Here is a 43,084-nt window from a genome sequence, read left to right on the forward strand (position 1 = left end):
ACACATTTCCATTTAACTTCACTTGAATAAGCAATTCTCTGCATAATAAAACACTCCTATCAAATTCATTTTATATGAATTCAACAAGAGTGTTTTTTATTCTGTCCCATTAATTGGGGTCAGTCCGTAATGCCTAAGATTTTTTTTATGACTGCTCCCACTCTCTATTACGATACTTTTTGAAATAATTCATGTCTCGCAGCTTCAGATAAATCTTTCTTTTCAGAGAACGGTCTTTTTTATATTTTAAAGGATTAAATGTCCTTCCTTGTTTAATAAGCCCTCTCACTTCCTCTTTGAGCTCGGAACTACTGATTCCTTGTAGAATGAGAGCCGGCGGAATGACTGTAAAAATCATTTTTTTGTCTAAATAAACAAGCGGATGACTTTTATGTTCAATTAAATCCTCCACATAACAGCGCGCAATGGAATAACCACTTTCTCTGACATATGAACTTGAACGACCGGCACGTAAATTAACTTCCAGAAATTTAAATTTCCCGTTCCGTGCATCATACTTCAAGTCAAAGTTCGCAAAGCCTTTGTAACCCGTATCTTCCATCATGCGGACAGCTTTGTCCATCAGCTCTTTTTGATAGCGTGTAATAAGTGCCGTATAATTGCCGACAGCTGTCAGTTGAGGCTCTTGTGATAAAACTTGTGCGAGTGTCACCACTTGGCCTTTGCCGTTCCGATCACTGTAATAAACCATATCCCAGAGTTCCTGGTCATTTCCTTCAATATATTCCTGCAGAATCAGGTCTTTTCGGTAACCATTATCATACAGCAGTTTAATAGTCTGGTTAACTTCATCGTATGAAGTAAGACGGTAGATTTTCTGTTTACCCGGGAAATGAAGATCAAAATAAGCTGTGCCATCATTCACCTTGATAATGACCGGGAACATCACTTCTTCATGAAAAGTCGTCAGTTCATGACAATCTATTGTAAAGGTCTTAGGGATATCTAATCCGTATTGTTCACATAACTGATAAAAATGCTTCTTGTAATAGAACTGATCAAATAGTTCCTGACTTGGAAAGTTTAAGATGAATCGCTCACTAATTGAATCACTATGTTTAATAAGTAGTTTCACATACTCATCTGTTGTCGCAACGAGCAGTAGTTTCTGTTGACCGTACTTCTCCGCTATCTCATTTAAAGTTCTTATGAACACTTCATCCTGATATAATTCAGGTTCTATTATATAGGCTTCTGTTAAAGAAGATAATTCTGTAAATGCCAGCTTCCCCGCTGCTACTACAATTGATTCTTTTTGATAATCTTCATGGAACGATGCAGCTGCTGCATATGCATGTATATTAGCACCAATAATCACTGGTGTGAACGCCGTATTTGCCATATTTCAATAACCTCGTTTCCCCTCATTACTCCTTATATTATCATAATTTTTGTCAGCTTTTTTCATTTTTTTCTAATATCTGACTTAACTAATATGATTTAAAAAATAACTTAAAATTGCTATGGGAAAAAGGGATGCAATTTTCACTAAAAAAAGACCTTTCACTATTGAAGTGAAAGGTCTGCAATATTATTGCTCCTCTTTAACATATGGTAATAATGCCATATGACGTGCACGTTTGATCGCTACAGTTAACATACGTTGGTATTTAGCTGAAGTACCTGTTACACGACGTGGTAAGATTTTACCGCGTTCAGAGATGAATTTTTTAAGTAATTCTGCATCTTTGTAGTCGATTTGTGTGATACCGTTTGCTGTGAAGTAACACACTTTTTTACGACGACGTCCGCCTCTTCTTGGTCCACCTGCCATGATTGTTGCCTCCCTTACTTATTGATTAGAACGGTAAATCATCGTCACTGATATCAATCGGCCCTGTTGCATTCGCAAATGGGTTGTTTGATGCAGGAGATGATGTCTGGTTATTTGTTTGATTATTTGCCTGATAATTCTGACCTTGTGATTGTCCACCGAATCCCGGGTCATAACTTGAATAGTCATTAGACGAGTTGTCCTGACGGTTCTGGTTAGCACCTTTAGGTTCTAAGAACTGTACTGAGTCACAGACGACTTCAGTCACATACACTTTACGGCCTTCTTGATTATCATAGCTGCGAGATTGCAATCTACCATCCACACCAGCTAAACTACCTTTACTTAAGTAGTTATTGACGTTTTCAGCTTGTTTACGGAATACGACACAGTTTAAGAAGTCCGCCTGGCGTTCTCCTTGAGCGTTCGTAAATGTGCGGTTAACCGCTAATGTAAACGTAGCAACTGATACGCCTGAGGGTGTGACTCTGTATTCGGGATCCTTCGTTAAACGACCTACTAATACAACACGATTAATCATGCAATTCGCCCCCGTTGATTATTATTTTTCTTCTTCGCGTACAATGATATGACGGATAATATCGTCATTGATCTTCGCTAAACGATCGAATTCGTTTGTTGCTTGATCAGTAGAGTTAACGCGTACGATTTGGTAGAAACCTTCTTTGAAGTCTTCGATTTCGTAAGCTAAACGACGTTTACCCCAATCTTTTGCTTCGATGATTTCCGCACCGTTTGAAGTTAAGATTTCGCTGAAACGTTCAACTAACGCTTTCTTCGCATCTTCTTCAATGTTCGGGCGTACAACGTACATAATTTCGTATGTTCTCATCAATTACACCTCCTTATGGTCTATGCGGCTTTACTGTTTCGTAAAGCAAGGAATAATTTTCATTACTCACAATTGAATATTATAGCATAGTAAGATACAGATTACAACATTAGTAGAGTACTTCGTCTAATTTATAGACGACCATTTCTTTGACATGAAAGAGCTTGATATCTTCTGAGGAATAGAGATATTCGTAGAGATAGTAATCACTGTCCTCAGGATCGATTTCATCACAGCTGACGATGTCCAGATAACGAATCGCGTCTTCAGGATAGCTGACTTTTTTATAAATATCTTCATTCAGTGCAACGTATTCATCTTTTCGGACAGCCTGTACAAAATAGTAATAGATGACATTATACATCTCCTGTCCTTTAGGACCTGACTTTGTGATGACTTTAATGCCGTAGATAATCCGCTTTAAAGGTTTCATGTCTGCCTCCTGAATTAAACATTAAATCTGAAATGTACAACGTCTCCATCTTTCATCAAGTAATCCTTACCTTCCAGACGTACTTTACCTGCTTCTTTCGCGCCGTTCATCCCGTTATTGCCGACTAAATCATCGAAGCTGACTGTCTCTGCACGGATGAAACCACGTTCAAAGTCTGTATGGATGATACCTGCACATTGGGGTGCTGTCATGCCTTGCTTAAACGTCCAGGCACGTACTTCCTGCTCACCTGCCGTGAAATAAGTCGCAAGTCCGAGAAGGTGATAAGATGCTTTGATCAATTTATCAAGACCTGATTCTTCAATACCGAGGTCAGTCAGATATTCCTGTTTATCTTCATCGTCAAGCGCTGCGAGTTCTTCTTCAATACGAGCGCTGATGACAATGACTTCAGACCCTTCTTTATCCGCATAGTCACGAATCGCTTTGACGTAATCATTGCTATCCGCATCTAATAAATCATCTTCTGCCACATTCGCGACATATAGCATCGGTTTAGCAGTCAAAAGGTGCATGCCTCTGACAAGACGCTGCTGTTCCGGTGTAAATTCTACACTGCGGACAGGCTGCTCATTTTCAAGTGCTTCTTTAACAATTGCGAGTACCGCTTCTTCTGCCATCGCATCTTTATCTTTTTGTTTCGCCATCTTTTGTACACGTGCATAGCGTTTCTCTACAGATTCCATATCTGCAAGTACCAGTTCCATATTGATGACTTCGATATCATCAATTGGATTTACTTTACCTGATACGTGTGTGATGTTCTCATCTTCAAATGCACGGACAACCTGACAGATCGCGTCTACTTCACGGATATGAGAAAGGAATTTGTTACCGAGTCCTTCTCCTTTAGATGCACCTTTAACGATACCGGCGATATCTGTAAACTCAAATGCTGTCGGTACTGTTTTCTTTGGTGTCACCAGTTCAGTCAGTTTGTCTAAACGATAGTCAGGGACTTCTACGATACCGACGTTCGGGTCGATTGTTGCAAATGGGTAGTTCGCAGCAAGTGCCCCCGCTTTAGTAATTGCGTTGAATAAAGTGGATTTACCGACGTTTGGTAAACCGACGATTCCAGCTGTTAATGCCATAATTGTTCTCCTTTATGATTCGTCAGCTGACGAAATGATTTTTTTGATTTTTTTATTGAATTCAGGACGTGGCATCATAATGCTTCGTCCGCAGTTCTCGCATTTAATACGAATATCGGCGCCCAGACGGATGATCTGAAACGCATTCGTTCCGCATGCATGCTGTTTCTTCATCTCAACAATATCATTCATCTGATAGTTATTCATGTTCCGGGCCCCCTTTAGGTTGATTATACATGACCATTCTTGGAACAGGTGCTTTGACACCGTGACTATCCAGAAAGTCCTTCAAGTCGCCACGCAGGAGTCTTGAAACTTTAACGTGATTGTTCGGTAATGTTTCTGCTGCAATCTTAATCACAGCCTCGCCTGCTTTCACCATATCGACACCTAATATTTCAGGGGTCTTCACGACATCCTCGTATTTATCCTTCAGCGTCAGAAGATAAGGTGTCAGCATCTCTTCTACAGCTCGAATATTCTCCTCGCTGGAGATAGATACTTCAAAGACTGCGACAGAATTATTGACTGAGAAATTGACAATCTCATTCATTGTACCATTCGGCAGGATAGTCAGTTCTCCTGTGAACGACCGGATTCTAGTTGAACGAAGACCGATAGACTGCACTGTACCTTCTGCGACTTTCGTGCCACCCGTATTGATTCTGACGTAGTCTCCAACATCAAACTGACTCTCGAAGATAATGAAGAATCCTGTAATCACATCTTTCACGAGTGTCTGAGCACCAAAACCAAGCGCGATACCGGCAATTCCGGCACCAGCAATCAGACTTTCCACTTTGATACCCATATTGCTGAGAACTGTCGTCAGCACAACAAACCAGACGACATAAGTGGTAATATTCTGCAGCAGTTTGATAAGGGTTGTATCCCGTTTTTCAGACATCGATAGGTTAGACAATCTTCTGACTTTGAAAAACTGCGCAATAGCAAAGTGCAGCACTTTAATGACACCAAAAGCAACCAGGATAATGATGATTGACCAGAACGTATTAACACCGATATCTTTCCACATCTCTGAGTCAAGCAGCGGGTTGATTAAATGTTTCTCCATTGTGTTTAAACACGCTCCAGCAGGCTAATCAGACGATTAAATTCCTCTTCTGAAGTGAACTCAATCGCAATCTTGCCTTTTTTACGTGATTTAGAGATTTCAACATTCGTACCTAAATGCTGTTTGAGCGACTGTTCATGTTTCACAAGAAACTTTGGTTTTGCCGGTACCTTTTTAGGTTGCTCAGGAGACGATGTCAGCGACTTAACATACTGCTCCAGTTGTCTGACACTCCATGATTCTTTTATGACCTGCTTGGCAATAGTCATCATATCCGCTTCATTTTTAAGACCTAAGAGCGTTCGACCATGCGCGCCTGACAATTTCTTATCATTGATCAGCTGCTTGATTTCTTCCGGCAGGTTCAACAGACGAAGCATATTCGCGATATAAGGACGTGATTTCCCGAGCCTGTCAGCTGCTTCTACCTGCGTTAATGATAAATGATCCATCAGGAGCTGATAGCTTTTTGCTTCTTCTAAAGCATTCAAGTTTTCACGCTGCAGGTTTTCTATGATCGCGAACTCCATCATCTGTTTATCCGTCATCGATTTGACGATAGCGGGGATGTCTGTCTTGCCGGCCAGTTTACTTGCACGGTAACGACGCTCACCCGCTACAATGTCATAACCTTTGACTGATTTTTTGACGATAATCGGCTGCAGGATGCCGTGCAGTTTAATCGATTCTGCTAGTTCTGCGAGTGCCATTTCATCAAATTCATGACGTGGCTGATAGGGATTTGGACGAATATCATCCAGCTTCAGCTGTTCAACCACTTCATCTCCTTTATTATCCTGAAAGAGTGCATCAAGGCCGCGGCCGAGCCCTTTACCCAGTCCTCTAGCCATGATTGATGACCTCCTCTGCTAAATCCGCATAAGTCTTCGCACCCGTAGAGCGTGCATCGTAGACATTGATCGGCTGTCCGTGTGAAGGTGCCTCTGACAGACGGACATTACGCGGAATAATGGTGTCATATACTTTGTCACCGAAATGCGAGCGCACTTCAGCCATCACATCATTACCCAGGTTTGTACGCGCATCAAGCATCGTGAGCAGCACACCTTCAATTTCAAGCGACTGATTTAAGTGGCGTTGAACCAGCTTGATTGTATTCAGGAGCTGACTTAAACCTTCAAGTGCGTAATATTCACATTGTACAGGAATAATGATACCTGTAGCTGCTGTAAATGAGTTGATAGTCAGAAGACCCAGTGACGGCGGACAGTCGATAATGATGTAATCAAATGACTCTTCCAGTTCTTTAAATGCATATTTCAGACGGACTTCACGGCTCATTGCAGAGACCAGTTCAATTTCAGCACCCGCTAATGCGATATTTGCCGGGATGATGGACAAGTTCTCCTGCTCTGTCTTCAGAACAACTCGATTGATTGAAACATCTTCAACCAGCATGTCATAAACTGAGAATTTCACGTTGTTTTTATCTATACCGACACCACTTGTCGCGTTACCTTGAGGATCTGTATCAACTAACAGGACTTTCTTCCCTCGTTCAGCAAGCGCAGCACTTAAGTTGACAGAAGTCGTCGTTTTACCGACGCCGCCCTTCTGATTGGCGATAGCTAATATCTTCATTTTTTTCTCTCCTTGCTGTTTCTTCATTATTACGATTATAACAATATTAGAACTAAACTGCACAAACTAAAAAACCATCCGGAAAGGATGGTTACTGGTTATTCTGGTTTTTGAAGACTTTGATCGAGATTTCGTAGAAGTTAGCATATTCAGTGTCTTTACGCTTCACTTTAATCCCGCTCTTCTCAACGGCTTTAACACTCTCGCCGATTGTATTGAAGGCAAGCTTCATATCACGTGTAAAGGCAATACGTGTCGGTTTAACGTCTTCGCCGCCGAGCATTCGTTTGACGCGTTCTTCTGTCTGCTTGACGTTCAGACCCTGACTTTCAATGATGCCGAGCATTTCCTTCTGCTGGTTTTCATTTAATGCAAGCAGGCTTCTCGCATGTCGCTCTGTAATCTGTAACTGACTGAGCGCTTCAAGAATAGGTGAAGAAAGTCTTAATAAACGCAGCTTATTGGCAATAAAGGACTGGCTTTTACCGAGACTTGTCGCAAGATCCTGTTGTGTAATACCATCTAAATCCAGCAGTTTCTTATAAGCTTCCGCTTCTTCAACGACAGAAAGATTTTCACGCTGAATATTCTCAATCAGGGCAATAGCCGCTGTTTCTTTATCATTCAGTGGTTTCACCAGGACTTCAGTTTCAGCGGTACCATTTAATTTAAGCGCTCTGAAGCGGCGTTCGCCCGCAATAATTTCATACATCTCTTCTTCAATTGGACGAACCACGATCGGCTGAAGCAGACCATATGCTTTAATGGAATCCGCCAGCTCCTGAATCTTTTCTTCGTCAAACACCTGTCTCGGCTGGTAACGGTTCGGCACGATACGTTCTATCGCAATCTTGATGACATTGCCTTCTGCACGTTCCCCTGCCATATCTTCTTTATCACGTAATCCAAATAGCTTTGAAAAAGGTTTCTTCATCTCATTCGACTCACTTTCATCACATCTTATTTCATCAGCGGTTCTTTCGCAGGCGTGCCTGCTTTTCGCGGATATTTTTTAGCAGTCTGTCTGCGTTTTTCAATATCCACGATATAACGTGTACTCTCTTCCATCGGCAGTGTAAACTGATGATTTCCAACAATTTCGCCGCCTAGAATGTTCACGGCAAACAGACCTTCTTCTATTTCAATCTCGCCCTGTGCACCTTTTAGTGCCAGGAAGTGTCCGCCTTTTCTGACAAGCGGCAGACACAGTTCGCTGAGCACCGACAGACGGGCAACCGCACGGGCTGTCACGACGTCGTATGATTCACGTTTTTCTGAGCGGCCGAAAGTCTCTGCACGTTCATGTGTGAACTGCACCTGTTCCAGATTCAGCTCCGCAGCGAGATGGTTCAGGAAGTTAATGCGTTTGTTAAGAGAATCTACTATCGTCAGTTTGATGTGTGGAAACAGGATTTTAAGCGGAATACTTGGGAAACCTGCGCCTGCACCTACATCACATAGTGTCTCAATTTCCTTGAAATCAAAGTAAAAGCTAGGTGTCAATGAGTCAAAGAAATGCTTTAAGTAGACTTCTTCCTTTTCAGTAACAGCAGTTAAATTAATTTTCTCATTCCACTCTACTAGATTTTCATAATAAATTGCAAACTGTTTCAGTTGTTTTTCTGTTAATTCAAATCCTTTTGCACGGAGTGCTGCTATAAACTGCTCTTCATTCATCTAATTCACCTTCGCAATCTTTCCCTGTTCAATATAGACAAGCAGAATCGATACATCAGCCGGGTTAACCCCGGAAATACGTGAAGCCTGACCGACACTCAGCGGCTTTACTTCCTTCAGTTTCTGACGCGCTTCTGTCGCGAGACTATGGATTGCATCGTAATCGATGTTCTCAGGAATCTTCTTGTCTTCCATACGTTTCATTTTTTCAACTTGCTGCAGAGATTTATCAATATAACCTGCATATTTTGTCTGAATCTCAACCTGCTCAGCGACTTCTTCAGAGACTTCGATGTCATCTGCAAGAATCTCACGAATCGCTGCATAATCCATTTCTGGACGTTTCAACAGATCAATCGCTAAAATACCATCTTTTAAAGCAGCACCACCATGTTCTGCGATCAAGTTCTGCGTATGCTCATTCGGTTTAATACGTACGTTAGAAAGACGATTGATTTCTTCTTCAATCGCTGCTTTCTTTTCTTCAAAGCGACTATAGCGTTCATCTGAGATCAGACCGATGTCATGACCGATTTCAGTCAGACGCAGATCCGCATTATCGTGACGTAACAGTAAACGATACTCTGCGCGGCTTGTTAACAGACGATAAGGTTCATTCGTTCCTTTTGTGACTAGGTCGTCAATCAGTACACCGATGTAGGCATCCGCACGACCTAAAATAAGTGGTTCACGCCCCAGTACTTTAGCAGCGGCGTTGATACCGGCCATCAGTCCTTGTCCTGCTGCTTCTTCGTAGCCGGATGTCCCGTTAATCTGTCCCGCTGTGAACAGTCCGTCAATCTTCTTCGTCTCAAGTGACGGCCAGAGCTGTGTCGGTACAATCGCATCATATTCGATGGCATAGCCTGCACGCATCATATCTGCGCGCTCAAGACCAGGAATTGATTGCAGCATCTGTCTTTGAACATGTTCTGGCAGGCTGGTAGATAACCCCTGGACATAGACTTCTTTCGTGTTACGTCCTTCCGGCTCCAGGAAAATCTGGTGGCGCGGCTTATCGTTGAAACGAACGAATTTATCTTCAATAGACGGGCAGTAGCGGGGTCCCGTCCCTTTAATCATGCCTGAATACATCGCTGACAGATGAAGATTGTCATCGATAATCTGATGTGTTTTATCATTCGTATAAGTCAGCCAGCATGGCAGCTGATCTAAAATATATTCTGTCGTATCATAGCTGAATGCACGACCGACGTCGTCACCCGGCTGAATCTCTGTTTTGTCATAGTCGATTGTATTGCCGTTGACACGTGGCGGTGTACCTGTTTTAAAACGGACAATATCAAATCCAAGGTCACGGAGATGATTAGCGAGTTTAATAGACGGCATCTGGTGATTCGGACCTGATGAGTATTTGATTTTACCCAGAATAATTTCCCCACGCAGGAATGTACCTGTCGTCAGAACGACCGCATCTGCATGATAAGTCGTCCCAATAACTGTTTCAACGCCGGTCACTTTACCGTCTTCTATAATCAGATGCTCGACCATTCCCTGCATAATATCAAGGTTTGGTGTGTTTTCAATCACATCTTTCATTTCCTGCTGATAAAGGACTTTATCCGCCTGCGCACGAAGTGCACGGACAGCCGGCCCTTTACCTGTGTTCAGCATGCGCATCTGTATATGTGTTTTATCGATAGTTTTTGCCATCTGTCCACCCAGTGCATCGATTTCACGCACCACAATCCCCTTTGCAGGGCCACCTACTGACGGGTTACATGGCATGAAAGCGACTGAATCAAGGTTGATGGTCAGCATGAGGGTTTTGGCGCCCATTCGTGCTGACGCAAGTCCCGCTTCAACCCCGGCATGTCCTGCACCGACGACAATTACGTCATATTTTTCCAAGTTTGTTTCCTCCTTATTTACCGAGACAGAACTGACTGAATAACTGATCAATCAGACTGTCTGATACTTCTTCACCGATCACTTCGCCGAGTAATTCCCATGTTCTGATTAAGTCAATCTGCACCATATCAATCGGGACACCCATACTAGCGGCATTCATCGCTTCATTAATAGAAGTCTTCGCTGATTTTAATAGGCTGATGTGACGGGCGTTGGATACATAAGTCATATCCTGCTGCTGCACCGCTCCTTCAAAGAACAGTTTCGCAATCTGTTCCTCGAGCTGGTCAATACCTGCCTGAGAAAGCATCGATGTCTCGACAATCGGCGCGTCCCCCATCATTTTCTTCACTTCAGCGATGTCCAGTTTCTGTTCTAAATCGGTTTTATTGATGATGACAATCACATCTTCATTTTTAATGACTTCAGCAAGCTGATAGTCGCTCTCTGTTAAAGCTTCATTATAATTCAATACGTAAAGAATCAGGTCTGCTTTACTCAGCGCCTCGCGACTGCGCTCAACGCCTATTTTCTCAACGATATCTTCAGTTTCACGGATACCCGCTGTATCTACCAGGCGCAGCGGTACACCTCTGACATTGACGTACTCTTCTAATACATCACGCGTAGTCCCTGCGACTTCTGTAACAATAGCTTTATTATCCTGAATGAGTGTATTCAGCATTGAACTTTTACCGACGTTCGGTTTGCCGACGATGACCGTTGACAAGCCTTCACGCAGAATCTTACCTTGTGCACCTGTCGTCAGCAGCTCGTCGATCGCCTGCTCGATTTTACGTGCTTCGGCCAGCAGAAACTGCGTCGTTGCTTCTTCGACGTCATCGTACTCAGGATAATCAATATTCACTTCCACCTGCGCCAGAATTTCAAGGATGGACTGTCTGAGCCCTTTAATCATCGTACTTAGGCGTCCTTCTATCTGATTCATAGCCACTTTGCTGGCACGATCCGTTTTCGAACGAATGAAATCCATGATTCCTTCTGCCTGTGACAAATCGATACGCCCATTCAGGAAAGCACGTTTCGTAAATTCACCCGGTTCAGCAAGACGCGCACCATGTGACAGTGTCAGCTCTAAAATACGGTTTACTGTCATGATACCACCGTGACAGTTGATTTCTACAATATTTTCACGCGTATAAGTACGTGGTGCACGCATGACAGCCACCATAACTTCTTCTACGACTTCTGCTGTTTCCGGGTCGATGATATGTCCGTAGTTGATGGTATGACTCTCTACTTCTAATAATGACTTCTTTCCTTTATAGAGACGGTCAGCAATTTCGATTGCATCATGCCCGGATAATCTGACAATGGCAATCGCGCCCTCACCCATTGGGGTGGATATACTTGAAATAGTTTCAAGTTCCATATTATCTCCTCCATTGATTCATTCGTTGATTGTAAAATGAAACACCTAAAAAACAAATCTATATGCTCTGAATAAACAGATTAACTCTAAAAACAAAAGTTTTTAGAGTTAATCCTTTCTATTTTGATTTAATCACTAAATAGCGGTGAGGTTCGCGACCTTCTGAATAGGTTTCGATATTTTTCATTTTCATCAGAACTTGATGAATAATTTTTCTCTCATAATTAGGCATAGGTTCAAATTGAACAGGTTCCTGGCTTGTAAGTGCCTTCTGAGCCATATTAAGCGCCAGATTCTCGAGTGTCCCTTTGCGTTTCTCGCGATAGTTCTCAATATCAAGCATCACAGTCACATAGCCTTTATGAGTCTGCTGAAGATGCGTCTCTGCAACTGTCTGCAGGGCATTTAAAGTATGACCTCTTTTACCGATGATACGCGCTGCATCGACTGAATCAAGATTGATGCTGGCCTCATTGCTTTTTGTCGCAACGACACCGGTCGCCTCAATGCCCATATGCTTTAAAATCTGAATAAGATATTGAAGTGTCCCGTCAGCAGATGCAGACAGATCTTTTTTCGCTTTTTGTCTCTCTTCAGCTTGCTGAACAGGTTCTTCAATTACCTTTTCTTCTACTAATTCATCTGTAACAACTGCCGGTTCTTCTTCGTTACCAGCATTTTTCTGGATATTATCTTTCAGTTCTGTCAGCGTGTACCGCTTGAGTTCTGGATCGATAATAATCAGATTAACCACAGCGTCACGTCTGCCGATACCGAATAATCCTTTTTTCCCCGGGTCATCTACTTCAATCTTGACCTGCTGTTCACTGACATTTAAGCTGCTTAGTCCATTCTGTACCGCTTCTTCTACGGTTGTCCCTGTGAAAGTCTCCTGCATTCCAGCGCCTCCTATTTAATACGTTTATTAAATCCTTTGGCAATCTTCATGACATGTTCAAGGCTGTTATTGACTTCTTCTACTGACATATCAGCGGCAGGTTTTCTGGCTACAACGATAAAATCAGCAGCGATGATATCTTCTTTATGGCGAGTGAAGCTTTCTCTTATCGTTCTTTTAATCCGGTTACGAACGACCGCATTGCCGAGTTTCTTTGACACAGAGATACCTAGTCTGAAGTGCTCCGCTTCCTGCCTATCATATCGATAAATGACAAACTGCCGGTTCGCGACAGATTTTCCTTTTTTATAGACGCTCTGAAAATCTTCATTCTTTTTTATACGATAACTTTTTTCCAAGGTTTTCACTCAATTCTGCCGCATGTTTTATCCAATTATACTAAATGGCTATGCGTATTTAAACAAAAAAAAGACCACTGCAAGAGTGATCTTAAGCTGATAATACTTTTCTGCCTTTACGACGGCGACGAGCAAGAACTCTACGGCCGTTTTTAGTGCTCATACGTGCACGGAAACCGTGAACTTTACTATGTTTACGTTTATTTGGTTGATAAGTACGTTTTACCACTTAGGACACCTCCTATTTGCTTATTCATCTATTTTTCACGTGTATGTGATTGACAGTAACTACTGAAGTATAGCAAATTACACAAAACTCTGCAAGTTTAACTTAAGATCAACGACTATTAAAGTTATCCACTTATTCACAGCCTGCCATTCCATTATTGTGGATAAAATTTTCGCTCTCTTTTTTATTCACAGGTCAAAAATATAATCATCCTCAAATCCACATATCTGGATAACTCTCTTTGTGCACAATCGCTACTTTGTGGATAACTTCAGTTAGCTATTGATATTACTCACTTTATTTGCTATCATTTTGTTTATATTTCTTGTGGAAAACTAATAGCACTGCTCATGTTATCCACAAAGTGTGGATAGTTTGTGGATAGTTATCCATAAGCTGTTTTTAACATTATACACAGCTTTTGATACTGTGTATAACTAAAATAAAAATTTTTTAAAGAAAGAGGTCCGCTATGAGTGGTATTGATTCAATATGGTCGTCAGTCCTGCAAAATCTCGAAAAAAAGCTGTCTGCTCCTAGTTATCAGACATGGTTCGTCAATACAAAACTAAAGACGCTCAATAATCATCACATCATTATTGAAGCGCCCACTGCCTTTAATGCAGACTGGCTCATCAAAAACTATGTGCCAGTCATACAGGAGACTATTCAGGAGACTATCGGTGAAACAATAGCTGTCAAAATCATCTCTAATGGTGACACAGAGGAACTGACAGATCCTGAACCTGAACCCGTTAAACAAACAGAAAGTGAAGTACTTCCTAATCAGCTGAACGTCGATAATACATTCGATACTTTTGTTATCGGCAGTGGTAACCGTTTCAGTCATGCTGCCTCACTCGCTGTAGCTGAAGCACCTGCAAAAGCCTATAATCCGTTATTCATCTATGGTGGCGTCGGATTAGGAAAGACCCATCTTATGCATGCTATCGGTCATTATGTCATGGAACATAAGGATAATGCGCAGGTCGTTTATACTTCGAGTGAAAAGTTCACCAATGAATTCATCAACTCAATCAAGGACAATAAAACAGAAGAATTCCGTTCTAAATATCGTAATGTCGATGTTCTCCTTATTGACGATATTCAGTTCCTCGCTGGTAAAGAATCAACACAGGAAGAGTTCTTCCATACTTTCAACGAGCTGCATCAGAATCATAAACAGATCGTTATATCAAGCGACCGGGCACCTAAAGAGATACCGACATTAGAAGATCGTCTGCGCTCCCGATTTGAATGGGGCTTAATCACAGACGTGACACCACCTGACCTCGAGACGCGTATCGCGATTTTACGCAAAAAATCAGAAGAAGAAAACATCGAAATCCCTAATGAAGCAATGCTTTATATCGCGAGCCAGATTCATTCCAATATCAGAGAACTTGAAGGGGCGCTTACACGTGTCAGTGCTTATTCCAAGCTGGTTAAACGCGAACTGACACCTGATCTTGTAGCGGAAGCACTTAAAGACATCATCGCGACCAGCAAACCTAAGAAAATAAGTATTCAGGACATCCAGACGATTGTCGGTGCTTATTACAATGTCAGACTCGAAGATTTCACTGCTAAAAAACGAACAAAGTCCATCGCCTTTCCCCGTCAGATAGCCATGTATCTTGCCCGTGAATTGACGGATTATTCTCTCCCTAAAATCGGTGAGGAGTTCGGGGGACGTGACCATACAACGGTCATTCATGCTCATGAAAAAATCAAAACGCAGATTGAAAATGATGAAAAATTAGCGAAAGAAATCAAAAACCTGGAACAGGAGATTCTCGGCTAACATGTGGATAACAGTGAATAAAGTGAGCAGCCTTATGCACACTTTATTCACATGTGGATATCTATAGGCTGTAGGAAAAATCGCACTTATCCACCTATTCACACCCCCTATTACTATTATTACGATTTTAAAAGATATAAAATATATATATAACGACGATAAGGAGTAACGATATGAAATTCACAATCCAAAGAGATTATTTCATCAATCAATTAAATGACACATTAAAAGCCATTTCACCTCGAACAACGTTACCCATCCTGACAGGTATCAAAATTGATGCGACTGATAACGGACTTGTACTGACAGGTTCAGATTCAGAAGTTTCTATTGAAATCACGATTCCAGCTGAACTGAATCATGAACAGATTGTAATGATTCAGGATAAAGGATCTATCGTATTGCCAGGCCGCTTCTTTGTAGATATCATCAAGAAGTTGCCTGCTGCTGATGTGACGATTGATACGAATGCACAATTCCAGGCAAAAATTACTTCTGGTCAGTCAGAATTCAATGTTTCAGGGTTAAATCCAGATCAATATCCATTATTACCGCAAGTTTCTGAAGACAGCGTCATTACTTTACCGGTTAAAGTTCTTAAAAACATGATTCGACAAACCAATTTCGCAGTGTCCACCTCAGAAACACGACCTGTACTGACAGGTGTTAACTGGGTGATTCAGGATAATGTTCTCAGCTGTACTGCAACAGATTCACATCGACTGGCGCTCCGTCGTCTGCCGCTCGAAAATAATACGATTGAAAATATCAACGTTATCATTCCAGGTAAGGCATTAAACGAGCTCAACAAGATCATCAGTGACGAAGATGAATCAGTAGATGTCTTCTTTGCTTCTAACCAGGTGCTCTTCAAAGTCGGACACGTACATTTCATTTCCCGTCTATTAGAAGGCAATTACCCGGATACGAGCCGCCTGTTCCCTGAAAGCTATGAGACTTCACTTACTATTGATAATCATGAGTTCTTCCATGCCATAGACCGTGCGTCACTGTTAGCACGCGAGGGCGGTAACAATGTCATCAAATTATCAACAGCAAGCGAACATGTTGAACTGTCTTCTACTTCTCCTGAAATCGGAACGGTAAAAGAAGAAGTGAAGACTTCAAAATTTGAAGGACAGGAACTTAAAATTTCTTTTAACTCGAAATATATGATGGATGCGCTGAAAGCGATCGATAACAGCGACGTAAACGTTGAATTTTTTGGTACGATGCGTCCTTTTATCCTGAAACCACAAGATGATGACAATGTTATCCAGCTTATTCTGCCGATCAGAACTTATTAATATTGAACCTATGCTATCCGGCATAGGTCTTTTTTTGTTAATATAAAATGGAAGGGGTGGGTTTTTATGTTAAATGTCCAAAACGTGACGAAACAATTTGGAAAATTTACAGCTGTCGATCAGTTATCTTTTGAAGTGCCATCTGGCGAGATGCTTGGCTTTTTAGGCGGCAACGGTGCAGGAAAGACTACGACATTCAGAATGATTCTCGGCTTACTTGAGCGTGATGCCGGCGAGATTACTTACAAAGGTCAGCCGATTACATATGCGGTAACCGACCATATCGGTTATCTGCCTGAAGAACGAGGGCTGAATCCTAAGCTTAAAGTATCTGAGCAGCTGACTTATCTTGCGAGTTTAAAGGGCATGAAAAAGGCGGATATAAAACGCGAGATTGATTACTGGCTCGAACGTTTTGAAGTAACAGAAAATAAGGAGAAAAAAATTGAAGCGTTATCTAAAGGAAACCAGCAGAAGATTCAGCTCATCGGAGCGATTATCCATCAGCCTGATCTGCTGATTTTAGATGAACCATTCAGTGGACTTGATCCAGTCAATGTGGAGCTGCTGAAATCAGCCGTCAAAGAAATCAATGATAAAGGTGCCACCATCATATTCAGTTCTCATCGCATGGAGCACGTCGAGGAAATGTGTGACAGAGTCTGTATTCTGGATAGAGGAAAAACGGTGGTGGAAGGTAATATCCAGCAGGTGAAGCAGGATTTCGGTCGTAAAGAAATCATCATCAGAGGGGCACACGACTTTACTTCTCTTGAAGCGATTCCGGGTGTCATCGGCTATAAAGCGAGCCGTCACGGTGTCAATTTGACCATCAATGATATTCAGGTCGCACCTGTGGTATTTGAAGCGGTCAGTCGTCTGGGTTACGTCTCTCGCTTTGAAGTAGCAGAACCGTCTCTTAACGATATATTCCTCGCAAAGGTGGGACACCAGCATGACTAAATTTATGACAACTTTTTCAATGACCTATCTGAAAAAAGTAACCAGTAAATCATTTATCATTACGACGCTTATCCTGATGCTCATTGTCATCGCACTGAGCAATATAGACAAAGTGATTGATTTCTTTGATCACAGCGAGGATGAAGTGACAGCTGTGGCAGCAGATAAAGATCTGCAGAATGCCTTTATCGCCGCCTATAAGCAGGCCGATAAAGACCGAAAAATTGAGAAAGTAACACTGACAGAAGGTAAAAAAGGTGTAGAAGATGATCGTTTCAAACAGCTGATTGACATTAAAGAGTCTGACGGCAAACTGAAAGCTACCCTCTACTCAAAGGACGGCGGCGATAGAGCAGCCGTAGAACCGGTGCTTACGAGTCTGCAGTCGAGCAGAGTTGCTCAGACTCTGGATTTGACACCTGCTGAAGTGACTGCCCTGACAGCACCGGCAGACATCAATGAGACGTTGCTCGGCCAGCAGAAGAATGAAGTGGATGATAGTGAGAAATTCATCAATACAGCGGTAGTCTATATCGGTCTGTTCCTGATTTTCATGATTTCACTTAATTATGCCAATCAGATTGCCACTGAGATTGCGATGGAAAAATCATCGCGTGTCATCGAAATGATTGTGACGAGCGTGTCACCGGTCAATCACATGATGGCTAAAATAGTCGCGATCATCGCGGTTGCATTGACGCAGATTCTTGCCGTGGCGTTAACGATTTTAGTCTGTCTCTATGCTTTTGATCTGAAAGACGTACTTCAATCATTTGACCTGAGCTTCGGCCCGGGGACAGTCCGCGTTATTATCTATGCGGTTATCTTCCTGCTGCTCGGCCTTCTGATGAATGTCAGTGTCTCTGCGATCATCGGCGCATTGACCAATCGCGTCGAAGATATTGCGCAGGCGGTGATGCCGGTGACATTTATCAATCTGGCGGCATTCTATATCGCAATCTTCAATCTGACGACACCTGACAATATGCTCGTCAAAGTGACAAGCTATATCCCGTTCTTTACCCCTATCGTCATGCTGCTGAGGACGTTATCCAGCCAGACAGGCGACTTTGAGATTATTGCAGGGATTATCATCTCTATCATTACTATCGTCCTGTCCCTATTGCTGGCCGCCCGTATTTATAAAGGCAGTGTATTCAGCTATGGAAAAGGGCTGGTTAACAACTTCAGACAGGCGCTGACCATGAAATAACTTTGTCACAAAATCTTAACGATTACGCACTTTCTAAAGCATGCTCTTTAGTATAAAATTTATACTGTAACTTACATCAATTTTGAGGAGTATGTCATGAAGAATAAAGGAAATATGATATTTGCAATGATTTTAGCAGTTATTGCCATCGGCGCGATTGCAGCGATGATTATTTTCAATCAGGGTAACGATTCAGATACAACTGATTCATCTGCGAAAGCGGTTGATATAGATGTCAAAGGTCAACCGATGATGGGTGACGAGAAAGCCCCTGTAACAATTGTTGAGTTCGGTGATTACTTATGCCCGGCCTGCCGATTCTTTGATACAGAAATTCAGCCAGAAATCATTAAAGATTATATTGATAAAGGCGATGCGAAGATGTATTTCGTCAATACACCTTTCCACGGCGCTGATTCTCTGAAAGGCGCACGTGCTGCTGAATATGTCTGGAAGAACCATCCGGATCAATTCTGGGATTTCCATAATGGTTTATTTGAGGCACAGCCGACTTCTCATACAGAAGGTGAAAGCTGGTTAACAGATGCTGTTATTAAAGAACAGGCGGACAAAGCGGGGATTAAAGATACTGCTAAAGTTGCGCAGTCTAAAGAAGATGCAGCGGTGAAGCATGATATCGACCTCTATAAAAAGCATGGTGTTGTACAGACCCCTACGGTTTTCGTCAACGGTAAAATGGTCAGCAACCCACTTGAACTGGAAACGATGAAAAAAGCGATTGATGAGGCGAAAAAATAATGCAGAGGAACAACCTGTTCTTCTTTGCAGCATGGATTGTGTCCATTGTCGCGATGCTCGGCAGTCTGTTCTTCTCTGAAATCAGACATTTTGTGCCGTGTGAGATGTGCTGGTATCAGCGGATACTGATGTATCCACTCGTGCTGGTGCTGGGCTTTGCAGCATTACGTGAAGATTACCACATGAAGTATTTAATCATGATGTTTTCAATCATAGGTCTTTGCTTCTCGGTCTATCACTACATGGAACAGAAAGTGCCAGGCTTTGCATCCGTTAAACCTTGTGTCGGCGGAGTGCCATGCAGTACGCAGTACATCAACTGGGGTGGTTTCATCACGATTCCATTCCTGGCTGGAACAGCATTTCTTCTCATTACGATCTGTATGCTGCTCGTTAAACGACCTGTACAAAAATAACTCGAAGCGATGGAATATCCATCGCTTCTTTTTTGTCTTTAAGACATGCAATTTTAGCAAAAAAAAGGTATAATTATATGATGACTTAAATGGATAGGAGGAACCGTGACATGGTGAAACAAGTCGAATTTGACAGTATAGTAACGCTCGGTCAGCTGCTGAAATCAGAGGGCATAATCGGGACAGGCGGACAGGCAAAATGGTTTTTACAGGAAAACACGGTCTACCTGAACGGCACGCTTGAAACAAGACGAGGAAAGAAACTTGCACAGAACGACATCGTGGATATTGAAGGTGAGGGCAAGTTTAAGATTTCTTATTCTGCTGAAGGATGAAATTAAAACACCTCGACCTGACCCATTTTCGTAATTATGACAAGGTGTCGCTCGATTTCCATGACGAAGTGAATGTCCTGATTGGCTCAAATGCGCAAGGTAAGACTAATCTGCTGGAAGCTATCTATTGTCTCGCTCTGGCTAAAAGTCATCGTGCGACGCAGGATAAAGAGCTGATTCAGTGGCAGGCGGACTTTGCTCTCATTGAAGGCGAGCTTGAATATCGTTACGGAACCATGCCGCTTTCTCTTCAGATTTCTGCGAAAGGAAAGAAAGCGAAAGCCAATCATCTTGAACAAAGCAAGCTGACTCAGTACGTCGGTCATATGAATGTCGTCTTATTCGCGCCGGAGGACCTCAGTCTTGTAAAAGGCAGTCCACAGGTCAGACGACGCTTCATCGATATCGAAATTGGCCAGATCTCTGCTGTCTATTTAAACGATCTCTCCAATTATCAGCGGATTCTTAAACAGAAGAACCATTATCTTAAGCAGCTGAAGTCAGCAGGCGGCGACCGGACAATGCTGGAAGTGCTTAATCAGCAGTTTGCGGAGTATGCGGCTAAGCTGACGCTAAGAAGACAGCAGTTCATTGCTCAGCTGGAAGAAAAAGCGAATGAAATTCATCGCGGTATTACGAAAGATAAAGAAAATCTCAAGATTCATTATGATGCGAGTCTGAAGATAACAGAGGATATGGTAGAGGAAACGTATAACCAACTTTCAGCTGTGATGGACCGGGAAATCGACCGCATGACGAGTCTGTACGGCCCCCATCGTGATGACCTGTCCTTCACCATCAATGATATTGATGTTCAGACATACGGCTCTCAGGGCCAGCAACGGACAACGGCTCTATCCATGAAGCTTGCAGAAATTGAATTAATTAACGAAGAAGTCGGAGAATATCCGATTTTATTATTGGATGACGTACTCAGTGAACTGGATGACAGCAGACAAACACACCTGCTGTCGACGATACAGCATAAAGTACAGACATTTGTGACGACGACTTCAGTGGACGGTATTGAACATGAAACAATACAGGAGGCAAAGCTATTCTTTGTCGACCAAGGCAGTATAACTAATAAAGAGTAGGTGACGTGTGTGGAACAGAATTTAGATCAGTACGGCGCAGATCAGATACAGGTCCTTGAAGGACTGGAAGCGGTACGTAAAAGACCGGGGATGTATATTGGTTCGACTTCAGCAAGAGGATTACACCATCTTGTCTGGGAGATTGTCGATAACAGTATCGATGAAGCGCTCGCCGGCTACGCAGATCACATCGTAGTGACGATAGAAAAAGACAACTGGGTTCGTGTCCAGGATAATGGACGTGGTATTCCAGTCGATATGCATAAAAAAATGGGCCGCCCTGCAGTGGAAGTCATCTTAACAGTCCTTCATGCCGGCGGTAAGTTTGGCGGCGGCGGTTACAAAGTTTCAGGCGGGCTGCACGGTGTAGGTTCATCAGTCGTTAACGCATTATCAAGCACGCTTGAAGTATACGTTCATCAGGACGGTAAAGTATATCACCAGGCCTATCATAAAGGGGTACCTGCATTTGACCTGAAAGTCGTCGATGAGACAGATAAAACAGGGACAGTCATCCGTTTTAAGGCAGATCCTGAAATCTTTACGGAAACAACAGAGTATGATTACGAAACATTGCAGCAGCGTATTCGTGAACTCGCCTTTTTGAATAAAGGCATTAAAATAGAAATCAATGATGAACGCAACGAAGAAGGCAGAAGCGATGAATACTTCTATGAAGGCGGTATTCGCTCATATGTTGAAATGCTGAATGAAAATAAAGAAGTTTTATATCCTGAACCGATTTATATTCATGCATCACGTGACGTGGTAGAAGTCGAAATCGCCCTACAGTACAACACAGGTTACGCGACGAACCTTCTGTCTTACGCCAACAATATTCATACTTATGAAGGTGGTACACATGAAGAAGGCTTCAGACGTGCTTTAACACGTATCATCAACAACTACGGCTCAAAAAACAAACTGATTAAAGACAGCGATGAAAAACTGACAGGTGAAGATGTGCGTGAAGGCTTAGTGGCCGTTGTCTCTATCAAGCATGAGGATCCGCAGTTCGAAGGTCAGACCAAGACGAAACTCGGTAACTCTGAAGTGCGTCAGCTTACGGATTCACTGTTTGCGGAACATTTTGAACGTTTCTTATACGAAAACCCTCAAGTAGCCCGCATTATTGTAGACAAAGGTATCATGGCTTCCCGTGCGCGTCTTGCAGCTAAGAAAGCCCGTGAAGTGACGCGTCGTAAAACGGCGCTTGATGTCGCAAGTCTGCCAGGTAAACTTGCTGACTGCTCAAGTAAATCACCGGAAGAAAGCGAACTCTTCATCGTAGAGGGAGACTCTGCCGGCGGTTCAGCGAAATCAGGTCGTAATTCTAAGACGCAGGCCATTCTGCCGCTTCGAGGTAAAATTCTGAACGTAGAAAAAGCACGTCTCGATAAAATACTGGGCAATAATGAGGTCCGTTCTATGATCACAGCAATGGGGACAGGCATCGGCGGAGAGTTTGATATCGCGAAAGCCCGTTATCACAAAATCGTCATCATGACTGATGCCGATGTGGATGGCGCACATATCAGAACGCTGCTGTTGACTTTCTTCTACCGGTTCATGCGTCCGTTGATTGATGCAGGCTATATTTATATCGCACAGCCACCGCTCTACAAAGTAGAACAAGGGAAAAAGACATATTATGTCTACAATGACCGTGAACTCGACAGACTCCGCAGTGAGCTGCCGGCGACACCTAAATTACAGCTTGCCCGCTACAAAGGTTTAGGTGAGATGAATGCCGACCAGTTATGGGAGACAACAATGAATCCAGAGAACAGAAGCATGTTACAGGTGACTTTAACAGATGCTATTGAAGCGGATCAGACATTTGAAATGCTGATGGGTGATGTAGTGGAGTATCGCCGCCAGTTTATTGAGGAAAATGCTCAATACGCGACATTAGACGTATAGGAGGCGCCGAAATGGCTGAAAACAACGAAAGAGTACAGGAAAGAAATATCAGTAGGGAAATGCGCGAATCATTCCTTGATTACGCGATGAGCGTTATCGTGGCACGTGCATTACCTGATGTTCGTGATGGCATGAAACCCGTGCATCGTCGTATTCTGTACGGCATGAATGACCAGGGCATGACATCAGACAAACCTTACAAGAAGTCAGCACGTATCGTCGGGGACGTCATGGGTAAATATCACCCGCACGGTGACTCTTCTATTTACGAAGCGATGGTCCGTATGGCGCAGGACTTCAGCTATCGTTATCCATTAGTCGACGGACAAGGGAACTTCGGTTCTATGGACGGCGACGGTGCTGCTGCCATGCGTTATACAGAAGCACGTATGACGAAGCTTGCGATGGAAATGATGCGTGATATCAACAAAGATACGATTGATTTTACAGATAACTATGACGGTAATGAACGTGAACCCGTTGTCTTACCTGCCCGATTCCCTAACCTGCTGGTCAATGGTACGTCAGGGATTGCGGTCGGTATGGCGACAAATATTCCGCCGCATAATATGACGGAAGTCATCGATGGCGTTCTTGCCCTCAGTCATAATCCGGATATTACCATTCCGGAACTGATGGATTACATCCACGGCCCGGATTTTCCGACTGCCGGTCTTATTTTAGGACGTAGTGGTATTCGTCGTGCATATGAAACAGGACGTGGCTCAGTTATTATGCGTGCGAAGACATTGATTGAAACACGTAGTAACGGCAAAGAGACAATCGTCGTGACAGAGATTCCGTATCAGGTCAATAAGGCGAAGCTCGTCGAGAAGATTGCGGAGCTTGCACGTGATAAGAAAATCGACGGCATTACTGACTTACGTGACGAGACGAGTTTGAAAGAAGGCGTCAGAATCGTGATCGATGTCCGTCGTGATGCGAATGCAAATGTCATTTTGAACAATCTGTACAAACTGACGCCTCTGCAGACGACGTTTGGTATGAATATGCTTGCTATCGTCAACCAGAAGCCTGAAGTCTTGAATCTGAAACAGATGCTTTATCATTATCTGGAACATCAGAAAGTCGTTATTCGTCGTCGTACAGTCTATAACCTGAAAAAAGCAGAAGACCGTGCGCATCTTCTTGAAGGTCTTCGTATTGCGCTCGATAATATCGACCGTATTATTGAACTGATCCGTGCTTCAGAGAATGATCACGTCGCTATCAGTGAGCTGCAGTCACAGTTCAGCCTGTCGGAACGTCAGGCACAGGCTATTCTTGATATGCGTCTTCGCAGATTGACAGGACTTGAACGCGACAAGATTGAAGCAGAATACCAGGAACTGATGAAATACATTGCAGAACTGAAAGAAATTCTTGCAGATGAAGAACGTATTTTAGAGATTATCCGCGAGGAACTGACTGAAATCAAAGAGAAATTCGGCGATGGCCGTCGTACTGAGATTACAGTCGGTGGTTACGATGTGCTGGAAGATGAAGACTTGATTCCGGAAGACCATGTCGTGATCACACTTAGCCATAATAACTATATCAAGCGTCTGTCTGCATCTACTTATCGTGCGCAGAACCGCGGCGGCCGCGGCGTACAAGGAATGAATACGATTGAGGATGACTTTGTCAGCCAGATCGTCACAACTTCTACGCATGACAACGTCCTCTTCTTCACGAATAAAGGACGCGTCTATAAGCTGAAAGGTTACGAGATTCCAGAGCTATCAAGACAGTCTAAAGGGATTCCAATCGTCAATGCACTGGAACTTGAAAAAGACGAAAGTATCAGCCAGATGATTGCTGTAAAGAATCTGAACCGTGAAGATGCCTTTATCATCTTTGCGACAAAAAAAGGTCTCGTCAAACGATCAAGTCTGTCGAACTTTGCACGTATCAATAAAAACGGTAAGATCGCCATCAATTTCCGTGAAGACGATGAATTAGTCGGTGTCCGTTTATCTGAAGGCGGCAACCAGCTGATCATCGGTACGAAAAATGCCTCACTCGTTCGCTTTGAAGAAGAATCACTGCGCCCGCTTGGCCGAACAGCTGCCGGGGTTAAAGGGATTACGCTTCGCGCAGGCGATGAAGTGATAGGCCTCGATGTCGTCAGACCGGATAGTGAAGAAGAGATTCTCGTTGTAACTGATAAAGGTTATGGTAAACGGACAACGGTAACGGATTATCGTGTCTCTAACCGTAGCGGTATGGGTATTAAAACGGCGACACTCACAGAACGAAATGGTTCTCTTGTCTATTTCGCGACAGTAACAGGCGATGAAGATTTAATGATTGTTACAGATAAAGGGGTCATCATCCGCTTAGATGTGAATTCTATTTCCCGTACAGGACGTAGCACACAAGGCGTGAAACTGATCCGTCTGTCAGATGATCAGTTTGTTGCGACTGTTGCAAAAGTAGAAAAAGAGGAAGAAGAAGTCGTGGCACCACAGGAAGAAAACCTGACAGAATTATCCCAGGAAAAAATGGATGCAGAAATTGAACGAGAAAATGGACATCTAGTCGAAGAAACAGAAGAGCAGACTGAAGAAGAAGAAACAGATATCTTTGAAGACAGTGAAGATGTGGATACACTAGACTCAATCCGCAATCAGGAAAACAACTAGTATTTCCTGAGAAATAAATAAGGATGATGCCGAGGCATCATCCTTATTTTGATTCCAGTTTTTTCATCATGAACGGAATTTCATTGATAATCATGGACGGAGGTGTGACGTACATGGTCTGTGATAACTGATCCCCAATCTTGCTGTGGATGTAGACCGCGTATTTAATCGCTTCTTCTGTATCGAACTGACCGATAAAACCTGCTATCATACCGGCGAGTGTGTCACCCATGCCGCCTGTCGCCATTGCAGGATTACCTTTATCAATTTTATAGTCCCCTGTCTTCAGATAAAGTTCGGTATGATGTTTTTTTAGGATGACGTGCGCGCCCAGTTCATCGGCCACCTGACGGTTTTTCTCAGGCGTCTGGTCATCGATCTGAATGCCGCTCAGTCTTTCCCACTCCATCTGGTGCGGTGTAAATATCACTTCGCAGTCCGGCAGTGATAGACGCAATTTACTGAAGATAGTGATCGCATCCCCGTCGATAATGATCGTCTGATGCGGCTGAATATGCTGCAGGATAAAAGTCAGTGTGTTATTACCTTTAATATCAAGGCCAAGTCCCGGACCGACGAGAATACAATCTGCCTCGGTCACGAGTTTAGTCAGTCGCTTAATGTCACTTAAATCGCTGACCATTGCTTCCGGACAGCGGGAATGAAGTGCCGTATGATTGGACTGGTGCGTACAGACAGTTGTCAGACCGCCTCCGCTATAGACGCATGCGCGTGACGACAGCATGATAGAACCGCCCATGTTCTGATTGCCGCCGATCAACAGGATACGGCCGTAATCGCCTTTATGAGACTGATCTTCGCGTTTTGGAATAGTAATGCTGTCAATTGTTTGCATATAAGGCTCCCTTAAATTTAATATCATCATTTTAACAGAATAGTTTGCATTCTTAAAGTTTGTCTGATAATATATAGACAACTTAATAATAAATTGTCTCGGAATAAGTACTTTCTTCTTCTTTCAAAGAGAGTCAGTGGTGGGTGTGAACTGACAAAGAACAGAAACGAAATCTATCCGATTAAGCAGACAATCGGTCTAACCGTTATGTTAATGGAGTGAACAGCTTCGGCTGTTAATTAGGGTGGCAACGCGTAATACCACGTCCCTTTCAAGGGATGTGGTATTTTTTTGTCCCCAAAAATAAAAAGGAGGCAATACAATGTTAGATATCAAAATGTTTAGAACTGAACCTGATTTCGTGAAAAAGAAACTTGAAATGCGTGGTATTGATACTTCCCTTGTTGAGAAAATCGTTGAACTTGATAAGAAAGCCCGTGAACTGACACAACAGACTGAAGAACTGAAAGCAAAACGTAACAAAGCAAGTGAAGAAATTGCCCTTAAAAAACGTAACAAAGAAAATGCAGACGATGCTATTGAAGCAATGCGCGTCGTAGGTGACGATATCAAGAAAATTGATGTGGAACTCAATCAGCTGAATGCAGACATCAAGCTTGAGCTGTCAAGCATCCCGAACTTAGTAAGTAACGAAACACCGTTTGGTAAAGATGAAGACGAGAACGTTGAAGTCCGCAAATGGGGAACACCACGTGAGTTTGACTTTGAAGCGAAAGCACACTGGGATATCGTGGAAGATTTAAAAATGGCAGATTTCGACCGTGCTGCAAAAGTTTCTGGCGCACGTTTTGCCTTCCTGACACGTGACGGAGCGCGTTTAGAGCGTGCGCTTTATAACTTCATGCTTGACCTGCACACAAAAGAACACGGTTACCAGGAGATGGTAACTCCACAACTTGTCAATGCAGATTCTATGTATGGTACAGGACAGCTGCCGAAGTTTGAAGAAGACTTATTCAAGATTGAAAAAGAAGGTCTTTATGCGATTCCGACATCTGAAGTCCCTCTGACAAACTACTATCGCAATGAAATCATGGACGTTAATCAGTTTCCGGTGAAATTTACTGCTCTGACAGCATGTTTCCGTTCTGAAGCAGGTTCTGCTGGCCGTGATACACGTGGATTAATCCGTATGCACCAGTTCAACAAAGTAGAGATGGTCCGTTTTGAGTTACCTGAGAACTCTTATGCAGCGCTGGAAGAAATGACAGCGAACGGTGAAAAAGTCCTTCAGTTACTGAATATTCCTTATCGTACCATCGCTTTATGTTCTGGAGATATCGGTTTTGGCGCTGCGAAGACTTATGATATTGAAGTCTGGTTGCCAAGTTATGATGCCTATAAAGAGATCAGCTCATGCTCTAACATGACTGACTTCCAGGCACGTCGTTCTAACATCCGCTTCAAACGTGAAAAAGATGGTAAAACAGAATACGTTCATACACTGAATGGTTCAGGACTGGCAGTCGGCCGTACATTTGCTGCTGTTGTCGAAAACTATCAGAATGAAGATGGTACGATTACAGTGCCGGAAGCCCTTGTTCCTTACATGGGTGGTCAGACAGTCATCAAATAACATCAATCCCTCTACAACTAGTAGAGGGATTTTTGGTGTATTAATACATTTTTAAATGGGTATATAAAAAAGTAAAAGAAAATCCGCCTTTTTACTTGAATATAAAAAATATATCTGATATATTAAATATATCAAATAAATAAAAAACGAAAGAGGTTATTCAAATGACAAACTTCAAATTAGATCCAGTACACAGCTCAGTTGCTTTTTCAATCAAACATTTAATGGTTTCTAAAGTTAAAGGTGAGTTCAAAGAATTCGACGGAGAATTATCAGGAGATGTGAGCGATGTTTCTTCATTACAGTTCAAAGGTTCTGTAAAAGTAGACTCTATCGATACTCGCAATGCTGATCGTGATGGTCACTTAAAATCAGCTGATTTCTTCGACGCTGAACAATACCCGGAAATCACTTTCGTTTCTAAATCAATCACTGACTCTAAAGTAACAGGTGATTTAACAATCAAAGGTGAAACGCGCGAAGAAACATTCGATATTGAACATAATGGTGTTTCTAAAAACCCGATGTCTGGTGGACAAGTTACAGGTATCATCGTAACAGGTAAAATCAACCGTGAAGATTATGGCATTACTTGGAACCAGGCGCTTGAAACAGGCGGCGTAATGGTAAGTAAAGATGTAGCGTTCGAAGTTGGTTTAGAATTCGCAATCGAAGAATAGAAATAGGTTTAAGCCATGCAGATGCATGGCTTTTTTGTCGTTGTGTGGATACATTGAGCAATCGCGCCAATAGTTGTAAAATAGTAAGGAATGAAATTTATGTGAGAAAGAGAGTTTTTAAATTTGAAAATTGATTTTCTGAAGACAGGCATCATCACGCTGATTCTTCTGCTGATGACTTTACTGATACATACAGCGCCTGGCGTTATTATCTTACTAGCACCTTTTTCACTGATTCCGGGTGTCTATCTCTATATGAAGAGCAAACCTTCATTTTATGTCATGGCGGGCATCGTCACACTCATTTCGATGATCTTCACATCCATCGTTGCTTTTCAGATCGTCCTTGCCATCCTTGTCATGAGCTATGTTCTGGGTTACTTACTGACACAGCGGGCTTCCAGAGAAGCGATGCTCTTCATCATGACAACGCTGCTCAGTATGTATACACTCATTTCAGTTATTTTCCTGCAGCTTGCTGACCTGGCACCGACAACTAAAACGTGGTTCAGCGACTTAAAAAACACGTACTTCACATTAGTGAAAAGTGAGATTGAAGCAGGCAACGTAACGAAAGAGAATGTAGCACTTTTCAATACTGCGCTGGACGCAATGCAAATACAGGTGCCGGGACTGATTGTTTTTAATCTGTTCTTATTGATTCTGCTGACACTCGTCATTACATTACCGATTTTACGCAGTTTCAAAATTGCGACCCCTAACTTTAGACCGCTCTATTTCTGGAATATGCCTAAGATGGCACTATACCTTTACTTCATCGTCAGCATCATCAGCTGGTTCGTGGCGCCGGAAGACGTCGTTCTGCTCGGTATAGTCCTCAACTTAAAGTATGTGTTAGAATGGATTATGTTCATCCAAGGTTTATCATTACTGAGTTTCTTCCTGAAAGTAAAACGTATTCCAACCGTTTTCGGTGTACTGCTTTTCATCATGGCATTTCTGATGGCACCCGTCACTCAGCTCTTTGGTGTGCTGGACTTGATCTTCAGAATGAAAACTAAAATCAAACCTTAATAGGAGGCAGTTAAATGGACCGTAAATATATGAGGCAGACCCTCATTACACCTTTTGTTGTAATGGCTATTCTCGTCTTCATTTTAATCGCACTGCTGTTTACTGTGCATCCTGTTATGGCACTTCTTGCGGGCTGTATCGCTGTGATCATCATAGTCATTACAGGTGTCATCTTGAAAAAGAATCTGGCACGAAGTGAATCATACTTTGAAAACATAGCCGTAAAAGTCAGTAAAGGGAATGTCGTTGCGATTAATCAGATTCCGGTCGGCATGATTCTCCTGAATCAGTCAGATAAAGTGGAATGGTACAATCAGTTCATCCGTGAGAAGATTGACCGCCCTATTCTGGCAGATGCCATCAATGAGATTTTTCCTAACCTGCTTAATCAATTAAAGATTCAAGGGGTCAATGAAGTACATACACAGTATAAAGACACGAAATTTAAAGTTCGCTATGCAGAAGATATGCATATGCTTTACTTTCTGGATGAGACAGAACGCGTTGAGACATTTGAAGTCTACGAGGAATCTCAGCCGGTCATCGGGATGGTTTTTCTCGATAACTATGATGAAATCACTCAGAATATGAACGACGCGAATCGGACAGAAATGAATAGTATGATGACCAATGCCGTCAATGAATGGGCCGCGGAAAATCATATTTACGTTAAACGTTTCTCTTCTGACCAGTTTGTTATTTTCCTGAACAACCGTATTCTAGCTGACCTTGAGACAACGAAATTCAATCTGCTGGACCGTATTCGTGAGAAGAGTCGTGACAAAAAGACACATCTTACGCTGAGTATCGGGATAGGTGAAGGTACAGATAACCTGATCACACTCGGTGAACTCGCTCAGTCAAGTCTTGATCTCGCGCTCGGTCGCGGAGGTGACCAGGTCGCCATCAAAAATACATCCGGTGGTGTTCGTTTCTTCGGTGGGAAGACCAACCCGATGGAAAAACGAACGCGTGTCCGTGCACGGGTTATCTCACACGCACTGCGAGACATCCTGATTGAAGGGGATAACGTCATCATCATGGGGCATAAGCGTCCGGATATGGATGCCATCGGGGCAGCTATAGGGGTGGCACGCTTCGCCCGTATGAATGACTTGAATGCCTATATCGTATTGAATGCTTATGATATCGACGAGACACTCAGTCGTGTCATGCTTGAGATTGAAGAGAAGCCGGAACTTAAGGAAGTATTCATCACGTCTGATGAAGCTTGGTCACTGATGACGAATCGCACGACTTTAGTCGTCGTGGATACGCATAAACCGGATATGGTCATCGATGAGAATATCTTGAATAAGGCATCTCGTAAGGTTGTCATTGACCATCATCGCCGCGGTGAAGATTTCATTTCAAGCCCTCTTCTCGTCTATATGGAGCCTTATGCAAGTTCAACTGCAGAACTGGTGACAGAACTGCTTGAATATCAGCCGGAAGAGCATAAGCTGACACGTCTGGAATCAACAGTCATGCTAGCCGGCATTATTGTTGATACACGGAACTTTACATTACGGACAGGTTCACGGACTTTCGATGCAGCAAGCTATTTAAGAAGTCATGGTGCAGATACCATCCTCTGTCAGCATTTCCTGAAGGATAATATGGAGACGTACTTGCAACGTAGTGAACTGATTAAGACGGTACAGCTGGGCCGTGACGGTATTGCGATTGCTAATGGTGACGAGACGACCATCTTTGATCCGGTGACGATTGCTCAGGCAGCAGATGAACTGCTCAGCATCAACGGCGTAGAAGCCTCGTTTGTTGTGGCAAGACGTGCTGACGATATCGTCGGTATTTCAGCCCGCTCACTCGGTGAAATCAACGTTCAGCTGGTGATGGAGGCGTTAGGTGGCGGTGGTCATCTCTCAAACGCAGCGACACAGCTTAGCGGCGTAACAGTAGAAACAGCTATCCTTGATTTAGAGGATGCGATAGAAGAACAATTCAAAAGGAGTGAAGAATAATGAAAGTTATTTTCATACAGGACGTTAAAGGTAAAGGTAAAAAAGGTGAAGTGAAAGAAGTACCAGTCGGTTATGCGAACAACTTCTTACTGAAAAATAAATACGCAGTTGAGGCGACACCAGGTAATCTTAAACAGCTGGATGCTCAGAATCAGCGTATTGAAAAAGATAAAGAACAGCATTTAATCGATGCACAGAACTTAAAAGAGAAATTAGAAGCACTGGAAGTTGAAGTGAAAGCGAAATCTGGTGACGGTGGACGTCTTTTCGGTTCTGTCAGCACAAAACAGATCGTCGAAGCACTGAAAGAACAGCACGGCATCAAGATTGATAAACGTAAAATGGAGCTGCCGGACGGCATCAGAAGCTTAGGTTATACAAATGTGCCCGTTAAACTTCATAACCAGGTGTCAGGCACGTTGAAAGTTCACGTTACTGAGATGTAAGAAGGAGGCGCACAGATGGAAGATTTTAATTCCATGCAGATGCCCCATCATTTAGAAGCAGAGCAATCTGTTTTAGGTGCGATTCTGCTGGATCCTGAGCTTTTGATTCCCACGCTCGAAAAACTTTTACCTCAGCATTTTTATCGCAGAAGTCATCAGCATATCTTCCAGGCTATGCTTTCTCTGTCTGAAAAGAACGCACAACTTGATATCATCACACTCACGGATCAGATGACAAAGGAAGGGACACTGGAAGAAGCCGGTGGACCGATCTACCTTTCTGAACTGTCTGAGATTGTACCGACGACGCGCAATATTGATTTCTATACAGACATCGTCTTTAATGATGCAGTCAAACGCCAGTTGATTAATGTCGCGGATTCCATCGCAAAAGATGGCTACAACCATGAACTTGAACTGGAATCACTTCTCAGTGACGCAGAGAAGCGGATTATGAATATTTCCAGTGACCGCGGCACAGATGGCTTCCAGAATATCCGGGATATACTGCAGGTCGTCTTCGAGAATGCAGAGGATCTGGACCGTAACCAGGGACAGACGCCGGGTATTCCGACGGGTTATCGCGATCTGGATAAAATGACTGCAGGCTTTAACCGTAATGACCTGATCATTATCGCTGCACGTCCATCTGTCGGTAAGACTGCTTTTGCGCTGAACATCGCGCAGCAGGTCGCGACACATGACAATAACTATTCTGTTGCCATCTTCTCACTGGAGATGGGTGCGGACCAGCTGGCAACACGTATGATCTGCAGTACAGGCAATGTCGATTCCAACCGACTGCGGACGGGAACGATGGAAAATGAAGACTGGAATCGTTTCACGGTTGCGATCGGTAAACTGTCCCGTACTAAAATATTCATTGATGACACGCCAGGTATTCGTATTACAGATATTCGTGCTAAAAGCCGACGTCTGAAGCAGGAGCATGGTCTGGATATGATACTGATTGACTATCTTCAGCTCATTCAAGGCTCGGGCTCCAGAAGTTCTGACAATCGTCAGCAGGAAGTCTCAGAGATTTCCCGAATGCTGAAGTCACTTGCCCGTGAACTGGAATGTCCGGTTATCGCCCTCAGTCAGCTGTCTCGTGGAGTCGAACAGCGTCAGGACAAGCGCCCGATGATGAGTGATATTCGTGAATCTGGTTCGATTGAGCAGGATGCTGATATCGTTGCCTTCCTCTACCGGGATGATTACTATAACCGGGGAAATGGCGAAGAAGGTGAAGAGAACGTTGATGCCGGCGCTCAGGATGAGAATGGTGAGATTGAAATCATCATTGCTAAACAACGTAACGGTCCGACAGGCACGGTCAAGCTGAATTTCATGAAGCAGTACAACAAATTTGCGGATATCAGCTATGAATATGAAGGTTTTGAAAATTAATTAATACGTACATTTTTGAATTTTGATTCAAAAATGTACGTTTTTTAATACCTTTCTAACTTGTATATGAAGTAGATGTCTGTATCGTAAATAACTCAAAAAATAGGCTGATATACTGATATTATCGTCTTTTAGAGCTGTTTGAATAGGTTTATAAAAACAGAACATGCACTCAAAATTTACATTTTAAACGTTCGGGTTTCGTTTGATTTTTCATACGGTTATTGGTAAAATGGCTAAGGTTATTAAATTTGGAGGTGCAAGAATGTCATCTATCGTAGTTGTTGGTACACAATGGGGAGACGAAGGTAAAGGTAAAATCACAGACTTCTTAGCAGAACAGGCAACAGTTATCGCACGTTTTTCAGGTGGTAACAATGCAGGACATACAATTAAATTTGGCGGCGAGACTTATAAATTACATTTAGTGCCGTCTGGTATTTTTTATTCAGATAAATTAGCAGTCATCGGCAACGGTGTAGTCGTTGATCCAGTTGCTTTACTGAAAGAACTGGATGCATTAAATGAACGCGGTATTTCAACTGATAATCTGCGTATTTCTAACCGTGCACAAGTCATCCTGCCTTATCATTTAAAACAGGATGAACTGGAAGAAGAAAAACGTGGTGACAACAAAATCGGGACGACTAAAAAAGGTATCGGTCCTGCTTATGTCGATAAAGTACAGCGTATCGGTATCCGTATGGCAGATTTACTGGATGAAGAAACGTTCAGAACACTGTTAACACAGAACTTAGCAGCAAAAAACGAACTATTTGAAAAAATGTTCAATGCTGAAGGATTCACTTTCGATGAAATCTTTGATGAGTACTTTGCAGCAGGCCAGCGTCTTGCACAGTACGTGACGGATACTGCGAAAGTACTTGATGATGCGTTCCATGCAGATGAGAAAGTCTTATTTGAAGGCGCACAAGGTGTCATGCTCGATATCGACCACGGTACTTATCCGTTTGTGACATCAAGTAACCCGATTGCAGGTAACGTTACGGTCGGTACAGGTGTCGGCCCGACATTTGTAGACCGTGTTATCGGTGTATGTAAAGCTTACACTTCTCGTGTAGGTGACGGTCCATTCCCTACTGAATTATTCGATGAAGATGGTCATCATATCCGTGAAGTCGGCCGTGAATATGGGACAACAACAGGTCGTCCGCGTCGTGTCGGCTGGTTCGACTCAGTTGTTCTGCGTCATTCTCGTCGTGTAAGTGGTATCACTGATTTATCTATCAACTCTATCGATGTGCTGACTGGCCTTGAGACAGTGAAGATCTGTACAGCTTACGAGCTTGATGGAGAAGAAATCACTGAATACCCAGCAAACTTAAACAACTTAAAACGCTGCAAACCTATCTTCGAAGAACTGTCAGGCTGGACAGAAGACGTAACAGGCTGCAAAACGATGGAAGAGTTACCGGATAACGCACGCCGTTATTTAGAACGTATTTCTGAGTTATGTGATGTGAAGATTTCTATCTTCTCAGTCGGTCCTGACCGTACGCAGACAAACTTACTTGAAGATTTATGGCAGAACTAAAAAAGAGCCCTCGGGCTCTTTTTTTTAATGGATATCGCGCTTTTTAAAACGACCGCCTTTTACTTCTGAGACGTTGCCGATCGCAACAAAGGCAGATTCATCATAATGATTGATAATATCCTTCAGTTTATATTCTTCCAGACGCGTAATAACCACAAAGATAACTTTCTTGTCGTCACCGGTATAGGCACCTTCTCCGCTGAGATACGTGACTCCACGACCAAGACGCGCATTAATGGCATCACCAATTTCTTCATACTGATCACTGATGATCCAGACGGATTTCGATTCATCGAGTCCGAGCTGAACAATATCGATAGCTTTAAAGGCAATGAAATAAGCGATAACGGAATACATAGCAGATTCCCATGTGAAGACAAAGCCTGCAACGATAAATATAAAGAAATTGATGACCATTACAATTTCACCTACTGAAAAAGGTGTCTTTCCACTGATCAGAATCGCTAAAATTTCTGAACCGTCCAGTGAGCCTCCGTAACGAATAACGAGACCGACACCAAGACCTAGAATAGCACCGCCAAAAATAGTGACGAGAAACTTCTCTTCGATAAAGGGTGGAATCGGATGCAGAAAAGCTGTGGCGATTGACAGAACAGCGATTCCGTAAAGTGTGGATATTGCGAATGACTTACCGATTTGCTTGTAACCGAGGAAAAAGAACGGCAGATTCAGGATGAAGATAAAAAGACCTAAAGGAAGACCAATTAAGTGGCTTGTAATAATGGAAATACCGACAATACCACCGTCTAGTATGGCATTGGGTACTAAAAATAATTCAAGTGCTACTGCCATAAGAAGTGCACCGATAGTGATCATGAGAAAACGTTTGATTTTCTCTTTCAGCGGCAAGGTTTGATGGACTTTTTCAGCTGCTGAATGTGACATAGCATCCCTCTTTTCTAATTGTTTCTATCCATTATTATACTATAAATGAATTGTTAGAAATTTCAGAATGCTCACAGCTGGAGAAATGTTTTAGAATCTAAAAATTTTTTCGAATTATAGTTGTCAGATTATAATTAAGCATGCTATAATCAATCTTGTGCTAAAAAAATATGGCCCCTTGGTCAAGCGGTTAAGACACCGCCCTTTCACGGCGGTAACACGGGTTCGAATCCCGTAGGGGTCACCATTTAAATAGCTTTAGGTCCCGTGGTGTAGCGGTTAACATGCCTGCCTGTCACGCAGGAGATCGCGGGTTCGATTCCCGTCGGGACCGCTTTAAGACATGCATTTGATGCATGTCTTTTTTGTTGTGTATCAGTAGATAGAAAAAACCACATAAAAATGGTAAATTATAAGTTAGTAAATGAAACTTTAAAGAGAAGAGGTTACCTATGGCTCGTAAAATAGTCGTTGTAGATGACGAAAAACCGATTGCGGATATTCTTGAATTTAATTTGAAAAAAGAAGGCTATGATGTCCATGTCGCTTATGATGGTGATGATGCTGTCGAACTGATCTATGAAGTACAGCCGGACATTGTGCTGCTGGATATCATGCTGCCAGGGCGTGACGGTATGGAAGTCTGCCGTGAAGTCCGTAAGAAGTATGATATGCCGATTATTATGCTGACAGCGAAAGACTCAGAAATTGATAAAGTACTTGGACTGGAACTTGGAGCAGATGACTATGTTACCAAACCATTCAGTACACGTGAACTGATTGCTCGTGTGAAGGCAAATTTACGTCGTCACTATACACAAGCACAGTCTGAAGAAAAAGAAGAAACAAATGATATCGTCATCAAAGACATCACGGTTTATCCGGATGCTTATTCTATCAAAAAGCGTGGCGTCAGTATCGAACTGACACATCGTGAATTTGAACTCTTCCATTATCTGGCACGACATATCGGCCAGGTCATGACCCGCGAACATCTCTTGCAGACAGTATGGGGCTATGATTATTTTGGAGATGTAAGAACAGTTGATGTGACCATCCGAAGACTCAGAGAAAAGATTGAAGATGATGCTTCACATCCTGAATACATCGTGACAAGACGCGGTGTCGGTTATTTCTTACAAGTACAGGATAAATAATGAAATACATCCAGTCTTTCATTAAGAAACTGCAATCTCTGCATATCAAGCTCGTTGTCGTCTATGTTCTGCTGATTATTATCGGCATGCAGATTATCGGGCTCTATTTCACGAATAATCTGGAAAAAGAGCTGACTGAAAACTTCAAGGACAATGTAGAACGACAAGTGAAGCAAGTTGCTTATGATATTAACGAAACATATAAAGAAAATAATGACGACAATACAGAGCGAAAGATTCAGTCGATTATCGATGATTATACTTCGCGCTCCGGTGTGGGTGAGGCACGCTCAGATATAGATGAAATCCGTTTTATCAATACGAATGAGCTGATCATCGCGACGAGCAAAGTCTCTGATAATGTCTCCATTGACCAGAAAAATAAAGATACACAAATACAAAAAGCGTTGTCGCTTGGCCAGAGCAATGACCAGATTCAGTTAAAAGAAGAAGGCACGAGTAAGAAGCGTGTCTGGGTTAAAAATGAAACGATTAAAGTGAATAATGAAGTGGTAGGTGTTATTCACGTTGAATCGAGTATCGAGACTGTTTATCAGCAGCTCGATAAAATCAACCAGATCTTCATTATCGGGACAGGTTTGTCCCTTCTTATTACCGCACTTCTCGGCTTCTTTATTGCCAGAACCATTACTAAACCGATCTCAGATATGCGGAATCAGGCGCTCGAGATGTCAAAAGGGAATTATACGAACCGTGTTAAAGTATACGGCAGTGATGAAATTGGTGAACTGGCTCTGACTTTCAACAACCTCGCGAAAAGAGTACAGGAAGCTCAGGCGAATACAGAAAGTGAAAAACGGCGTCTGGCTTCTGTTATCACCCATATGTCAGATGGGGTTATTGCCACTGATAGAAGGGGACGTGTGCGTATTGTCAATGATATGGCGCTGCGCATGCTGGCCGTCAATCAGGATGATATAGAGGGCCGTCATGTACTGGATGTACTTAAGATGGAGGAACATTATTCTTTGGAAGAATTGCAGGAGAATAGTGGAGGCGTCATCATTGATATCGCAGGTGAGTATCCATTGATTGTCCGTGCCAGTTTCTCGACGATTATTCAGGAGACAGGCTTTATCACAGGTTATATCGCTGTACTCCATGACGTGACCGAACAGCATCATGTCGAAAATGAACGTCGTGAGTTCGTCGCAAACGTTTCGCACGAACTACGGACGCCGCTGACATCTATGCGCAGCTATATCGAGGCGCTCGAAGAAGGTGCCTGGCAGAATCCTGAACTGGCGCCCCAGTTCCTGAGCGTGACACGAGAAGAGACGGACCGCATGATTCGTCTCGTCAATGACCTGCTGCAACTCTCTAAAATGGACAACTCTAATGAAAACATTAACCGCGAACTAATTGATTTTAATATGTTCATCCATAAAATCATCAATCGTTTTGAGATGAGTGAAGGCAAATCAGCGACATTTATCCGTGATATCCCGAAAGCAGGTATCTTTGTAGAAATCGACCCCGACAAGATGACGCAAGTATTTGATAACGTTATCTCTAATGCGCTCAAGTACTCAAAAGGGAAAAAACGTGTTGAATTTCATGTGAAACAAAACATGTTATTTAACCGGATGACCATTCAGATTAAAGATAATGGTATCGGTATTCCAAGAAACAAAGTCGACAAGATTTTTGACCGCTTCTTCCGGGTCGATAAAGCAAGAACACGTACGATGGGCGGAACAGGTCTAGGTCTTGCCATCAGTAAAGAAATTGTAGAAGCGCATAACGGACGTATCTGGGCGAACAGCCAGGAAAATCAGGGTACATCTGTGTATATCACATTGCCTTGTGAAGTCTTAGATGATGGTGATTGGGATGTATAAGAACATCATTAAAAGTCTCATACTGATTATTCTGGTCTGCACGAGTATGGTGCTGACCTATCTGATATGGAACTTTAAGCCTCAGCTGACCAATGTAGACACAGCGGTCGTTGAAAAGAAAACAATCGGTCCTAGATTTATTGATAATATCAAGAATATCTATATGCCCTATCAGGTGGTCTCATACAATGAAGGTAATATCAAAGGAACGACAGAAAGTCATCTGATTATAGAAATGACTAATTTTTTAAGCGAAAGTCATATTCAGTCCGCTTATCTGATTGATAATAACGGTAAATTTCAGGCGGAAAATATCGGTAACCGTTTTACGTTATTTGATTTTACTGTTGATATCCCTCAGACCATGTACGTGACAAATATATTAGATATGAACTATAAATCGGAAGATAAGTATACTTTTAAGCGCTTGATGATTGATAGCGAAAGCCGCACGAACGTCAATATTTATCTGATCGGCAAAACAAAAGTACTGAAGATAGAGACGGATGCGAAGAGTCAGACATTCAATAAGATGTTGCAACAAGAACGCAAGTCTATGGTAAACTATACAAGTCTTGTTACAAATGAATTGACATCCAGCGATAAGATGCAGCTCTATATCCCGGAAGAAGCGGACAGCGTTAAAGCTTATCGATATATAGCGGATCGTATCAATGTCAAGGATATTAACGATGCTGTACTGGATGATCAGGATAATATCATTGAGCGTGACAGAAAAGAGAGTACGACGTATTTCAGTAATACAGGTATCGTCTCTGTCAATGACAGTGACATCTATAAATATAACAATTTATCAGAAGCGGATTCAGTTAAGGCCGCCCCGCGTGATATACTGGTTAAATCATTCAAGTTCATCAGTAGTCACGGCGGCTTCACAGATGATTATCGACTGTTTGATATCAATGATGATAATAGAATGATTGATTATCAGATGTATCTAGGAGGCAGACCTGTCTTTAATGACACGGGACTTTCCAATATCTCAGTCATCTGGGGTAAAGATGATCAATATGAATATCGACGGGGACTGTTATCGACAAGTGTCGCAGTGCCGTCGACCCAGGAAGTAGAGAAACTGCCGAGTGCAGAAAGCGTTCGTTACAGACTTGCTTCTTCAAAGGAATATCGTTTCGATAAAATCACGAACATGCTGATTGGCTATGAGATGAAAAAATCAGCAGACAGTGAAATACAGGCTAATCTGCTGTTTGAACCTTACTGGTATATTGAATATGACAATCAATGGCTGAAATATGAGAATGGGAGGCTGAAGTAGTGGATTGGAAACAAGCAAGTTCACTGTTTATCTTCGTCTTCCTGATTATCAATATCTGTCTTGGTGTGCTGTACTATCAGAAAGTCGAACGCTCCAACCAGATAGATATCGCCAATGAAAAAGTGCTGTCTTTTGAGAAAGAGAATATCAAGTTACCGAAAGAACTGCCACCGTCAGAAGGCGTCAAACTGAACTACTTATCGGGTCGCAGCAAGAAGTTCGAAGCAACAAATACCACACGCAGTAATACTGTCGTTAAAGATAAAGTCATCAAAGACCGTATCGCGACCAATCTGCCTCTCAGCGCGATAGAGCCGGATGCCATCATGGAAGACCTGAATATCTTTATGGCAACAGTCCCTTATAGAGGAACTGAATATATTCTGAGCGGCATTGACCGCATCAATAAACGTATACTCTACGAGCAGACTTTTAACAAGTATCCCATACTGAGCAATGATACGGCAAAAGTCGTGGTGAATTATAATGATAACCAGGAAGCCTATAGCTATGAGCAGTCCTATATCGAGAACCTGCAGGAAGGCATCGGTAACAATAACAAGAAGAAACAAGTCGTTGAACCAAGACGTGCACTTGAGGTTCTGTATTATCAGAATGAATTGAAAGCAGGAGACGAGATTACGGCGGTCCGCCTGGGCTATTATTCCGTCGTACCGAATATAGAAGGACAAGTACTCAAACCGACATGGCAAGTTGCAGTTCTTCATAAGAACGGCAAGCGTGAGACGTTCTATGTGGATGCACTGAATCCGCAGGAACCTATACTGAAGTAATAAAGAGAGTGATATCAATGATTAAAATGTCAGTACTGGCAAGTGGCTCAACAGGTAATGCAACTTACGTCGAAAGTGACAAAGGTTCATTATTAGTAGACGTCGGCTTATCAGGTAAGAAGATGGTCGACCTTTTCAGCCAGATTGACCGCAAAATAGAAGACCTGGATGGCATCCTCGTCACCCATGAACATATCGACCACATCAAAGGACTCGGTGTGTTAGCAAGAAAGTACAAAATACCAGTCTATGCAAACGAAAACACATGGAAAGCAATAGAACGGGCAGATAAAAATATCCCGCAGGACCAGAAGATGATTTTCAATCCATACGAAACGAAAAGTATCGCAGGCTTTGATATCGAATCCTTTAATGTGTCACATGACGCGATAGACCCGCAGTTCTATATCTTTCACAATGACTACAAGAAGCTGACGATGATCACAGATACCGGCTACGTTTCTGACCGCATGAAAGGCATGATACACGGCAGTGACTGTTTCGTCTTTGAGAGCAATCATGATGTCGATATGCTGAGAATGGGCCGTTATCCGTGGAAAACCAAACAGCGTATATTAAGTGATATGGGACACGTCTCAAATGAGGATGCAGCATATGCGATGCGTGAAGTCATTACAGGCTCGACGAAACGTATCTATCTCTCTCACTTATCACGCGACAATAATCTGAAGGATTTAGCCCGCATGAGTGTGGAACAGGTATTAAATGAGCATGATATCGATACAAAAAATGATGTCACGCTGCATGATACGGATAAAGAAGTGGCAACAAAGCTTTATGAACTCTAATTTACACACTTTTCATTAACTCCACTAGAAATGTGGATAACAGTGAATAACTTTGTGGATAGAAAAGAAGTTATCCACAATTGTATAAGATGTCTTAGAAATAAGGCATCTTTTTTTATGTTTATGCATAAAAAAATGGAAGAAAGAGAGCGGAAAAAGAGAAGATACGATAAAATAAGGGTTGTGAAATGTGTATAAGTTAATAACATGTGGATAACTCGAATAAATCATACAATGAGGATGAATATAGATGAAGATTACAATTATAAGTGTGGGTAAGTTGAAAGAGAAGTACTGGAAGCAGGCGGTGGATGAATACGTCAAACGACTCGGTGCTTATACGAAGATGGAACTCATAGAAGTGCAGGATGAGAAAGATACGGACAATATGAGTGACAAGGATATCGAAATCGCGCGGAAGAAAGAAGCGGAGCGTATTCTATCAAAAATCAAAGATGACAGCTACGTCTATACACTAGAAATCCTGGGCAAACAACTCGATTCAGTTGAACTGTCCGAACATATCGAGAACAACATGAACATGGGCAAAAGTCACCTAACCTTCATCATCGGCGGCTCAAACGGTCTGCACGACAGCGTCAGCGCAAGATCCAACTACAAACTCTCCTTCAGTAAAATGACCTTCCCTCACCAGATGATGAAAGTCATACTGCTCGAGCAGGTGTATAGAGCTTATAGGATAATGAAAGGGCAAGCGTATCATAAATGATGAGGTTAATCACCATTATGTAAGACACTAAAAATAAATTATATTAAAAAATCTCATGCAATAAGGGTAAAGATCTGAATCGTCTACACTTAGTTGGACAATTTCTATGTGAATAGATATTGTTAATCTAAGAAAGTAGGCGATTTATTTATGTCACGTGAAAGAAGAAGTTTCAGTCCAGAATTCAAATTACAGATGGTCA

Annotated in this window: 42 protein-coding genes, 2 tRNA genes and 1 other annotated feature; of the genes, 25 read left to right on the forward strand and 19 right to left on the reverse strand. The window is 42.5% G+C overall.

The window, feature by feature from the left end:
- Nucleotides 1-145: 145 nt before the first annotated feature.
- The 17 genes from ERX27_RS08930 to rpmH form a co-directional block, all read right to left on the reverse strand.
- Nucleotides 146-1,363, reverse strand: a complete 1,218-nt coding sequence (locus ERX27_RS08930; RefSeq protein ID WP_133432495.1) for a carboxylate--amine ligase — start codon at nt 1,361-1,363, stop codon at nt 146-148.
- 189 nt (nt 1,364-1,552) lie between these two features.
- The gene (rpsR, locus tag ERX27_RS08935; protein ID WP_133417641.1) at nt 1,553-1,795 is read right to left on the reverse strand and encodes a 30S ribosomal protein S18; all 243 of its coding nucleotides are present in this window, start codon (nt 1,793-1,795) and stop codon (nt 1,553-1,555) included.
- 25 nt (nt 1,796-1,820) lie between these two features.
- Nucleotides 1,821-2,336 (reverse strand): single-stranded DNA-binding protein, encoded by a 516-nt coding sequence (gene ssb, locus ERX27_RS08940; protein ID WP_133432496.1) that lies wholly within the window; start codon nt 2,334-2,336, stop codon nt 1,821-1,823.
- Between the two features lie 21 nt (nt 2,337-2,357).
- The gene (rpsF, locus tag ERX27_RS08945) at nt 2,358-2,648 is read right to left on the reverse strand and encodes a 30S ribosomal protein S6 (protein WP_133417643.1); all 291 of its coding nucleotides are present in this window, start codon (nt 2,646-2,648) and stop codon (nt 2,358-2,360) included.
- A 109-nt stretch (nt 2,649-2,757) separates the two neighbouring features.
- Complete coding sequence (locus ERX27_RS08950) at nt 2,758-3,081, reverse strand: hypothetical protein (RefSeq protein ID WP_133432497.1); 324 nt, start codon at nt 3,079-3,081, stop codon at nt 2,758-2,760.
- Nucleotides 3,082-3,095: 14 nt separating this feature from the next.
- The gene (gene ychF / locus ERX27_RS08955; protein WP_133432498.1) at nt 3,096-4,196 is read right to left on the reverse strand and encodes a redox-regulated ATPase YchF; all 1,101 of its coding nucleotides are present in this window, start codon (nt 4,194-4,196) and stop codon (nt 3,096-3,098) included.
- 12 nt (nt 4,197-4,208) lie between these two features.
- Entirely contained in the window at nt 4,209-4,403 is a 195-nt protein-coding gene (locus tag ERX27_RS08960; RefSeq protein WP_133432499.1) for a DUF951 domain-containing protein, read from the reverse strand.
- Complete coding sequence (locus ERX27_RS08965; RefSeq protein WP_133432500.1) at nt 4,396-5,271, reverse strand: mechanosensitive ion channel family protein; 876 nt, start codon at nt 5,269-5,271, stop codon at nt 4,396-4,398. The genes ERX27_RS08960 and ERX27_RS08965 overlap by 8 nt, the downstream gene beginning before the upstream one ends.
- A 5-nt stretch (nt 5,272-5,276) precedes the next feature.
- Complete coding sequence (locus ERX27_RS08970) at nt 5,277-6,122, reverse strand: ParB/RepB/Spo0J family partition protein (RefSeq protein ID WP_133432501.1); 846 nt, start codon at nt 6,120-6,122, stop codon at nt 5,277-5,279.
- Complete coding sequence (locus ERX27_RS08975) at nt 6,115-6,873, reverse strand: ParA family protein (protein ID WP_133432502.1); 759 nt, start codon at nt 6,871-6,873, stop codon at nt 6,115-6,117. Before ERX27_RS08975 ends, ERX27_RS08970 begins: the two co-directional genes overlap by 8 nt.
- A 91-nt stretch (nt 6,874-6,964) precedes the next feature.
- Nucleotides 6,965-7,807 carry a nucleoid occlusion protein gene (noc, locus tag ERX27_RS08980; RefSeq protein ID WP_133432503.1) on the reverse strand — a complete coding sequence of 281 codons (843 nt, stop codon included), beginning with the start codon at nt 7,805-7,807 and terminating at the stop codon, nt 6,965-6,967.
- 26 nt (nt 7,808-7,833) lie between these two features.
- Nucleotides 7,834-8,550 carry a 16S rRNA (guanine(527)-N(7))-methyltransferase RsmG gene (rsmG, locus tag ERX27_RS08985; RefSeq protein WP_133432504.1) on the reverse strand — a complete coding sequence of 239 codons (717 nt, stop codon included), beginning with the start codon at nt 8,548-8,550 and terminating at the stop codon, nt 7,834-7,836.
- Complete coding sequence (mnmG, locus tag ERX27_RS08990) at nt 8,551-10,422, reverse strand: tRNA uridine-5-carboxymethylaminomethyl(34) synthesis enzyme MnmG (RefSeq protein ID WP_133432505.1); 1,872 nt, start codon at nt 10,420-10,422, stop codon at nt 8,551-8,553. It abuts the gene before it with no gap.
- A gap of 13 nt (nt 10,423-10,435) precedes the next feature.
- Entirely contained in the window at nt 10,436-11,815 is a 1,380-nt protein-coding gene (mnmE, locus tag ERX27_RS08995) for a tRNA uridine-5-carboxymethylaminomethyl(34) synthesis GTPase MnmE (protein WP_133432506.1), read from the reverse strand.
- A 118-nt stretch (nt 11,816-11,933) separates the two neighbouring features.
- The gene (jag, locus tag ERX27_RS09000) at nt 11,934-12,713 is read right to left on the reverse strand and encodes an RNA-binding cell elongation regulator Jag/EloR (protein WP_133432507.1); all 780 of its coding nucleotides are present in this window, start codon (nt 12,711-12,713) and stop codon (nt 11,934-11,936) included.
- Between the two features lie 11 nt (nt 12,714-12,724).
- A complete protein-coding gene (rnpA, locus tag ERX27_RS09005; protein WP_133432508.1) occupies nt 12,725-13,072 on the reverse strand; it encodes a ribonuclease P protein component in 348 nt (115 codons plus the stop codon).
- Between the two features lie 91 nt (nt 13,073-13,163).
- A complete protein-coding gene (rpmH, locus tag ERX27_RS09010) occupies nt 13,164-13,301 on the reverse strand; it encodes a 50S ribosomal protein L34 (RefSeq protein ID WP_133417655.1) in 138 nt (45 codons plus the stop codon).
- 472 nt (nt 13,302-13,773) lie between these two features.
- Here rpmH and dnaA point away from each other — a divergent pair, with 472 nt between their 5' ends.
- The 10 genes from dnaA (at nt 13,774) to gyrA (ending at nt 25,763) form a co-directional block, all read left to right on the forward strand.
- Nucleotides 13,774-15,105: a chromosomal replication initiator protein DnaA gene (gene dnaA / locus ERX27_RS09015; RefSeq protein ID WP_133432509.1), complete on the forward strand. Its 1,332-nt coding sequence runs from the start codon at nt 13,774-13,776 to the stop codon at nt 15,103-15,105.
- A gap of 173 nt (nt 15,106-15,278) precedes the next feature.
- On the forward strand, nt 15,279-16,412 hold the full coding sequence (gene dnaN / locus ERX27_RS09020; protein WP_133432510.1) for a DNA polymerase III subunit beta: 1,134 nt from the start codon (nt 15,279-15,281) through the stop codon (nt 16,410-16,412).
- A gap of 66 nt (nt 16,413-16,478) precedes the next feature.
- Nucleotides 16,479-17,375: an ABC transporter ATP-binding protein gene (locus ERX27_RS09025; RefSeq protein WP_133432511.1), complete on the forward strand. Its 897-nt coding sequence runs from the start codon at nt 16,479-16,481 to the stop codon at nt 17,373-17,375.
- Nucleotides 17,368-18,588: an ABC transporter permease gene (locus ERX27_RS09030; RefSeq protein WP_133432512.1), complete on the forward strand. Its 1,221-nt coding sequence runs from the start codon at nt 17,368-17,370 to the stop codon at nt 18,586-18,588. The genes ERX27_RS09025 and ERX27_RS09030 overlap by 8 nt, the downstream gene beginning before the upstream one ends.
- A gap of 96 nt (nt 18,589-18,684) precedes the next feature.
- Nucleotides 18,685-19,347, forward strand: a complete 663-nt coding sequence (locus tag ERX27_RS09035) for a DsbA family protein (RefSeq protein ID WP_133432513.1) — start codon at nt 18,685-18,687, stop codon at nt 19,345-19,347.
- Entirely contained in the window at nt 19,347-19,763 is a 417-nt protein-coding gene (locus tag ERX27_RS09040) for a disulfide oxidoreductase (protein ID WP_133432514.1), read from the forward strand. The genes ERX27_RS09035 and ERX27_RS09040 overlap by 1 nt, the downstream gene beginning before the upstream one ends.
- A 110-nt stretch (nt 19,764-19,873) precedes the next feature.
- Complete coding sequence (gene yaaA, locus ERX27_RS09045) at nt 19,874-20,098, forward strand: S4 domain-containing protein YaaA (protein ID WP_133432515.1); 225 nt, start codon at nt 19,874-19,876, stop codon at nt 20,096-20,098.
- Nucleotides 20,095-21,195 (forward strand): DNA replication/repair protein RecF, encoded by a 1,101-nt coding sequence (gene recF, locus ERX27_RS09050; RefSeq protein WP_133432516.1) that lies wholly within the window; start codon nt 20,095-20,097, stop codon nt 21,193-21,195. The genes yaaA and recF overlap by 4 nt, the downstream gene beginning before the upstream one ends.
- A 9-nt stretch (nt 21,196-21,204) precedes the next feature.
- Nucleotides 21,205-23,118 carry a DNA topoisomerase (ATP-hydrolyzing) subunit B gene (gyrB, locus tag ERX27_RS09055; RefSeq protein ID WP_208001778.1) on the forward strand — a complete coding sequence of 638 codons (1,914 nt, stop codon included), beginning with the start codon at nt 21,205-21,207 and terminating at the stop codon, nt 23,116-23,118.
- Between the two features lie 11 nt (nt 23,119-23,129).
- Nucleotides 23,130-25,763 (forward strand): DNA gyrase subunit A, encoded by a 2,634-nt coding sequence (gene gyrA / locus ERX27_RS09060; RefSeq protein ID WP_133432518.1) that lies wholly within the window; start codon nt 23,130-23,132, stop codon nt 25,761-25,763.
- A gap of 43 nt (nt 25,764-25,806) precedes the next feature.
- Here the strand turns inward: gyrA and ERX27_RS09065 are convergent, their stop codons facing one another.
- Entirely contained in the window at nt 25,807-26,619 is an 813-nt protein-coding gene (locus ERX27_RS09065; protein ID WP_133432519.1) for an NAD(P)H-hydrate dehydratase, read from the reverse strand.
- Nucleotides 26,620-26,705: 86 nt separating this feature from the next.
- Nucleotides 26,706-26,892 (forward strand) — a binding site (T-box leader).
- A 49-nt stretch (nt 26,893-26,941) separates the two neighbouring features.
- Here ERX27_RS09065 and serS point away from each other — a divergent pair.
- The 7 genes from serS to ERX27_RS09100 all read left to right on the forward strand — a co-directional run bounded on the left by serS (nt 26,942) and on the right by ERX27_RS09100 (nt 35,327).
- The gene (serS, locus tag ERX27_RS09070) at nt 26,942-28,216 is read left to right on the forward strand and encodes a serine--tRNA ligase (protein WP_133432520.1); all 1,275 of its coding nucleotides are present in this window, start codon (nt 26,942-26,944) and stop codon (nt 28,214-28,216) included.
- A gap of 164 nt (nt 28,217-28,380) precedes the next feature.
- Nucleotides 28,381-28,896, forward strand: a complete 516-nt coding sequence (locus tag ERX27_RS09075) for a YceI family protein (protein WP_133432521.1) — start codon at nt 28,381-28,383, stop codon at nt 28,894-28,896.
- 123 nt (nt 28,897-29,019) lie between these two features.
- Nucleotides 29,020-29,931 (forward strand): DUF2232 domain-containing protein, encoded by a 912-nt coding sequence (locus ERX27_RS09080; protein ID WP_133432522.1) that lies wholly within the window; start codon nt 29,020-29,022, stop codon nt 29,929-29,931.
- A gap of 14 nt (nt 29,932-29,945) precedes the next feature.
- Nucleotides 29,946-31,916: a DHH family phosphoesterase gene (locus ERX27_RS09085; RefSeq protein ID WP_133432523.1), complete on the forward strand. Its 1,971-nt coding sequence runs from the start codon at nt 29,946-29,948 to the stop codon at nt 31,914-31,916.
- On the forward strand, nt 31,916-32,362 hold the full coding sequence (rplI, locus tag ERX27_RS09090; RefSeq protein WP_133432524.1) for a 50S ribosomal protein L9: 447 nt from the start codon (nt 31,916-31,918) through the stop codon (nt 32,360-32,362). Before ERX27_RS09085 ends, rplI begins: the two co-directional genes overlap by 1 nt.
- Nucleotides 32,363-32,377: 15 nt before the next feature.
- Complete coding sequence (dnaB, locus tag ERX27_RS09095) at nt 32,378-33,772, forward strand: replicative DNA helicase (protein ID WP_133432525.1); 1,395 nt, start codon at nt 32,378-32,380, stop codon at nt 33,770-33,772.
- 265 nt (nt 33,773-34,037) lie between these two features.
- A complete protein-coding gene (locus tag ERX27_RS09100) occupies nt 34,038-35,327 on the forward strand; it encodes an adenylosuccinate synthase (RefSeq protein ID WP_133432526.1) in 1,290 nt (429 codons plus the stop codon).
- A 24-nt stretch (nt 35,328-35,351) separates the two neighbouring features.
- Here ERX27_RS09100 and ERX27_RS09105 read toward each other — a convergent pair whose 3' ends face one another.
- Nucleotides 35,352-36,233, reverse strand: a complete 882-nt coding sequence (locus ERX27_RS09105; RefSeq protein WP_133432527.1) for a YitT family protein — start codon at nt 36,231-36,233, stop codon at nt 35,352-35,354.
- A gap of 172 nt (nt 36,234-36,405) precedes the next feature.
- Here ERX27_RS09105 and ERX27_RS09110 point away from each other — a divergent pair.
- The 8 genes from ERX27_RS09110 to rlmH all read left to right on the forward strand — a co-directional run bounded on the left by ERX27_RS09110 (nt 36,406) and on the right by rlmH (nt 42,882).
- Nucleotides 36,406-36,480: transfer RNA gene (locus ERX27_RS09110), tRNA-Glu, on the forward strand.
- A gap of 14 nt (nt 36,481-36,494) precedes the next feature.
- Nucleotides 36,495-36,567: transfer RNA gene (locus tag ERX27_RS09115), tRNA-Asp, on the forward strand.
- Between the two features lie 118 nt (nt 36,568-36,685).
- Nucleotides 36,686-37,390, forward strand: a complete 705-nt coding sequence (gene yycF / locus ERX27_RS09120) for a response regulator YycF (RefSeq protein ID WP_133432528.1) — start codon at nt 36,686-36,688, stop codon at nt 37,388-37,390.
- The gene (gene walK, locus ERX27_RS09125; protein ID WP_133432529.1) at nt 37,390-39,252 is read left to right on the forward strand and encodes a cell wall metabolism sensor histidine kinase WalK; all 1,863 of its coding nucleotides are present in this window, start codon (nt 37,390-37,392) and stop codon (nt 39,250-39,252) included. The genes yycF and walK overlap by 1 nt, the downstream gene beginning before the upstream one ends.
- Nucleotides 39,245-40,549: a YycH family regulatory protein gene (locus ERX27_RS09130; RefSeq protein ID WP_165983140.1), complete on the forward strand. Its 1,305-nt coding sequence runs from the start codon at nt 39,245-39,247 to the stop codon at nt 40,547-40,549. Before walK ends, ERX27_RS09130 begins: the two co-directional genes overlap by 8 nt.
- Nucleotides 40,549-41,343 carry a two-component system regulatory protein YycI gene (locus ERX27_RS09135; RefSeq protein ID WP_133432531.1) on the forward strand — a complete coding sequence of 265 codons (795 nt, stop codon included), beginning with the start codon at nt 40,549-40,551 and terminating at the stop codon, nt 41,341-41,343. Before ERX27_RS09130 ends, ERX27_RS09135 begins: the two co-directional genes overlap by 1 nt.
- Before the next feature lie 17 nt (nt 41,344-41,360).
- Nucleotides 41,361-42,152: an MBL fold metallo-hydrolase gene (locus ERX27_RS09140; RefSeq protein ID WP_133432532.1), complete on the forward strand. Its 792-nt coding sequence runs from the start codon at nt 41,361-41,363 to the stop codon at nt 42,150-42,152.
- A 250-nt stretch (nt 42,153-42,402) separates the two neighbouring features.
- Entirely contained in the window at nt 42,403-42,882 is a 480-nt protein-coding gene (gene rlmH, locus ERX27_RS09145) for a 23S rRNA (pseudouridine(1915)-N(3))-methyltransferase RlmH (RefSeq protein WP_133432533.1), read from the forward strand.
- Nucleotides 42,883-43,084 lie beyond the last annotated feature (202 nt).

This window comes from Macrococcus brunensis (genome assembly GCF_004359615.1).
In the GTDB taxonomy this organism is placed as follows: Bacteria; Bacillota; Bacilli; order Staphylococcales; family Staphylococcaceae; genus Macrococcus; species Macrococcus brunensis.

What these genes read in the sequence shown, in the direction of transcription:
- rlmH (WP_133432533.1), top strand. Translation starts at nt 42,403, where the DNA reads ATGAAGATTACAATTATAAGTGTGGGTAAGTTGAAAGAGAAGTACTGG.
- ERX27_RS09105 (WP_133432527.1), bottom strand. Translation starts at nt 36,233, where the DNA reads ATGTCACATTCAGCAGCTGAAAAAGTCCATCAAACCTTGCCGCTGAAA.
- noc (WP_133432503.1), bottom strand. Translation starts at nt 7,807, where the DNA reads ATGAAGAAACCTTTTTCAAAGCTATTTGGATTACGTGATAAAGAAGAT.
- rpsF (WP_133417643.1), bottom strand. Translation starts at nt 2,648, where the DNA reads ATGAGAACATACGAAATTATGTACGTTGTACGCCCGAACATTGAAGAA.
- ERX27_RS09075 (WP_133432521.1), top strand. Translation starts at nt 28,381, where the DNA reads ATGACAAACTTCAAATTAGATCCAGTACACAGCTCAGTTGCTTTTTCA.
- ERX27_RS09130 (WP_165983140.1), top strand. Translation starts at nt 39,245, where the DNA reads ATGTATAAGAACATCATTAAAAGTCTCATACTGATTATTCTGGTCTGC.
- dnaN (WP_133432510.1), top strand. Translation starts at nt 15,279, where the DNA reads ATGAAATTCACAATCCAAAGAGATTATTTCATCAATCAATTAAATGAC.
- walK (WP_133432529.1), top strand. Translation starts at nt 37,390, where the DNA reads ATGAAATACATCCAGTCTTTCATTAAGAAACTGCAATCTCTGCATATC.
- ERX27_RS08930 (WP_133432495.1), bottom strand. Translation starts at nt 1,363, where the DNA reads ATGGCAAATACGGCGTTCACACCAGTGATTATTGGTGCTAATATACAT.
- ychF (WP_133432498.1), bottom strand. Translation starts at nt 4,196, where the DNA reads ATGGCATTAACAGCTGGAATCGTCGGTTTACCAAACGTCGGTAAATCC.
- serS (WP_133432520.1), top strand. Translation starts at nt 26,942, where the DNA reads ATGTTAGATATCAAAATGTTTAGAACTGAACCTGATTTCGTGAAAAAG.
- ERX27_RS09065 (WP_133432519.1), bottom strand. Translation starts at nt 26,619, where the DNA reads ATGCAAACAATTGACAGCATTACTATTCCAAAACGCGAAGATCAGTCT.
- recF (WP_133432516.1), top strand. Translation starts at nt 20,095, where the DNA reads ATGAAATTAAAACACCTCGACCTGACCCATTTTCGTAATTATGACAAG.
- rplI (WP_133432524.1), top strand. Translation starts at nt 31,916, where the DNA reads ATGAAAGTTATTTTCATACAGGACGTTAAAGGTAAAGGTAAAAAAGGT.
- rsmG (WP_133432504.1), bottom strand. Translation starts at nt 8,550, where the DNA reads ATGAATGAAGAGCAGTTTATAGCAGCACTCCGTGCAAAAGGATTTGAA.
- ERX27_RS08950 (WP_133432497.1), bottom strand. Translation starts at nt 3,081, where the DNA reads ATGAAACCTTTAAAGCGGATTATCTACGGCATTAAAGTCATCACAAAG.
- gyrA (WP_133432518.1), top strand. Translation starts at nt 23,130, where the DNA reads ATGGCTGAAAACAACGAAAGAGTACAGGAAAGAAATATCAGTAGGGAA.
- ERX27_RS09100 (WP_133432526.1), top strand. Translation starts at nt 34,038, where the DNA reads ATGTCATCTATCGTAGTTGTTGGTACACAATGGGGAGACGAAGGTAAA.
- dnaB (WP_133432525.1), top strand. Translation starts at nt 32,378, where the DNA reads ATGGAAGATTTTAATTCCATGCAGATGCCCCATCATTTAGAAGCAGAG.
- ERX27_RS09085 (WP_133432523.1), top strand. Translation starts at nt 29,946, where the DNA reads ATGGACCGTAAATATATGAGGCAGACCCTCATTACACCTTTTGTTGTA.
- rpsR (WP_133417641.1), bottom strand. Translation starts at nt 1,795, where the DNA reads ATGGCAGGTGGACCAAGAAGAGGCGGACGTCGTCGTAAAAAAGTGTGT.
- jag (WP_133432507.1), bottom strand. Translation starts at nt 12,713, where the DNA reads ATGCAGGAGACTTTCACAGGGACAACCGTAGAAGAAGCGGTACAGAAT.
- yycF (WP_133432528.1), top strand. Translation starts at nt 36,686, where the DNA reads ATGGCTCGTAAAATAGTCGTTGTAGATGACGAAAAACCGATTGCGGAT.
- ERX27_RS09030 (WP_133432512.1), top strand. Translation starts at nt 17,368, where the DNA reads ATGACTAAATTTATGACAACTTTTTCAATGACCTATCTGAAAAAAGTA.
- ERX27_RS09035 (WP_133432513.1), top strand. Translation starts at nt 18,685, where the DNA reads ATGAAGAATAAAGGAAATATGATATTTGCAATGATTTTAGCAGTTATT.
- mnmE (WP_133432506.1), bottom strand. Translation starts at nt 11,815, where the DNA reads ATGGAACTTGAAACTATTTCAAGTATATCCACCCCAATGGGTGAGGGC.
- dnaA (WP_133432509.1), top strand. Translation starts at nt 13,774, where the DNA reads ATGAGTGGTATTGATTCAATATGGTCGTCAGTCCTGCAAAATCTCGAA.
- ERX27_RS08970 (WP_133432501.1), bottom strand. Translation starts at nt 6,122, where the DNA reads ATGGCTAGAGGACTGGGTAAAGGGCTCGGCCGCGGCCTTGATGCACTC.
- ERX27_RS09025 (WP_133432511.1), top strand. Translation starts at nt 16,479, where the DNA reads ATGTTAAATGTCCAAAACGTGACGAAACAATTTGGAAAATTTACAGCT.
- ERX27_RS08960 (WP_133432499.1), bottom strand. Translation starts at nt 4,403, where the DNA reads ATGAATAACTATCAGATGAATGATATTGTTGAGATGAAGAAACAGCAT.
- ERX27_RS09140 (WP_133432532.1), top strand. Translation starts at nt 41,361, where the DNA reads ATGATTAAAATGTCAGTACTGGCAAGTGGCTCAACAGGTAATGCAACT.
- yaaA (WP_133432515.1), top strand. Translation starts at nt 19,874, where the DNA reads ATGGTGAAACAAGTCGAATTTGACAGTATAGTAACGCTCGGTCAGCTG.
- ERX27_RS08965 (WP_133432500.1), bottom strand. Translation starts at nt 5,271, where the DNA reads ATGGAGAAACATTTAATCAACCCGCTGCTTGACTCAGAGATGTGGAAA.
- ERX27_RS09040 (WP_133432514.1), top strand. Translation starts at nt 19,347, where the DNA reads ATGCAGAGGAACAACCTGTTCTTCTTTGCAGCATGGATTGTGTCCATT.
- ssb (WP_133432496.1), bottom strand. Translation starts at nt 2,336, where the DNA reads ATGATTAATCGTGTTGTATTAGTAGGTCGTTTAACGAAGGATCCCGAA.
- ERX27_RS08975 (WP_133432502.1), bottom strand. Translation starts at nt 6,873, where the DNA reads ATGAAGATATTAGCTATCGCCAATCAGAAGGGCGGCGTCGGTAAAACG.